The 41,638-nt window shown below is 71.6% G+C and carries 29 protein-coding genes (1 of these 29 only partly in view); 18 read left to right on the top strand and 11 right to left on the bottom strand.

Going from position 1 to position 41,638, the window contains the following annotated elements; genetic code table 11:
• From NMN56_RS22445 to NMN56_RS22470, 6 genes are all read right to left on the bottom strand, one after another.
• Positions 1 to 498 carry the 5' portion of a hypothetical protein gene (locus NMN56_RS22445; protein WP_274040918.1) on the bottom strand. It extends 33 nt beyond the left edge of the window, so the window shows 498 of its 531 coding nt (coding positions 1-498); the start codon lies at positions 496 to 498; its stop codon lies off the left edge, out of view.
• A gap of 244 nt (positions 499 to 742) precedes the next feature.
• Positions 743 to 1,378: an asparagine synthase C-terminal domain-containing protein gene (locus NMN56_RS22450; RefSeq protein WP_280842675.1), complete on the bottom strand. Its 636-nt coding sequence runs from the start codon at positions 1,376 to 1,378 to the stop codon at positions 743 to 745.
• A gap of 116 nt (positions 1,379 to 1,494) precedes the next feature.
• On the bottom strand, positions 1,495 to 5,010 hold the full coding sequence (locus NMN56_RS22455) for a glycoside hydrolase family 38 N-terminal domain-containing protein (protein ID WP_274040916.1): 3,516 nt from the start codon (positions 5,008 to 5,010) through the stop codon (positions 1,495 to 1,497).
• A 128-nt stretch (positions 5,011 to 5,138) separates the two neighbouring features.
• Positions 5,139 to 6,113, bottom strand: a complete 975-nt coding sequence (locus NMN56_RS22460; protein ID WP_274041081.1) for a LacI family DNA-binding transcriptional regulator — start codon at positions 6,111 to 6,113, stop codon at positions 5,139 to 5,141.
• A 123-nt stretch (positions 6,114 to 6,236) separates the two neighbouring features.
• On the bottom strand, positions 6,237 to 7,178 hold the full coding sequence (locus NMN56_RS22465; protein ID WP_274040915.1) for an ROK family protein: 942 nt from the start codon (positions 7,176 to 7,178) through the stop codon (positions 6,237 to 6,239).
• The gene (locus tag NMN56_RS22470; RefSeq protein ID WP_274040914.1) at positions 7,175 to 8,908 is read right to left on the bottom strand and encodes a class I mannose-6-phosphate isomerase; all 1,734 of its coding nucleotides are present in this window, start codon (positions 8,906 to 8,908) and stop codon (positions 7,175 to 7,177) included. Before NMN56_RS22470 ends, NMN56_RS22465 begins: the two co-directional genes overlap by 4 nt.
• Before the next feature lie 339 nt (positions 8,909 to 9,247).
• Here NMN56_RS22470 and NMN56_RS22475 point away from each other — a divergent pair, with 339 nt between their 5' ends.
• The 6 genes from NMN56_RS22475 to NMN56_RS22500 all read left to right on the top strand — a co-directional run bounded on the left by NMN56_RS22475 (position 9,248) and on the right by NMN56_RS22500 (position 20,044).
• Positions 9,248 to 10,564 carry an ABC transporter substrate-binding protein gene (locus tag NMN56_RS22475; protein ID WP_274040913.1) on the top strand — a complete coding sequence of 439 codons (1,317 nt, stop codon included), beginning with the start codon at positions 9,248 to 9,250 and terminating at the stop codon, positions 10,562 to 10,564.
• Positions 10,561 to 11,547, top strand: coding sequence for a carbohydrate ABC transporter permease (locus tag NMN56_RS22480; protein ID WP_274040912.1), 987 nt, complete (start codon positions 10,561 to 10,563; stop codon positions 11,545 to 11,547). The genes NMN56_RS22475 and NMN56_RS22480 overlap by 4 nt, the downstream gene beginning before the upstream one ends.
• A 2-nt stretch (positions 11,548 to 11,549) precedes the next feature.
• Positions 11,550 to 12,374 carry a carbohydrate ABC transporter permease gene (locus NMN56_RS22485; protein ID WP_274040911.1) on the top strand — a complete coding sequence of 275 codons (825 nt, stop codon included), beginning with the start codon at positions 11,550 to 11,552 and terminating at the stop codon, positions 12,372 to 12,374.
• Positions 12,375 to 12,451: 77 nt separating this feature from the next.
• Positions 12,452 to 13,627: a glycoside hydrolase family 76 protein gene (locus tag NMN56_RS22490; protein ID WP_274040910.1), complete on the top strand. Its 1,176-nt coding sequence runs from the start codon at positions 12,452 to 12,454 to the stop codon at positions 13,625 to 13,627.
• 44 nt (positions 13,628 to 13,671) lie between these two features.
• A complete protein-coding gene (locus NMN56_RS22495) occupies positions 13,672 to 16,887 on the top strand; it encodes a glycoside hydrolase family 38 N-terminal domain-containing protein (RefSeq protein ID WP_274040909.1) in 3,216 nt (1,071 codons plus the stop codon).
• Positions 16,888 to 16,948: 61 nt separating this feature from the next.
• The gene (locus NMN56_RS22500) at positions 16,949 to 20,044 is read left to right on the top strand and encodes an alpha-mannosidase (protein WP_274040908.1); all 3,096 of its coding nucleotides are present in this window, start codon (positions 16,949 to 16,951) and stop codon (positions 20,042 to 20,044) included.
• Between the two features lie 215 nt (positions 20,045 to 20,259).
• On the opposite strand, the gene NMN56_RS22505 is transcribed toward NMN56_RS22500, so the two are convergent.
• A complete protein-coding gene (locus NMN56_RS22505; protein WP_274040907.1) occupies positions 20,260 to 20,472 on the bottom strand; it encodes a DUF397 domain-containing protein in 213 nt (70 codons plus the stop codon).
• Entirely contained in the window at positions 20,469 to 21,374 is a 906-nt protein-coding gene (locus tag NMN56_RS22510) for a helix-turn-helix domain-containing protein (RefSeq protein ID WP_274041080.1), read from the bottom strand. The genes NMN56_RS22505 and NMN56_RS22510 overlap by 4 nt, the downstream gene beginning before the upstream one ends.
• A 257-nt stretch (positions 21,375 to 21,631) precedes the next feature.
• On the opposite strand from NMN56_RS22510, the gene NMN56_RS22515 reads away from it, so the two are divergent.
• On the top strand, positions 21,632 to 22,078 hold the full coding sequence (locus NMN56_RS22515; protein WP_274040906.1) for an ATP-binding protein: 447 nt from the start codon (positions 21,632 to 21,634) through the stop codon (positions 22,076 to 22,078).
• A gap of 72 nt (positions 22,079 to 22,150) precedes the next feature.
• Here the strand turns inward: NMN56_RS22515 and NMN56_RS22520 are convergent, their stop codons facing one another.
• Positions 22,151 to 23,206, bottom strand: coding sequence for a PucR family transcriptional regulator (locus NMN56_RS22520; RefSeq protein WP_274040905.1), 1,056 nt, complete (start codon positions 23,204 to 23,206; stop codon positions 22,151 to 22,153).
• A gap of 476 nt (positions 23,207 to 23,682) precedes the next feature.
• Here NMN56_RS22520 and NMN56_RS22525 point away from each other — a divergent pair, with 476 nt between their 5' ends.
• The 9 genes from NMN56_RS22525 (at position 23,683) to NMN56_RS22565 (ending at position 35,609) form a co-directional block, all read left to right on the top strand.
• Positions 23,683 to 24,648, top strand: coding sequence for a hypothetical protein (locus tag NMN56_RS22525; RefSeq protein WP_274040904.1), 966 nt, complete (start codon positions 23,683 to 23,685; stop codon positions 24,646 to 24,648).
• Positions 24,645 to 24,914 (top strand): ABC-three component system middle component 6, encoded by a 270-nt coding sequence (locus NMN56_RS22530; RefSeq protein ID WP_274040903.1) that lies wholly within the window; start codon positions 24,645 to 24,647, stop codon positions 24,912 to 24,914. Before NMN56_RS22525 ends, NMN56_RS22530 begins: the two co-directional genes overlap by 4 nt.
• The gene (locus NMN56_RS22535) at positions 24,904 to 26,907 is read left to right on the top strand and encodes an ABC-three component system protein (RefSeq protein ID WP_274040902.1); all 2,004 of its coding nucleotides are present in this window, start codon (positions 24,904 to 24,906) and stop codon (positions 26,905 to 26,907) included. Before NMN56_RS22530 ends, NMN56_RS22535 begins: the two co-directional genes overlap by 11 nt.
• Positions 26,908 to 27,064: 157 nt before the next feature.
• The gene (locus tag NMN56_RS22540) at positions 27,065 to 28,435 is read left to right on the top strand and encodes an MFS transporter (protein ID WP_274040901.1); all 1,371 of its coding nucleotides are present in this window, start codon (positions 27,065 to 27,067) and stop codon (positions 28,433 to 28,435) included.
• 36 nt (positions 28,436 to 28,471) lie between these two features.
• Entirely contained in the window at positions 28,472 to 29,131 is a 660-nt protein-coding gene (locus tag NMN56_RS22545; RefSeq protein ID WP_274040900.1) for an ArsR/SmtB family transcription factor, read from the top strand.
• 411 nt (positions 29,132 to 29,542) lie between these two features.
• Positions 29,543 to 30,295, top strand: a complete 753-nt coding sequence (locus tag NMN56_RS22550) for a GntR family transcriptional regulator (RefSeq protein WP_274040899.1) — start codon at positions 29,543 to 29,545, stop codon at positions 30,293 to 30,295.
• A 180-nt stretch (positions 30,296 to 30,475) separates the two neighbouring features.
• Positions 30,476 to 30,679, top strand: coding sequence for an SPOR domain-containing protein (locus NMN56_RS22555; protein ID WP_274040898.1), 204 nt, complete (start codon positions 30,476 to 30,478; stop codon positions 30,677 to 30,679).
• A 209-nt stretch (positions 30,680 to 30,888) separates the two neighbouring features.
• Positions 30,889 to 33,441 carry a SpoIIE family protein phosphatase gene (locus NMN56_RS22560; RefSeq protein WP_274040897.1) on the top strand — a complete coding sequence of 851 codons (2,553 nt, stop codon included), beginning with the start codon at positions 30,889 to 30,891 and terminating at the stop codon, positions 33,439 to 33,441.
• Between the two features lie 266 nt (positions 33,442 to 33,707).
• Positions 33,708 to 35,609 carry a SpoIIE family protein phosphatase gene (locus NMN56_RS22565; protein WP_274040896.1) on the top strand — a complete coding sequence of 634 codons (1,902 nt, stop codon included), beginning with the start codon at positions 33,708 to 33,710 and terminating at the stop codon, positions 35,607 to 35,609.
• Positions 35,610 to 35,621: 12 nt separating this feature from the next.
• Here NMN56_RS22565 and NMN56_RS22570 read toward each other — a convergent pair whose 3' ends face one another.
• Together NMN56_RS22570 and NMN56_RS22575 are read right to left on the bottom strand one after the other, a co-directional pair.
• Positions 35,622 to 36,302 carry a response regulator gene (locus tag NMN56_RS22570; protein ID WP_274040895.1) on the bottom strand — a complete coding sequence of 227 codons (681 nt, stop codon included), beginning with the start codon at positions 36,300 to 36,302 and terminating at the stop codon, positions 35,622 to 35,624.
• The gene (locus NMN56_RS22575; protein WP_274040894.1) at positions 36,299 to 37,810 is read right to left on the bottom strand and encodes a sensor histidine kinase; all 1,512 of its coding nucleotides are present in this window, start codon (positions 37,808 to 37,810) and stop codon (positions 36,299 to 36,301) included. The genes NMN56_RS22570 and NMN56_RS22575 overlap by 4 nt, the downstream gene beginning before the upstream one ends.
• Positions 37,811 to 38,221: 411 nt before the next feature.
• Between NMN56_RS22575 and NMN56_RS22580 the strand changes: the two genes are divergently transcribed.
• Positions 38,222 to 39,007, top strand: a complete 786-nt coding sequence (locus NMN56_RS22580) for a hypothetical protein (protein WP_274040893.1) — start codon at positions 38,222 to 38,224, stop codon at positions 39,005 to 39,007.
• Positions 39,008 to 39,193: 186 nt separating this feature from the next.
• Positions 39,194 to 41,392, top strand: coding sequence for a PIG-L family deacetylase (locus NMN56_RS22585; RefSeq protein WP_283742502.1), 2,199 nt, complete (start codon positions 39,194 to 39,196; stop codon positions 41,390 to 41,392).
• Positions 41,393 to 41,638 lie beyond the last annotated feature (246 nt).

The following is a 41,638-nucleotide window of genomic DNA, read 5'->3' on the forward strand; positions in this document are numbered from 1 at the left end:
CCATCCTTGTTCGAGGACGGCGTTTCGTATGGGCCGTTTCATGTCCCCGCTGTCGAAGCTGAAGGACTCCCGCAGTCGGCGACGGCCATCGGGGCCTCGCTCGACGGCCCAGTCCTTGGACCAGGACCTCCCGGGGCCCCGGCTTGCCTGATGGCCGATCTTCATTCGGGGTGGGTCCCCGTACCAGGTGACCTCCCACTGTTCCTCTATGGCACGGACCTCGCGCTCTTCCGGGAAGAGACGCACCCGGATCCTCAGCGTGCGGGTCAGCTGGCTCAGGCTGAAAAGGTGCCGGAAGGCCGGCTCCGCGAGGCGCCATTCCGCCACGAGGTCGGCGTGCTCGGGGGTGCCGTCGCGTACGGCCCAGGGAACGTCCGGACCGTTGAGGCCGGACAGAGCGGCCTTCACGTCTTCTGCGGAGCGTGGTTGTACACCCTCTGCGGGATGCTTCACCTCTTCCTTGAAACCTGGCAGACGCAGCAGACGGAACAGACCCATCGCCACACCATATGGCTCATACAGCCATTGCCACAGGGAGCAGTCGTGGCGGGGCACGGAGCAGGCGGGCCACCGGGCGCAGCGTGCCTCGAAGACTTTGTGCGCTCCGGCTTGAGGTCTCACGTTGGCACTCACGCCGCCCGGCTGGAACGCGACCAGCGAGGGTCTCTTCCCTGCCCCGAGGGGCGGTCAGGCCCTGCCGCAGGGGGTTCCGGGCGTGGACGTTGGCTCCGGTGGTGGGCGTTCATGAGACGAACTCGAAGTAGCCGTTGTCGGAGTAGTCGTAGCCGCGTCGTTTGAAGCGTTCGCTGGGCACGCGGAAGCCGGCTTCCAGGTACTTCTGCAAGAAGAAAGCGCCCTCGGGAGTGTCGATATCCAGCTCTTTTCCTAGGTCGGGGGCGATGTCGTCCTGTTGCCTGGCGTAGTTCACGAGGGTGGTCTTCAGGCCGCTACCGTCGGGCATGCGGACCTTTGGCCGGTTGATGAGGTAACCGGGCAACTGGTCGCGGAATGCCTGCCGCAGCAGCCATTTCTCCTGGCCGTTCCTGAGCTTCAGGCTCATCGGTACCGCGTAAGTGAATTCCAGCAGATGACGGTCCATGAACGGGACACGGGTCTCGATCGAATGCATCATGCTCGACCTGTCCACTCGCTGAAGGTCTGTGCGGTGCAGGTTGCGTACGCGGTATCGCATCAGGTCGCTCGGGTCCTTGTGCGTCCTGAACAGGTCGTAGCCGGCCATTACTTCGTCACTGCCTTCACCGCACAGCGCGAGCTTGAACCCGTGGCGTTTCGCCAGCCGGAAGGCGAAGTAGCCGACGCAGGTGTCCATGACGTCGATGGCTTCGAAGAACTCGGCTCCGTAGACGATAGGGCTCACCGGCCAGCCGAACTCGTCTGCCCGAAGCCCGCCATGGTGATGCAGCCGGGCCGGGAATCCCAGCGCTGAACGATGTCCTGGCGCGGGCACCGGCGCCTCCGCCGGCAGACGGGTGGTCAGGCCGGCGTCAGGGGGAGCTCCGTCAGGCTGAACCGGGGCAGTCGGATGCGCAGGGTGCCGGTGTTGTCGGGCTGAGGAGCGCCGGTGGCCAGGGGCCGGTATCCGTCCGGGAGCCGGAGAGCGATGTCGTTGTCGTCGGCCCGGAGATTCACCAGGCTCAGGGTGAGGCGGCCTTCCCCGGAGGAGTACAGCGTCACCCGGCAGTCGGACAGGGAGCCCAGGTTCAGCAGGGAGCCCTCCGCGAAGCGCGGAGCGCGGCCTTCAGGGAAGTGGTCCAGCAGGGTCACCTCGTGCGCCAGGGCGCCGAGGCGGGACTCGGCTCCGAACCGGGAGGCGGCTTCGGGCGTGTGCCGCGGGACAGGCGCGAAGACGTAACGGAACCGCACAGGGCCCGGCTGCGCCGGTGGCGTGTTGCACGGCCAGAAGTTGTTCATCACGTAGGCGTAGAGATGCCCGCTGGTCTCGGAGAACCGCCGGGGCCAGGTGCCGCGTACCAGGTCGGAGGAGGAGAACAGGGCGCTGTCCGGGGCCGACCAGATCACTCCCGGGCCGTCGGGGGCCGTGACGGTGACGGCGGAGGTCGCCGACAGCCACTCGTTGGAGGAGCCCGGTCCGTGATCGGCGCGCGGCTCCACCCAGCCCAGTTGCCTGTCGTAGCGAACGGTCGGCTCGTCCACCAGGAACGGGAAGGCGACGGAGACCGACTCCATGTCCAGGACCGGCAGTTTGGTCAGCTCGACGGTCAGCTCGCAGGTCTCCTTACCGTCCCGCAGCAGCAGTTCCAGGGCGATGTCGCTGAGGCCCGCACCCTCGCCGGCCCAGCGCAGCCGCACGCCGTCCGGTGTGCTGCGGGCGCCCAGAAGCCGCATCGAGGGCTGTTCCTCGACGAGGCGGGTGGGGGCGCCCTGGTGGTAGCGGGAATCCAGCTGGCGGATCGGCGTACGGTCATGGGCCGCGCTGTCCGCCGCTCCGGCAGCGGTCAGGCGCACCAGCTCACCGAGCGCGAACGGGGCTCCGCTGTCGAGGAGTTCGCGTCCTGATGGGCGGTGCCGCAGACCCACGGGGAGGCCGTCCGCGGCGCGCAGCCGTACCTCCCACGCCTCGCTGGTCACCGTCTCCCCGGTGGGGACGGGCTGCACGGGCGTCCGTTCCTCGGGGCCCTGGTCGTGGGCCGGCCCCCGGGGGGCCTCCGCTCCGGCGGGCTGTGCGGCAGCGGGCGCTTCTCCGGCGGGCACGGTGCCGACGCCGTCCGTCAGGGGCAGGCGGCGGTAGCCGAGAGCGGGCATCTCGTCGAGGACGAGGCGTACCCGGAGCATTCCGGCGCAGTCGCTCAGGACTTCGAACGGCACCGGCCGGCCTTCGGCATCCAGGGGCGCGACTCCTTCGGGCAGGTCCGCCTCGGCGGTCAGCTCCGCCGGCCAGGGGTGAGGGTTGTGCACCAGGAGGCAAGGGCCGTCCGCACCCGTCGCCTCAGCGAGCTGGCTCAGTGCGCGACGGCTCTCGTCGAGGGAGATCCGGGCGGCGTCGTCGATGGCCCGCCGCTTCCAGTGGAGCTGGTCGGCTATCTGCGGCGCGTGCGGATGCGCGGTGGCACGCGCCCAGTTCCAGGTGTGCTCCCCACCGGTGATGAGTCCGTCCCAGGCACGGTCCAGGGCTTCGCGGTGCGGCCGGTAGCCCTCGTCCAGCAGTTGTACGGAGGCGGCGAGCTGTTCGGCGACGGGGAGGAGTACCTGGGCCTGCCGGTAGGCGGCGGCGTCCGCTGCTGAGGAGGCGGGGCCGTCCTCCCAGAAGCTGCCGCCCTCCGCGCGGTGCACCGGCAGCCGCTCCCGCAGCGGCGCGACCGCGCCCAGGTAGTCGGCGAACGTGGAGATCCGTATGCGGGGATGGGCGAAGGCCGCGTTCCAGCGCTCCGCGAAGCCGGCGTCGCCGTCGCCGAGGTCTTCGTTGTCGGCGTGGGTGCCGATGAGCGCGAGGTCCGAGGGCAGGTAGTCAGGGCGTTCGTAGCGCTCCACATAGCGTTCCAGGCCGTTCACCGCGCCGGCCACCGACTGGGGATCGGCGGCGATGAACCGCAGCTGCGAGTAGTGGTCGGCGAAGTGGGCCAGTACCTCGCTCCCGTCGGGGGCCCGCCACCGCACGGGAGAGGCCAGGTGCACCTCGTCGCTGTCCTCGGTCGCCGCCCTGTGGTGGTTGGACATTCCGACGAAGCCGTCCACACCCGCGGTGCGCAGCACGGAGGGCAGGACTCCGGTCCAGGTCGGCACGTCGGTGATGTTGGCGTAGCGCGGTACGGCGCCAGGGCCCGGCGGGAGCGTCAGGCCGAAGTCGAGGGCGCGGCGCAGCTCTTCGAGGTGGGTGATGCCTGTCAGCAGATTGCTGTGGAAGGCGTTGACGCCGAGGGTGCCGGCGGCGACGGCCTCGCGCAGGCGGGTGCGGCGCTGGGGCGAGCGGGTGCGCAGGTACTCACGGACAACGACGGCCCCGTCGACGCTGAAGCGGAACGCGGGGTCCTGCGCCTGTCGGTCGAGGGCCTTGTCGATGTTGCGGCAGTGCAGCTCCATGGCCTTGGCCTGGGTGTCGGTGAAGCCGAGGTCGAGGTGCACGTGGGGGATCAGATGCAGGGTCCAGCGGCGTGCCGGGGTGAGGTCCGCGCGGTGCACCGTCTCTTCGTTCGCGCGGACGGTGAACTCGCTGCGCTCCGTGAACCCGGGGGCGGGAAGCCGCCAGCGGGTCATGCCGAAGTCCCGGTCTCCCGGAGCGTCCGGCACGGCCAAGCGGTGGCCGCTGTACTCAAGGAAGAGGCCGCCGGGAAGGGTCGCGCCCGCCGGGACGTCCGCCGTGAGTTCGACCAGCGGGACAGGTTCAGGCTCGCCGTGCAAGTAGAGGGGTGTGGACCGCAGGGTCCATGCGAGGTCGCGGCGCGGCGGGCCTGCGGCCGGTTCCAGACGTACGGCGTTCCAGCGCAGGTAGGAACCGAACCACTTGCCGTACTGCGTGCGGGGGAGGGGCAGTTGTTCGCCGGGGTGGTGTGCCGTCCCGGCGGACGGCGGGCGCGGGGCGCCGGTGGCGGCTGCCTCGTCCAGGACGGTGGTGACGGACAGCTCGTGGCGTCCGGGGGCCAGCCACTGTGCGGGCAGCTCCACGCGGAGCGTGCCATGGCCGGCGACCGGGCCCGGCTCCCCGGTCCTGGTGCGGTCGGCGCGTTCCACGGCGAGGTGGTGGACGGAGTGGTGCCGACCGTCCAGGGACACCTTGAGATCGGGGCAGGGCCCGCGCTCCGCGGCGTATTCCAGGTGCAGAACGGTGTCCTCGGACCGCTCGACCGTGAACGCGGTGACGATGCGGTGCGCGCTGTGGCCGCCGTCGGCGTCGTGGATGCCGGGGTGCACGTCAGGCCAGGCCGCGCCGGGCCGGGCGGTCTCGACGTGCACGGTGGGCACGCCGTCCGTCAGTGGCCAGGGGCCGGGGTGCGGCGCGGGAGTCAGCTGCCACAGGCAACGGTCGGACGTCATGGTGGGTGCCTCCTGGAAGCGGGTGGCGGCCGGAGCCGGCTACGCGGGTGCGTGGTCGCGGGCGAACGGCGGAGCGGACGCGGGGCCCCGGTGGACGGGCGCCGCGCGCGAGTTGAGGGCCGTGCGGTTCAGAGCGCGCCGTACCGGATGACGGTTGTCGGCACCACGACACGGCGGGTCGGCTGCTGGTTCTCCGTGCCGTTCTTGATGCGGTCGATGAGCAGGCGGGTGGCCTGGCGGCCGATTTCGTCGGCGTCGTAGGACACGATGGTCAGCGGGAGTCCGAGTACGTCGGCGAGTTCGAAGTTGTCGAAGCCCGCCAGGGCGGTCTGCAGCCCCAGGCGGCGGACCGCGCGGACCGCGCCCTGGGTGATTCTGTTGTTGGTGCAGAACAGCGCGGTGGGTGCCGAAGGCCCGCCCAGCACGTCCTTGGCTGCCGCTTCCGCTGTGGCGATGTCGACCAGACCGCGCCGGACCCGGTGCTCGTCGGGTTCCAGGCCGAGTTCCTCGTGGGCTGCCCAGAAGCCGCGGAACCGTTCCGCTCCGGTGTAGAGCGCCGGGGGGTTGCCGAGGAATCCGAGGTCCCGGTGGCCGTCGGCGAGGAGCTGTGCGGTGGCCTCGCGGGCGCCGTCGAAGTCGTCGACGAGAACACAGTCCGTGTCGATGCCTGCCGGGGGGCGGGCGGCCAGGACCATCGGCATGCTGGTCATGGTCTGGGCGAGGTGCTCCTGACGGCTTCCCGCCGGCACCACGATCATCCCCTCGACCCGGTGGGACGCGAGGTCCTCGACGAGGTCGCGCTCGCGGTCCGTCTGCTCGGCGGTGTTGCTCAGCAGCACGCGCATGCCCTGCTCGGCCGCCACTTCCTGGACGCCCAGCGCCAGACGCGAATAGAACGGGTTGGCGAGGTTGGTGACCACCAGCCCGATCATGCCGCTGCCCCCGAGCCGGAGGCTGCGCGCGGTCTCGTTGCGCCGGTAGCCGAGTTCCTTGACGGCCGTCAGTACGCGCTTGCGGGTGGCGCCGCTGACGCCCGGGTCGTCCTTGAGTACCCGGGACACCGTCATGGCGCTCACCCGCGCGAGCTGGGCGACATCCCGCATGGTGGGAGTGCCACCGGCTCGGCTGCTGGACACGTTGTCCGTCCTCTCTATGACTGGGGCCGCGTTATCGGGGCTTACTACGGGGGTCGCGCTGTCGGGCAGAGGCTCGGCCGGTGTGGCGGCTCAGGGCTCCGGCCGCGGATCGAGGGCGCGACGGGCCGCTCCGACAAGGGCGGCGTCGGCGGACCGCGTGGCCTTCAGCAGGGCGGGCGGGCCATTCCGTCCGAAGGTCTCCTCCGCCCAGGAGGCGGCGAGTCCGGCTTCGACGAGGTCCCATGAGGCGGACATCGAGCCCCCGACGACGACGGCGGTGGCGCCGAACTCCCGGCACCACGGGGCCAGAACGTGGCCCAGCGCCTGGAAAGCGTAGCCGATGGCCTGCGCGGCGCTCGCCTCCCGTCTGCGGGCGCGGGCTGCTATCTCCCGTACATCGGGCAGGGGGCCGGTTCCGCTCCGCCGGGACAGCGACGCGTACTTCGCGCGGATGGCGCGGCGGGAGACGACGTCCTCCAGCGCCTGCCCCCGTACGGTCAGCCGGTGGACGTGCCCGCCGGGCGGCACCCCGGGTCCCCGGTGCACAGGGGTGCCCCCGGCCAGGAACGAGGAACCCACGCCGGTGCCGAGCGTGAGGCACACGACCCGGTCGTGTCCCGCGGCGGCACCCGCACGGTGCTCGCCGAGTGCGAAGGCGTCGGCGTCGTTCAGGAAGTGGAGCGTACGGGCGTCCTGGCCGAGCCGTTCGCACAGTCCGCTGCCCACGTCCACGCCGTGGAGTGCCTCGAACTTGCCGATGCCGCGGAACCTGCCCGTGCCCGTGGCGTAGTCGAACGGGCCGGGGATGGCCACACCCCAGTCCCGGCTGTGCGGCACGCGCAGGCGCCGGGCCGTCGCGGCGAGGGCGTCCAGGATCTCCCCGGCGCCGTCGTCGGAGTCCAGGGGCTCGCGCACGACGGAGCCGGGGAGCGGAAGACCGGAAGCGGTCTCCACGAGCGCGGCCGTGACGTGCGTACCGCCGACGTCGAGCACCGGCGTCGGGAGTTTCTCCGAAAGAACCTGAGCGGTCATACGGGCGTCACCAGTGCCTTGACGACGTGGAGGGGCTCGTCGCCGACGGGGTGGATGCGGTAGGCGCCGGCGGCGGCGGGGACGGTGAGAGTTTCCGCGAACGCCAGGTGGTGGGTGTGCCCCTCGGCGGTCTCCACGACGGCTCCCCGGCCCGAGGCGAGGTTGAGGATGTGGAAGCGGCCCGCTGTGTCGTCGTACGCGTGGCATCCGGCGCCGCCGTCGATCACGATGCGGTGCACGGCGTAGAACATCTCCGGCAGGGCACCGAGGACCTCTTCGCGCCAGCCGGGCCCGTGCCGGATCGTCCGCGGCTGCTGCACCAGGTCCTTGAGCACGTCGTCGCCGCGGCGCGCTGTGTCCAGGTTGGCGAAGGCGTGTTCATAGGGCAGCGGGCGTGAGGCACCTGCCGCGTCCTTGCGCAGCCAGTCGTAGAAGCGCAGGGAGTACAGGTACGGGGTCGCGCTCACCTCCAGGACGACGTTGCCCTCTCCCGACGCGTGCGGAGTTCCGGCCGGGATCATGAACAGCTGGCCCGTGGCGGCGGGATGGGTCTGGACGTGCGCCTCCACGTCCATCGCCGTGCCGTCCCCGATCGCCTGCTCGACCTGCGCGCGCATGGTGTCGGTTTCGGCATCGCCCCGCAGGCCGAGGAAGATCTGCGCACCGGGTTCGGCGGCGGTGACGTAGTACGTCTCGTGCTGGGTGTAGGGGCGGCCGAACACCTCGCGCATGTAGTCCTCCCTGGGGTGGCAGTGCAGCGAGAGACTGCCGCCTCCCATCGTGTCGAGGTAGTCGAAGCGGAGCGGGAAGGACGTGCCGAAGCGGGCGCTGACCTCCTCGCCGAGCAGGTCCTCGGGGTGCAGCACGCACAGGAGTTGGAAGGGAAGCTCGACCTGCGCTCCGGCGTCGGCGCCCACCAGCACCCCGGCCTCGGGGGCGATCAGCTCGTAGCCGAGCGCCGTGTTGCCCGCCCGTGGGGTGAATCCCAGCTCGTCGGCGGCCCAACGGCCGCCCCACGGTGTGGAGTTGAAGTACGGACGCGTCCGCACCGGGCGGCGGGCCAGCTCCGCGAGGGTGGCCCGCATCGCCGTGCCCTCCAGCGACGCGGGCGAGGACGGGTCCTGCAGGTCGATCCAGCGGTCGATACGGGGCGCCAGCGCATCGCGGTGCCGATCGCACACCGGCCAGTCCGTGTAGAACAGCCGGCGCAGCGTGCCGTGCGCGTACGGGTGGCCCAGGTTGACCCCGACGGGCAGCGAACCCCCGGCGACCGCGGCCTCGGCGAACCGCTTGGGCAGGTCCGCGTACCAGAGCACATCCGCCTCGCACAGCCCCGCGCCCGGGCCGATGACCAGCGTCACGCCGGCGCCTTCCGGTCGCTCGGGCCGGGGCACCGCGTCGAACAGGTCACCGACCGACGCGGTGGAGAGCGGCCGGAAGAACGGGTCGTCCCCGGGAGTCCCGGATGCCTCCAGCCGCTCGGCGCGCTCCCGCGACCAGTGCTCCCGCACGTCCAGCAGCGAGACCGGTCGGCCCAGGGACACGAGTGCCTCCGTCAACTGACGTGCCGCATGCGCCCAGTTCAGGGCCGCGGGGCCGTCGACGGCGAGAACGAGGGGCCGGTCGGCGTCCAGGCCGGCCACGGCAGCTCCCCACCCGGTACTGACGCCGGAGCCTGACGGCGCGTAACGGGGGTTGAGTTCGTACGGTCGGGCCTGGTGCTGCTGCACGTCTGCTCCTGAGTCGCGAGTGAGGTGGGGTGCGGATCGGTGGCGTGCCACGAGGGTTTTGTTAACGATACCAATCTCTCCCTGAAGTGCCAGCCCTGTATCTCCGTTCCTCTCATGTCATCTGAGCTGGCACTTTCCGCGAGGCTTGCAATGTTCCGCCGTAACGCTCTTGTGGCACCTATGTGTTCTCGTTAACCTCCTCGCAATGCACCGGCCGTTCCGTGCCGATCGGCACACACGGAGACCGCGCCTTCACGGCTGTGGCCGGGCAGCCTCTGGGGCCTCGGGCCCCCGGCAGGACGTGACTTCCATCCGTCACACTCCGGCGAAAGGGCACCAATGACATCGTTCGGTACGGCGCGGGCGGGCTCACCCGCCGCGCTCGGCCGACGCCGCTTCCTCGCCGCTCTCGGCGCGGGTGCGGCGGGCCTGGCGGCGGCCGGCTGCGCACGGGGCAGCAGCACCGCTGCCGTGCCGGGCACGGCGAGCATCAGCACCGACAACGGGACCTGGGACGAGGGCTACCGCAAGGCGGGCAGGGCGCTCAAGCCCCTCACCGGGTACGGCCTCCGTCCCCTGTCCAACCCTTCGGCGACCTCGTACAAGCAGGTCACCCAGATGACCCTGCAGACGTCCCGCGCCTCCGACATGCTCAAGTGGGCGTCCGGCTACGAACTCAAGTCCCTGGCGCGCGGCGGAGAGCTCTCCGACCTGTCGCGGTTGTGGGACCGGTACGAGAAGAAGGGCTGGGCCCGCCCCTCGCAGCGCGCCTCGCTGTCGTACCGCGGGAAGGTCTACGGCATCCCGCTGTACGAGTCCTACTACGTGGTGTTCTACAACAAGCGGGTCTTCGCCCGACTGGAACTGCGCCCGCCCGCCACCTGGGACGAACTGCTGCACTGCGCCACCGTCCTCAAGCGCAACCGCATCACCCCCTTCGTGGCCACCCAGAACGGCAGTTGGCCCGCCTACGAATGGTTCCAGGAACTCGTCAGCAAGATCGACCCTGACTTCTACAGCGCGCTCGTGGGAGGCAGGGCGCGGTACACCGACGGCGTGGCGCGTCAGGCGCTGGACATCTGGCAGGGCTTCATCCGCAAGGGCTGGATGACGCCCCCGGACTTCGACCAGAACAACGGTGCAGCCGCCCTCAAGGGGGGCAGGACAGGCATGTTCCTGCACGGCACCTGGCAGGCGCAGAGCCTCACCGGTGCCGGGATGCGCCCCGGCAGGGACTACGACGCGTTCATCCTGCCGACCGTCGGGAAGTCCACGCGGAAGTCCGTGATCACCGAGTCCGGCGTCCTGGCCGTTCCGCGCAGCGCGACCACGCGCGAGGCCGGAATGGCCAACGTGGGCGCATGGCTGGCCCCGCCCGTCCAGCGCGCGTGGACCGACTTCCTCCAGGATGGTTCGGCCAACCCGGTCGTACGGCCCGGCAATCCGGTCGTGGCCCAGCTCAAGGAGACCATCGCCCGGGAGCGGGTGACCCGCCTGATCCGCTACGGCGAGGCCAGCCCACCCAATCTCGTCCAGGGCAACACCCAGGACCTCGCGGGCTTCATGACGGAGCAGTCCTCCGCCGACGCCACCCTGCGCAGCATGGAGGCGCGGGCAGCGGACGAGTGGGCCACATGGAAGCGGGACGAGGCATGAGCGCGTCCGCGACCCGGCCCGCTGCCGGCACCCGTCCCGCAGGCACCACGGACCCCGTTAGCCCCAAAGACCCCACGCCTGCGGGGCGGCCTCCCTCTCCCCGGCGCAGAGCCCGGCGCGGCCTGCCACTGCGCGAGCGGCTGACGTCCGGCGCCTTTCTGGCCCCGGCCGTGCTCCTCGTCGGGGCGCTGCTGCTGGCGCCGTTCGCTGCCACGCTCTGGCGCAGCCTCTTCAACGACCACCGGGCCTCCGGCTTCGCCCAACTGGACAACTACCGGCTGTTCTTCACGAACGAAGCCCTGGTGCGGTCGGTCGAGAACACGCTGATGTGGGTGGCGGGCACGGTCCTGCTGCCCTTCGTTCTCGGACTGGCCATCGCCTGCATGACCGATGCCACCCGCTGGTCCCGGTTCGCCCGGCTGTGCGTGGTCACGCCGTACGCGCTGTCCGGCGCCGCCGTGGCCGTGGTGTGGAACTTCGTGCTGACGTCCGACGGCGCGCTCAACCAATTGCTCAAGACCGTGGGCCTTGACTCGCTCGCGCACGGCTGGCTGCTGGAGTGGCCCAGCAGCACGGTGGTGATGATCCTCGCCAACGCCTGGCAGGCGACCGGGGTGGCCGTCATCCTCTTCCTCGTCGGGCTGCAGGGCATCCCGCCGGAGACCCTCGAAGCCGCGTCCCTGGACGGCGCGAGCCCCTGGCAGCGGTTCCGCCATGTCGTCCTGCCCCAGCTCCGCCCCGTCTCGATCATCGTGATCGGGATGAGCCTGGCGAACGGGCTGAAGTCGTTCGACCTGATCTGGGTGCTCACCCAGGGCGGTCCAGGGCGGGCGACCGAGACCCTGGCGGTCTCCATGTACCAGGAGACCTTCCTGCTGCAGCACCCCGGCGCGGGCGCCGCCATCGCGGTCGTCCTCACGGTGATCGTCCTCGCGGCCTCCTGGCTGTATCTGCGACGCCAGCTCGACGCGAAAGGCGAATGACCATGCGGACCGTGCCCCTTGGCCGAATCCTGCGGAACACCACCCTGATACTCCTCGCCCTGCTGTGGGCGGTACCGACCTGGCTCCTGGTGGTCAACGCCATGGTCCCCGCAGCCGAGTACGGCGGCAGCCCGCACTGGTGGCCACAGGGATTCGGGCTGCTCGACAACATGCGGCAGGCATGGGACCGGGCACAGCTCGGGCCGTCCATGGCCAACAGCCTGCTGTACGCGGTGACCAGCTCACTGGTGGCCATTCTGCTCGCCACCGGCGCCGCCTTCGCGGCGGTCGTCATGCCCGTACGGCGCCGCACCCTGTGGTTCTGGCTGATCTACTCCGGAACGCTGCTGCCCCTCCAGGTCTTCCTCCGGCCGCTGTTCCTGTCGTACGCGGACTTCGGTCTGTACGACACACAGATCGGCCTGGTGCTGGTGTACGCGGCCATCGCCGTCCCCTTCGCCTTCTTCATCATGCGCAACTACGCCATGACGCTGCCGCGCGAAGTGGTGGAGGCCGCGCGGATGGACGGTGCTTCGTGGTGGCGGCTGTTCTGGCGGATCCACGTACCGCTGTCGAGGTCCGCGATGGTGGCCGCCTTCGTCTTCCAGTTCGTCTCCGTCTGGAACGACCTGCTGTTCGGCATCACGCTCAGTACCAGCCGCAACATCCGGCCCGTCATGGCGGCGCTCGCCGAACTCCAGGGCACCTACGTCTCGGTGGGGCCGCCGGTGGTGCTCGGCGGCGCGATCCTCGTCTCGCTGCCCACGGTCGTCCTCTTCTTCTCCGCACAGCGGTTCTTCGTCAGCAGCCTCAAACTGACCCGCTGAGCGCTGACGCCCGCCTCCTCCCCACTCCGTACACCGCCACTCCGTACACCGCCCTCCGCACACCGCAAAGGACGCTCATGCGCAGAACGCTCTTCCGCCGCACCGCTGTCGCGACGGTGCTGGGCGCCGTGCTGTTCACGGCGGCACCCGCGCACGCGGACACCCGGGCAGACCAGTGGACACACCGCGCGGAAAACGCCTACACATCCCTGCAGACGCACCTCTACCAAGGGGCTGACAACCACGGGCTGTACCGGGAGAAGACACCGGGACAGCCCGGGGACAACCCGCACTCGTTCGTCTGGCCGCTGCGCGAGGCCACCGCGGCGACACAGGACATGGCGCGGCTGCCCGGCTCGGGACCCGCGTACGGGAAGGACGTGGACGACCGGTTCCGTACGCTGCGGCTCTACTACGCGGACAGCGGCGGCCGGCCCGGCTACCAGTCCTACCTGCCCGCACCGCTCGGCAAGGGCGGTGACGTGTTCTACGACGACAACGCCGTGATCGGGCTGTCCCTGATGGACCAGTACCGCGCCACGGGGGACACGCGCTACCTCGAACGGGCCGAGGACACCGCCGACATCGTCAGCCGCGGCTGGGACGACGACCCTGCCAAGACGTGTCCCGGCGGGATGGACTGGTTCGACGGTCCCGCCAACGACACCCGCGCCGCCAACGTCACAGGACTGTCGGCCCAGTTGACCGCCGAGCTGTACGCGGCGACGCACGACAAGCGGCAGCTCGACCGCGCCCGCGCCTGGTACGGGTGGAACCGCGACTGCCTGCGCCAGGAGCCCGGCCTGTACTGGAACAGCCACAAGGACGACGGCAGTACCGACAAGACGCTGTGGACCTACAACTCCGGGGCCATGGTCGGCACGGCCACCACGCTCTACCGCGCCACCGGCGAGCGCGCGTATCTGAGGCAGGCCGTCGAGGACGCGAACGCCTCCCTCGACCACTGGAAGCAGGGTGACCGTCTGCACGACCAGCCCGCCGTGTTCAACGCGTTCTACTTCAAGGACCTCCTCGCCCTGAACGCGGTGCACCCCGACCCGGACTACCGGCGGGCCATGGAGACGTACGCGGCGGACACCTGGAAGTCGAACCGGGACGCGGCGACCGGGCTGTTCCGCTTCCAGCCCTCGGGCGGCGGCGACTACGACCCCCAGGCCCCGGCCGAGACCCTCGAACAGTCCGCCATGGTGCAGATCTTCGCCACCCTCGCACGCACCGACCCGCACGGCTGAACACCGCCTCTCGTACGGAACCGACCGAAGGACTGAGCACGCCCATGTCACACCCGCCGTTGACCCGCCCCTCCTGGTGGGACTCGGACATCGCCCGCGACCTCCTGCGCGAACGCGTCGTCACCAGCACCGGCACCCTCGGCGCACACGAGGTCCGGCTGTCCTGCGAGCCGCTGCTGCGCCGCGACGGCGAAGGCGGCCTGCTCCAGTCCGTACGGGTACGCCTCGTGGGCACCGGCGGCGCCGCGCCTTCGCGGGCGCCGCGCCTCACCCGGGCCCGGGTCACCACCGGCGGCGGCTCGGAGGTGCGCTGTGAGGTCGTTCCCGGGCCCGGCGGCGACACCCGGCTGCTCATACCCGAGGTCGAGGCGCCCACGAAGCTGCTGGCCGAGCTGCCCGAGCTGGAGGAGGGCGCCCGGCTGGAGTTCCTGGCGCAGCCGCAGCGGCACTGGACGCTCCATCTCGTCCAGCACGCCCACCTGGACATCGGCTACACCGACCCGCAGGGCACCGTGATGGCCGAGGGCCGCTCGTACCTGGACTCGCTGCTGGAGCTGTGCCGCACCACCGACGACTGGCCCGAACCAGCCAGGTTCCGGTGGTCGGTCGAGGGGTTCCTCTCCTTCGAGAACTGGGCCGCCAACCGGCCCCGGCGGCAGGTCGAGGAGTTCCTGCGCAGGGTGCGTGAGGGCCGGATCGAGCTGACAGCCATGCCGTTCAACCTCCACACCGAGACCTGCTCGACGGACGAGCTGCACGAACTGCTGCGCCCCGCGAGGGAGTTGAGCCGTACCCACGGCATCGACATCCGCTCAGCCATGCAGACGGACGTGCCGGGCCAGGTCGTCGGCCTGCCCGACGTGCTGGCCTCCAACGGCGTGCGTTATCTGTCCGTCGCCCACAACTGGGCGGGCCGCGCCGTGCCCCATCTGGTGGGCGGGGAGCGGCTGCCCCGGCTGTTCCGCTGGCGGGCGCCCAGCGGTAGCGAGGTGCTGGTCTGGCGCACCGACACCCCGCACGGACTCGCGTACATGGAGGGTTCCGTCCTCGGCTTCGACGAGTCCTACGAGCGGGTCGACGACCTGCTGCCCGCCTACCTGTCGGCCATGGCCGCCTTCCCCTACCCCCACGAGGGGCGGGGCATCCCCGGCTTCCCTGTCCTCGGGCCCGCCGGGGACGCCGGAGCGAGCGCGGAACCGTACCCCTGGGACGTCCTGCACCTGCGCGTCCTGGGCAAGTTCGCCGACAACGGGCCGCCGCGCCTGATCATCCCCGAGACCGTGCGCCGCTGGAACGAGGAATGGGCCTTCCCCCACCTGCGCACCTCTCGCCACCAGGACTTCTTCGAGGACGCCGAGAGCCGGCTCGGCGACCAACTGGAGACCTTCGAGGGCGACTGGACCGACTGGTGGGTCGACGGCGTCGGCGCCGGAGCCGTACCGATGGCCGCCACCCGCCGGGGCCAGGCGTCACTGGCCGACGCGCAGACGGTCGCCGGATACGCGCACGCCCTCGGCGCCCCCGACAGCGCGGCGGTCACCCGGGAGGCGCCGGAGGTCTACCGCGCTGCGTCCCTGTTCAACGAGCACACGTGGGGCGCGGGCGACCCGTGGACCCACGGTGAGCACGGCCACGGATCGGGTGAGCGCCAGTGGCACTGGAAGTACGCCCAGGCACTGCGCGCCCACGACGACGCGGGAACGCTGCTCGACTCCGCCGCCGCGCTGCTGGGCGAGCGCCTCCCGGCCCGCGAAGGGACCCTGGCGGGCTTCCACATCGTCAACACCTGTAGCTGGGAGCGCGCGGAGACCGTACGGCTGTTCCTGCCGGAGAGCACCGTCCCGATGGACACCGCTGTGCAGGTGCTCGACGGGCGTACCGGGGCGTCACTTCCGCACGCGGAGGAGGCCCAGAGCAACGAACGGCACAGGACGGCGGGCCGCTTCCTCCTCTTCGCGCTCACGGACGTACCCGCGTCGGGATCGGTACGGGTGGACATCGTCCGAGGAAGGGGCAGCGAGGCCGGCAGGGGCAGCAAGGACGGTAAGGCCACCGGTGACGCCGCCGGCCCCGACGTCCCGTACGCGCCCGTCGAGCCCGCCGAGTCCACCGTGCTGGAGAACGCGCACCTGCGCGTCCGGGTCGACCTGAGCCGGGCGTGCGTCGCCTCCGTCACCGACAAGCGCACCGGCAGGGAGCTGGTCAGGCAGGACGCGGCCACCGGACTGAACGGCTACCTCTACGACGAGTACGCCACCGCCGGGGGCTTCAACCACCAGTCCAGCAAGACCGTCGCCGACGACTCCATGCACCTGCTCGCTTCCCGGTCAGCGGCCCCGCCCGCCGCGCTCGTCGAGCGCCGCTCGGACGTCACGGGCGAGACCCTCGTCTACGCCTGCACCCCGGCCGGGACCACGGGGCTGCGGGTGACGGTGCATCTGCCGCACGACGCGGCCCGCATCGACCTGGCGAACCGGCTCGCCAAGGACGCGACCCTGACCAAGGAGAGCGCGTTCTTCGCCTTCCCCTTCGCCATGGACGAGCCCGTGCTGCGCATGGAGGCGACCGGAGGCATGACCGGTACCGGGCTGCCCGTCGTACCGGGCTCCGCGGCCCATATGCGGGCCGTGCGCCGCTGGGTGAGCCTCCAGGAGGACGACACCGTCGCGGCCTTGGCCACGCCGGACACCCCCCTCGTGCAGACGGGCAACCTCCGCGTCCCGTATGTCCCGTATCCGTACTCGCTCCCGCAGCACGAGCCCGGAACCGTCTACTCCTGGGTGCACAACAACATCTGGGACACCAACTTCCCCTCCCGGCAAGCCTTCGAGCACACCTTCCACTACAGCGTCGGATTCGGCACAGCGCACCAGCCGGATGCGCACGGGGCAGGTCCTGTGCTCGGCATGCGGACGGCCGCCGTGACCAGCCACCCCCTGGTGCCGGTACGGGCCCGCGGCGCGCTCCAGGAGGACCCGTACGCGGAGGCGTCCTTCCTCTCCGTCGCCGACCCGCGCGTGCGGGTGGTCGGCCTGACGGTGCCCCGGGCCGGCACGGTCCTCGTGCGGCTGCAGTCCTTCGCGGAGGAGGCGGTCGAGTGCCGGCTGGCCCCGGGGTTCCCCGTCGCACGCGTCCGGGAGGCCGGATATCTCGGCGGGCCCGGACGGGAGTTGGAACCCGCGCCCGAGGACGGCGCCGTGCGCCTGGCCCTGCCCAGGCTGGGGACAGGAGCGGTGCTGCTGGAACTCACCGGACAGTGACGGAGCGGCCGTCCCGGCACCGGACCCCCTCACCTCGATCGCGTTACGGAGTAATCGACCCATGCACGACGACCGCGAACTGACCGAAGCGCGCCTGGACCGCGTGCTGCGCGAGCGCGTACGCCCTGCCCTGTATCCCGCGTCCGTGCCGCTGGCCGTGGAGGCGTGGGTGGTCTCCGGGGAACCCGTACCGGTTGCCGAGGGCCTGTCCGCCGTGCACACGCCGGTGGCCGTGGGCGACCGGTGGGGTGCGCCGTGGGACACCACCTGGTTCAAGGTCCACGGCGAGGTGCCGGAGGAGTGGGCGGGGCTGACCGTGGAGGCCGTACTCGACATCGGCTTCGACCCGAGGACACCGGGCTTCCAGTGCGAAGCCCTCGTCCACGAGCCGGACGGCACCCCCGTGAAGGGGCTCAACCCGCGCAACGCGTGGGTGCGCGTGGGCACGCCTGTCAGGGGTGGCGAGCGGGTGGAGTGGCACCTGGAAGCCGCGTCCAACCCGGTGCTGCTGGACCTGGACGGTTTCCTGCCGACCCCTCTCGGCGACCGGAACACCGCGGGTACGGAGCCGCAGTACCGGCTCGCGCGCATGGACCTCGCGGTCTTCGACACCGAGGTGTGGGAGCTGGTCCAGGACCTCGACGTGCTCGGCGAACTGATGCACGAGCTGCCGGTGGACGGCTCCCGGCGTCAGCGGCTGCTGCGCTCCATGGCCCGCGCCCTCGACGCGCTGGACCTCCAGGACGTGAACGGGACCGCGACCGCGGCCCGCGCGCAGCTGGCGGAGGCACTGGCCGCGCCGGCGAACTCCTCGGCGCACCGCATCAGCGCGGTCGGCCATGCGCACATCGACTCTGCGTGGCTGTGGCCGCTGCGCGAGACCGTGCGCAAGGTCGCACGGACCGCGTCCAACATGACCGCGCTGCTGGAGGACTGCCCGGAGTTCGTCTTCGCGATGTCCCAGGCACAGCAGTTCGCCTGGATCAAGGAGCACAGGCCCGAGGTCTGGACGAAGGTCAAGAAGGCGGTCGCCGAGGGCCGCTTCGTCCCGACGGGCGGAATGTGGGTCGAGTCCGACACCAACATGCCGGGCTCCGAGGCCATGGCACGGCAGTTCGTCCACGGGAAGCGGTTCTTCCTGGAGGAGTTCGGCGTCGAGAACGACGAGGTGTGGCTGCCCGACACCTTCGGCTTCGCCGCGGGGCTCCCGCAGATCATCAAGGCGGCGGGTGCGAAGTGGCTGCTCACCCAGAAGATCTCGTGGTCGGCGACGAACTCCTTCCCGCACCACACCTTCTGGTGGGAGGGCATCGACGGCACCCGCGTCTTCACGCACTTCCCGCCCGTAGACACCTACAACTGCTCCATGCTGGGCAGCGAACTGGCCCACGCCGCCCGTACGTTCAGGGAGAAGGGCGCGGCCACCCGATCCCTGGCCCCCACGGGCTTCGGCGACGGCGGTGGCGGAACCACCCGCGAGATGATCGCCAGGGCGCGGCGGCTGCGGAACCTGGAGGGTTCGGCCACGGTCGAGTGGGAGGCCCCCGCCGCGTTCTTCGCCCAGGCCGAGGCGGAGTACCCGGATGCGCCGGTATGGGTCGGAGAGCTGTACCTGGAGCTGCACCGTGCCACGCTCACCAGCCAGGCCAGGACCAAGCAGGGCAACAGGCGCAGCGAACACCTGCTGCGCGAGGCCGAGTTGTGGGCCGCGACGGCAGCCGTACGGGCAGGCTTCCGCTACCCGTACGAGGCGCTGGACCGCATATGGAAGACGGTGCTGCTGCACCAGTTCCACGACATCCTGCCCGGCTCCTCCATCGCCTGGGTGCACCGCGAGGCCGAGCGTACGTACGCGGAGGTCGCCGCCGAACTGGAGACCCTCATCGGTGACGCGCTGGCAGCCCTGACGGGCCGCCGCGACACGGAGGCGGGGCCCGACACCGGGACCGTCGAACTGTTCGCCAACTCCGCTCCCCATGCCCGTTCCGGGGTGGCAGCGGGCGCGCTGGCGCCGGCGGTCATGGACGGCGCACCCGTATCGGCTGAGCCGCGCGAGGGCGGCGGGTTCGTCCTCGACAACGGGCTCCTGCGGGTCGTGGTCGACGCGCGCGGCCTGATCGTGTCGGCGTACGACAAGGAGAACGGCCGGGAGACGGTGGCACCGGGCACGGTGGCCAACCTCCTCCAGCTCCACCCCGACCTCCCCAACGAGTGGGACGCCTGGGACGTGGACGCCTTCTACCGCAACGCCGTCACCGACCTCGACGACGCCGAGGAGGTGCTGCTCGAACGCGCGGGCGGGGCCGTCGAGGCCGCCGAGGACCGAGCCACGGTGCGCGTCACCCGCTCCTTCGGCGCCTCGCGCGCGGTGCAGTGGCTGACCCTGGCGCGCGGCAGGCGCCGGCTGGACATCGAGACCGAGGTGGACTGGCACGAGACGGAGAAGTTCCTCAAGGCCGCGTTCCCCCTCGACATACACGCCGAACGCTGGGCGGCGGAGACCCAGTTCGGGCACCTGTACCGGCCCACCCACACCAACACCAGTTGGGAGGAAGCCAAGTTCGAGGCGTGCGCCCACCGCTTCGTCCACCTGGACGAGCCCGGCTGGGGCGTCGCACTCGTCAACGACTCGACGTACGGACACGACGTGACCCGCACCGTCCGCTCCGACCGGGACGGCGGCACCACGACCACCGTCCGCCTCTCACTGCTCAGGGCACCGCGCTACCCCGACCCCGAGACCGACCAGGGACTCCACCGCTTCCGCTGCGCGCTCGTGCCGGGCGCCGACGTGGGTGAAGCGGTGCGTGAGGGATACCGCGTCAATCTGCCCGAACGCCGGGTGACCGGCGCGTCCCCGGTGGCACCGCTGGTCACGGTCGACAACGACGCGGTGGTGGTCACCGCACTCAAGCTCGCCGACGACGGCAGCGGCGACGTCGTGGTGCGCTTCCACGAGGCCCGGGGCGGCCGGGCGGCGCTCACCCTCACACCGGGCTTCCCCGTCGCCACGGTGACCCCGACCGACCTGCTGGAACGACCTGTCGAGAACGGCCCGGCGATCGAGGGGGAGGGCGACGCCGTAGGGCTGACCCTGCGCCCCTTCCAGCTTGTCACCCTGCGGCTGAGCAGGGCGCGGACCGTCGCGGACGGCTGAGTTCCACGCCGCGCACCCCAAGGCGTCCTGGACCTCGCGATGTCCAGAACCTCGCGAACCCGACGGTCCCCGCACTCGGTGCGGGGTGGGCTCGTGGTCTCGGCGGCATCGTCCGTCGGGCGGGCCTGACCGCAGCTACGGTGAGGAGCTGGGCGCAAAGCTGAGGGGCGCCGGCCTTGTCGGCCGACGCCCCTCGTACATCGGGTCCGATTACGTCAGCGGTTCCGCTCGGCGACGTGCGCGACGAACGCGCTCCACTGGTCGCCGGGGATGCTGAGTGTGGGGCCGTTCTGGTTCTTGGTGTCGCGTACGCAGGCGAGTTGGCCGGCCCCGGCCACCTCGACGCAGTTGCCACCGTCGGAGCCGCTGTAGCTGCTCTTGAACCAGGACAGCCCCTCAAGTTCGCGGACGTCCCGCTTGATGCTCATCGCTCCCCTGCCAACTGCCGGATGAAGGCGGCTGACTCCTTTTCGTTCAGCGCCTGTGACCGCAGCTTGCCATACCGGAGAGCGAACATGCTCACCTCAGCTGGGACACTTACTACATGCCCGATGCCCTGTGACTCGAAGTATGCGAAGTGCTGATGGTCACAGGTCTCAACGGTCACTATCGGGCCGTTCAGGCCCGGATGGAAACCAACTGTCATCGGCATGACCTGGATCGACACGTTGCGCAGTTCCCCCATGGCCAGCAAGTGTTCCTGCTGTGCGCGCATCACCTGACGTGAGCCCAGCACATTCCGGAGCGCGGCCTCGCCGATCACAAACGAGAAGTCGACCATGGGCGTCTTCGTGAGCAACTTCTGCCTGCTGATGCGGGCGTCCACTCGATCCTCGATGGTGTCAGGATCAAGGGCAGGGATGTTGGCCTCGAACAACGCCCGGGCATACTCCGGCGTCTGCAACAACCCCGGGACCAGCAGCGGGTCGTAGTCGAACCGGCTCACCGCATCAAGTTCGATCAGCCCGAAGTCACGGAAGAACGCGGGCAGTTTGGCGAAGTCCACCTCCTCCTGGAGGTCCTCCAGGACGCCGCCGGCGTCCAGCTCGCGTTCGGCCGCCACCGTGAAGGCGGCCTTCGCGGGGCGGCGGCCCTGTTCGATGGAGGCGGTCTGTTCCAGGGAGTAGCCGACGCGGTAGGCGAGTAGTTCCTGTGTGAATCCGGCCCGTTTCCTGAAGCGTCGGAGGACCTTGCCGTATGCGGTCCAGATGCCGGGGCGGTCCTCGGCCTTGGGGGCGCTCGCTCTTGTGCGGGGAGCCCGTTTGGCACGGTCGGGTGTCGAGGTCGCCGGGGCGGCCTTCTGCTGCTGCCTGCCGTTCGCGCGTTCCATGCGCATCACCGCGCCTTTGTGCGGACGTGGATGAGGGAACTCGTACGTTACGCGCGTGCACGCACTGTTACCGGGGGAATCGGGGAACGTTCGTGAAGCGCCAGTGCGCGCCACCCTCCGCGGTTGCCCGTACGGACTCGTACTGACCCGTACGGACTCGTACCTGACCCGTACGGGCTCGCACAGGGCCGTACACAGACGGGCGGCACGGGCGTATGTGCTGGTCAGGGGGCCTATGCGCCGGGAGGGTCGGTCGCATGGAAACGAAATCCCCCCGCGCGGTACCCGTCGGCCCGGTGACGAACTCCTTCGCCGTGCAGCTCAGTTCGACCCGGCGCGGTGCCCGACTCGCGCGGCTCTTCACGGTGCAGCATCTCGCTGAGTGGGGCGTGCCGTACGGCAGTGGGCTCTCCGAGTCGGCCGGGCTGGTCACGGCAGAGCTGGCCACCAATGCCGTGCGCCACTGCGGTGGAACGGGGCGCGACTTCCGGTTGCGGGTGTCGGCGGGGCCTGGCGCGGGCGTCCGGATCGAGGTGACCGACGCCTGCGCCGACCGTCCTCTCCCGTCCGGCCCGCTGACGCCGTCGGTCGATCTCACGTCCGGACACGGGCTGTTGCTCGTGGACGCGCTCGCGGCTCGTTGGGGGAGCACGCACAACGACGCTGTCACCAAGACGGTCTGGGCGGAGCTGGGGCCGGGCTGACCTGGCTGACCGAGCGCCAGGGGGGGGCGGAGGGAGAGCGTGCGTGGGTGCGGTCGGCCGGTGGGGTGGTCCTCACAACTCCCGGTCGGGCCACCCCAGCAACCGTGCCCCGATGACGGCGGTCTGGAGCATGTAGCGGTGGGTGGGGTCGGCGGGGTTGGCGCCGGTGAGGTGGTGGATGCGGGCCAGGCGGTAGGTGAGGGCACGGACGCTGAGGGAGAGTTGGCGGGCGGCTTCGGCGGCAACGCAGCCCGCGTCGAAATAGGTGGTGAGGGTGTCGAGAAAGGGCTGGGGGCCGCCTCTGGCGGTGGTGAGGGGGCCGAGGGCGTGGCGGACGAGGTCGGCCATGGCCTGGCGGTCGCGGGTGAGAACGGGGTAGACGAGAAGGTCGGCGGCGTGCAGTACGGGTGCGTCCAGTTCCATGCGCGCGGCCAGGTCGAGGACGCTGAGGGCTTCCTCGTACGACTGGACGACGCCGCCAGGGCCCGCCTGGGCACGGCCGATGGCGACCTGGCCGCCGTCGGTCGCGGCGTAGGCGTGCTTGGCGAAGTAGGTGAGGACCTCGTCCTGATCGCCCGGGGCCACGCACAGGAGGCGGCCGTCCTTGGTGGTGAGCAGGATGCTGCGGTTGCCGAAGCGGCTGATGAGAGCCTGCTCCACCGCGCGGGCCACGGGGTCGCCCTCGTCGTAGGCGGCTGCTCCCCGCGCCACGGCGACCGCGTGGGCGTGGGAGAGGCGCAGGCCGAACCGTTCGGCGCGTTCCGCGAGATGGCCCAGGTCGCTGCGGCCGTAGAGCAGGTCGTCGATGAACTCGCGGCGCGCGGCCTCTTCCTGGCGTACGGCCTGGCGCTGCGCGCGTTCGTAGCCCTCGGCGACGGCGTCGATGACCTGGTGCATGGTCGCGAGGGCACTGTCGAAGCTGCGTATACCGGGCAGCGCTTCCTGGGCAGCGGCGAGGTGCGCGCTGACGAGGCCGCGCAGGCCGTGCCCCGCGTCGGCTGCCTGCTCACCGAGGGAACGCCGGAAGTCCAGCTCGTCCCTGGTCAGGCGGCGACCGGTCGCGGAGACCTCGGTCAGCAGCTGCGTGTAGCCGCGCAAGTATGCGGCCGGTGTCCCGCTCTCTGCCATGGGTGCCCCCGATTTCTCACGCGTCCCTGACGCATTCTTTGCGCCCCGCCCGGCACGGAGACCCTAATGAACTCTGCCGGGGCCCGGCAACGCGCGCCCGAACCAACCGACCGGGGGCTGTCGGGGGAGGGAGCACAGAGCGCAGGTACGTGCGCCGGTCGTCGGGGGATGTGTGCCGGGGGTCGGCAGACGTGTGCCGGAGGTGGGCAGGTGTGTGCTGGGTACCGGCAGAGGTGTGCCGACGGCCGACAGGTGTGCGCCCGGCCTGTCCCCTCTCCTTCTCGCCTCTCCTCCTCGCCGACGGGCTTGCCGCAGCATCGTCGGAGGCCGGGCAGCCGGCGCCAGGCGCGTTCCGGGGCTGTCACCCGTACGCGTGGCGTGGGCCCGGGGCCGGGCAGGGGCCGGGTGACCAGGGCCATTGACGGGTGTTCCGGGTGTGGCCGACGATGCGGGCAGGTTGTTTCCGGTGGGGGATCATGGAGTTCACGCAGCGGGTCTGGGCGCAGCTCGTGCTGAAGCGGGAGCTTCGGGAGATGTACGGGGAACGGTTCGAGGACTTCTTCCACCGGCTGATGGAGAGGCTGCGACCCGGCTACTCGCCGGTGCGTACGCAGGGAAGCGCGGGCGGGCTGTCGCTGTACGACGGGACGTTGTACGCCTTTCACGCACCCGCCGTGCCGGATCAGGGGCAGGCACGTAGCAGTCTGCGCGGCGCGTTGCGCGGGGCGCGTACGCAGGGGGGCGAGGAGATCGACGCGTTCGCCTTCGTGCACAACGACGCGCGCGGTGCGTACCCCGAGTTCGCCGCCGAACTGGAGGCCGCGGGCGAGGAGATCCAGCCGCTGGAGCTTCAGCACCGCGACGCGGCGTGGATCGTACGGCGGTTCAGGGAGCTGGATCAGGAAGCCGTTGAGGAACTGCTCGAACAGGCGGTACCCGCACCGTGGGACGCGCGGCGCGGGACCGGGGCGGCCGAGCTGGAACCGCTGTTGGCGGGCCTGGCCCGGCGGCCCGCTGCGCCGGTACCCGCGGGGGCACGGGCACCGGATGCCGCGCGGGCCCGCGAGGTGAGCCCGCACAAGCTGGCGTACCACGCGTTTCCGGGCGAGCTGCGGGACACGATGATGGTGGCGATGCGTTCCACGCACCTGGTGGACGCGTACTTCGCCGGATCGTCCGACGCGGGCGAGCACGACGCGGTCGCCGAGGGGTTCCGGCACCGTTTCAGGGAGTTGAGGGAGACGGCCCAGGACCCCGAGGACCTGTGGCTCGGACTGGAGGAACATGTGCTGGGTGGCGGCGGCCCCGAGGCGACGCCCGAACTGGTGGGGCTCGGCGGTGTGGTGATCACGCACTTCTTCGAACGGTGCGATCTGTTCGACCCGCCCCCCGACGGGTGGGTGCCCCGGTCGGCCGTGCCCCGGCCGAGGAGGGCGCGGTGATCACCCCGACCAAGGGGGTCGCGCCGGACAGGGCGCTGCTTGCCGTGGGCGCACGCGTCCTGCCCCTCCTCGACGAACCCCGCTCCGTCACCCGCGTGTGGGCGCTCTTCAGGGAGCGGGAGGCCGCGCGTGGCGCCCGGACGCGGGTCTCCTTCGAGTGGTTCACGCTGACCCTGGACCTGCTGTACGCGCTCGGTCTCGTCGACTTGAGGCGCGGACTGCTCGTCGCGGTACGCGCGGAGGAGGAGGACGGCGATGCTGCGTAGCCTCACCTCCGACCTTCCGGGCTTCCCCTGCCTCCACTTCAAGGCCGGACTGAACCTCGTCATCGTCGGGACGGAGACGGAGACGGAGGCCGGGACTGAAACGGGAACGGGAACGGGGACGCGGGCGCGAACGGGATCGGGATCGGGATCGGGGTCGGGGTCGGGGTCGGGATCGGGAACGGAAACGGGAACGGAGACGCAGGTCGAGGCGCGGGCGGCCGGTGCTGAGGCCGGCGGGCCTGGCGACGGACCCGGCGACGGGCCCGGCCTCCCGGAGCTGCTCCACTTCCTCCTCGGTGCGAGCGGCGGACCCCGCGCCGTGCCCCGTTACGAGGCGCTGCACGAGGCCACGTTCCGGCTGGAGTTGGACTGGCCGCCCCCGGGCCCGCCCCCTGCCGAGACCCCAGAATCAGCCCCGACCCCGACCCCGACCCCGACCCGGGTCTCGCCCCCGCCCCCGGCCCCGGTCTCGGTACGCAGGTCCGGCGGGGATGCGGGACGCGTCTACGTCGACCCGGACCCGGCCCGCGACGGCCGGGAGCCGGAGGGCGCCGGCGCCCTCTTCTCGGTAGGGACCGAGGCGGTCCTGAGCCCGGAGGAGTGGAACGCGCGCATCGAACGGGGCCTGTTCCGCCTGCCCGTAAACGCGGCGGGGCTGGGGCTCTCCGGCCGCACGCTGCTCTCGTACGTGGTGCGGCGTGAGCAGCCCAAGGCGCTCCCCGAGCCGGGGCGTGCGTCGGCCCAGCAGTCCCCGTCCGACGCCACGGCGCACCTGGCCCACCTGCTCGGTCTGGACACGTCGCTGGCCGGCGAGCTGCACGCGCTGGCACTCCGTGAGCAGACGGGCAAGCAGGCGCGTAAGGCCGTCGAAGACCCGGTGCTGGGGCGGCTGTTGGGGGAAGCGGCGGAGCTGAAGGGGCGGATCGGGCGGGCCGAGGAGGAGGCGGGACGGCTCAGGGAGCAGGTCGCCGCGTTCCAGGTGGGACCCGCGTTCAAGGAGCTGAGCGAGCGGGCCGACGAGCTGAACCGGCGCCTGCGCACACTTCCCGACGAGGACGTGTACGACCGCCGCGCCGCGCACGACATCGAACGGGCGCTGAGCGAACCGGAGGAGCGGACGGACGGCCCCGGGGAGGAACCCGTTGCCGAGGAACGCCTGTTCGCCGTCTATGAGCAGGCCGGGCTCGTGCTCGGTGAGCAGGTGCGGCGCAGCTTCGAGGACGTACGGGCCTTCCACCGCTCCCTCGTACGCAATCGCCGCCACCACCTCCAGGCGGAGCTGGACGAGGTACGCGCGCGGATCGCGCAGCGGGACGAGGAGCGGGCCCGGGTCGCGCAGGAACTGGGCGCAGTACTGAGGGAGTTGGAGCAGTCGGGCGCACTGGAGGCGCTGACCGCCGTGCGGCGCGCGCTCGCGGAGCGCGAGGCACTGGTGGCGACCCTGCGCCACCGTTACGAGGCCGCGCGGGCCCTGGAGAGCAGCCCCCGCCGCCTCCGCGCCGAACGCGCCCGTCTCCTGGAGACAGCGGCGGCCGACCTGGACGAGCGCGCCGCCGAACTGGCCGAGGCGACACGGCTGTTCACCACGTACGCCCAGGCCCTGTGCGGCCCGGAGACCGAGGCGCACCTCACCGTCGAGACGGGCCCGTCGGACCTGAGAGTGACCACCCATCTGTCGGCCCCAGCGCCCCCGTCAGCGACCCCTCCGGCGCAGTCGGCCCAGTCGGCCCTGGCCACCCTCTGCCTCGACCTCACCCTCGCGACCCTCTCCCACCGCCACGCCCGGGGCCCCGGCTTCCTCGTCCACGCCCCCTCCCTCCTCACCGCCCTGGAACCGCCCCACCTAGCGGCGGCCCTGGACCTCGCGGCCAGGGTGTGCGAGAGCGAGGGCATCCAGTACGTCGCAGTCCTCCACACAAGCGACCTGGAAACGGTACGGAGCACGGGCTACAACCCCGCCCCGCACATCACCGCCCACTGGCCCACCCCCTAACGAAGCCGCACAGAAGCCCCAAAGGGGCGCGGGGAACGGCGCGACAAGCCACGTCTGACCGGCAGTCCGGGACGTACAGCCAGGGGCACCCCGCATCCGGCAAGTCACCCCCAAAGAACCGTTTGACGGTCGCGCCACCGTACCGCACACTCACGGCGTGACAGCCAGCGAACCCGGCAACCCCGGTAAGAACGGCAACCCCGACCGCGCCGCGCGGCGCAGCACCCCGCTGCGCCGCACAGCGCAGCGAAAACCCTTCCGCCGCCTCGCGCTCGGCCGGGCGCTGACGTTCTTCGGCAACTCCATGGCACCCGTCGTGCTCGCCTTCGCCGTGCTCGACCTGGGCGGCTCCGCCGTCGATGTGGGGATCGTGGTCGGGGCCCGATCGGTCAGCAACGTCGTGCTGCTGCTGTTCGGCGGGCTCCTCGCTGACCGGATGCCCCGCGCGCTCGTGCTCCAGGGCGCCGCGCTGGCCGCCGCCCTGGTGCAGACCGGCGTCGGTGTCGGCGTGCTCGCCGGCGGCGGTCCGCTGGGTGTGCTGCTGATGCTGAGCGTCGTGCAGGGCGCTGCCGCCGCCGTCTCCATCCCCGCCTCGGCCGCGCTCCTTCCACTCACGGTGCCGCGAGCGGAACTCCGCCCGGCCAACGCGCTGGCCCGTATGGGCGTCAACACCGGCATGATCGCCGGTACGTCGACGGGCGGTCTGCTCGCCGCCGTCGCGGGACCCGGCTGGGGCATGGTCGCCAACGGCCTCGCCTTCCTCGGCGCCGCCTTCGCCTACCGTCTCGCCGGCCGCAGCCTGGGCGCGCGGGCCGCGGCGCCCGCCGAACGCGCACGCCCGTGGCAGGAACTCCGCGAGGGCTGGAAGGAGTTCGTCTCCCGCACCTGGGTGTGGGTGGTGGTGCTCCAGTTCTTCGTCGTCAACGCCGTAGCCGCCGGAGGCATCCAGGTGCTCGGCCCGACCGTCGCCGACAGCACGTTCGGGCGTACGGCCTGGGGCTTCGTGCTGGCCACACAGATGGCCGGCGCGCTGGTGGGCGGCCTGCTGGTCGCGCGCTCGCGGACGCGGCACGCGCTGCGCCTCGGTGTCGCCGTCGTCGCGCTGGACGCGCTGCCCCTGTTCGCGCTCGCGGAGTCGGCCGACGTGGCGCTGCTGCTGGTGGCGATGTTCGTGAACGGTCTCGCCATCGAACAGTTCGGCGTCGCCTGGGACCTGTCGCTCCAGGAGAACATCCCGCAGGAGAAGCTCGCCCGTATCTATTCGTACGACGCACTCGGCTCGACCCTGGCGCTGCCGCTCGGCGAAATGGCGGCCGGCCCCCTGGCCGAACGGTTCGGGACGCGTACGACGCTGCTGTCGGGCGTCGCGCTCGTCGCCGCCGTCACCCTGGCCGCGCTGTGCAGCCGGCAGGTACGCGGGCTGACGACGACGAGCGGCGGGTCAGGTGGCGGCCCGGCACATGAGCCCGCCGAGGTGCCGGTGAGGTCCGCGCCTCCGGAGGTGCCCGACGTACCCGGGCGGGCGTAGGGCCGCTCGCCCGGGGCGCTGGGGCACACTGGCCGGATGCCAGGTTCCCCGCAGCCCCACCCGTCCTCCGACGTCGCCGACCTGCGCGTCCTCGCGCATCCGCTGCGGCTGCGGCTGCTCTCGCTGCTGACGGGCGGCGCGTACAGCGCGGCCGAGGCGGCGCGGGTCCTGGGCCAGTCACAGGCCAACGTCAGCTACCACCTGCGCAGGCTGCACGCCGCAGGACTGGTCGAGGCGGCTGGCGAGGTCGCCGTCCGGGGCGGCACGGCCAAGCGGTACCGCCACGATCCCGGCAGCGGCGAACGGATCGAACCCCGCAGCGCCGAGGCGGCGGCGGGCGAGTACGCGGCACTCGCCGTGGCGCTCGGCGACGAACTGCGCCGGCGAACGGCCCAGCGGGACACCTCCGTTCCTGGCCACATGACGGACGCCGAGGTCTGGCTCGCACCCGAGGTGTGGACCCGCGTCCGGGAGCGCGCGGCGGAACTGGGCGAGGAACTCCACACCCACGCCCTCGCACCCGGCACGGAGGGCGCCGTACGGGTCAGCGCGACCCTGATGCTCTTCGCGATGCGCCCGCAGCCCGAAGGCACCGGGCACGCGGCAGGCACGGCGGGCACGGAAGATACGGCGGGCACGGAAGATGCCGGGGGCGGCAAGGGCAGCAAAGGCGGCAAGGGTGCCGAAAGCCCTTGAGGCGCACGGCACATGAGCCTTCCGTCCGCCCCGCGGTGTACGGACGAGCAGAAGCCGCGCACCTCGGTACGCAGCTCCGCTGGAGACGGGGCGTGGCAGGCGCCGGCGTCCGTACGGCGAGGCGCCGGAGCCGCCGCCCCGGCGCTCGCCCCGACGTACTCGGTCCGCACGCAGTCTCACGGCTACAGGCGGGGGGACGCCCGACGGCGGAACCGTTTCCTCAGGTGCGGATGTGCGCCTGAGGTGACACTTGTGCGCCCCCTGAGCAGCAACTCATCACATCGGGTGAAACTTTGGCCGTTTGTTGCGGCCAACAACCGTGTGTTGCCAAGCTGTTGCTGACTGTCAACCTGTCGAGCGTGCCGGAACGTTCACGTGCCGGGACCGAGTGCCTGAACGGGGAGAGCACACGTGCCATTCGGTGAGCAGCCCGCATATCTGCGAGTGGCGGGGGACCTGCGGAAGAAGATCTCCGACGGATCCCTGCCACCCCACGCCCGCCTCCCATCGCAGGCCCGTATCCGCGAGGAGTACGGCGTCTCCGACACGGTCGCGCTGGAGGCGCGCAAGGTGCTGATGGCGGAGGGCCTGGTCGAGGGGCGCTCCGGCTCTGGCACCTATGTGCGCGAGGTACCGGCGCCCCGCCGTATCTCGCGTACGGGGTACAGGTCGATCGGTGAGTGCACGCCCTTCCGCCAGGAGCAGTCCGACGAGCGGGTCAAGGGGACGTGGGAGTCGCGGAGCGAGCAGGAGGACGCCTCGCCCGCCATCGCCGAGCGGCTGGGCATCGAGCCGGGGGAGCGGGTGATGCGCACGCGCTATCTGTTCCGCATGGAGAGCGACCCCGCGATGCTGTCGACCTCCTGGGAGCCGCTGTCGGTCACGGGCCGTACGCCGGTGATGCTGCCCGAGGAGGGGCCGCTGGGCGGCCGGGGCGTGGTGGAGCGGATGGCGGCGATCGACCTGGTGGTGGACAACGTCACCGAGGAGGTCGGCTCCCGTCCCGGCAGGGCCGAGGAGACCGCGGCGCTGGGCGGCGTACCTGGCCACGCGGTGATGGTGATCTCGCGGACGTACTTCGCCGGCAAGCGTGCCGTGGAGACGGCTGACGTGGTCGCGGTCGCCGACAAGTTCCGGATCGCGTACCACCTGCCGGTGAAGTGAGACGGCCCTTCAGGATGTCCGGCGCCGGGCGGTACGGATCCGGCGCCGGAGGGCCGGCGGGAGGGGCCGCTGAGGCCCGGCCCGTGACCGGGGTGTGGTGGGCGAACACGTGGGCGAAAAAGTTGGCCCATTGTGCAAAGCCGAATGCGTTGCGTGAAGGCCGGGCGTAAGCTCAGGCATATGCGAAGTGTGAGCGGCGACAGCAACGCGGTGCTTCCCTGGCTGGTCATACGCCAGGACGGACAGGGCAACCGCTATCGCGTCGGCAGCTACGCCACCCGCGCCGAGGCCCAGCTTCTCGCGGAGCGCCTGGGGAGGGAAGGCGCCGGAGCGGGACACGGGGCCGACGGCTATCTCGTGGAGCATCTCGACCGGGTGCGCTGAGCGGGGCAGTGTTCCCTGTTCGCTTCCCGCCCGCTTCGTGCCCGGTTCCTGCCTCCTCCCGGCCGGCTCTGCGGCCCCGTCCGCGCCGTCCCCTGGTGGTGCCGCTGTGCGGGCATCTGATCGCGCGGCGTATCGGGTATATGGATAATTAGCCGTACTTGACCGGAAACTCCCGTCAAGGCCGCTATCCGATCAGGGGCGTGGTCCGCGTGAGCACCGAACCCGGCGGGGAGGCCACCTCGCTCCTCGACACGCTCCGCGTCGGGATCGTCATGCTGGACGGCGAGGGAATCGTGCTCCTGTGGAGCCCGATGACCGAGACGATCCTGGGCCGGTCGGCCGAGGACACCGTCGGCACCCGGATCGAGGAACTGATCGACGGCGACGACGAGGGCGACCGTATCCGCGAGTGCCTGCGCCGTGAGCACCGCTGGCGGGGCATCATGCACATCCGGCACGGCGAAGGCCACCTCGTCGAGGTCGAGGGCCGCGCCTCCCTGCTGCGGGACTCGGGAGAGCGGCCCTTCGTGCTCGCCAACATCATGGAGACCAGCAGGATCCGCGCCATCGAGCACGATCTGGCCGCTCTGGACGCGCTGTTCGCGTACTCCCCGCTGGGTATCGCCCTCTTCGACAAGGAGAAGCGGTTCGTCCGCTTCAACCCGGCCCTCGCCAGGCTCAACAGCGCCACCGACAAGAACCTCATCGGCAAGACCGTCAGGGACGTGCTGCCGCCGGAGATGGCCGAGGAGGTGCTCAAGGTCCAGTCAGCCGTGCTGGAGACCGGCCGCAGCGTCGTCGACATGGTGATGACGGCCCCCGACGGACAGGGCGCCCGTTCGGTCTCGTACAGCAGGCTCACCGACCGCAACGGCGAAGTCCTCGGCGTCAGCTGCACGATCATGGACATCAGCGAACGCCTTGAGGCGCTCAACAAGGTCGAGGCGGCGCGTGGCCGGCTCGCGCTGCTGGACGACGTCGGTGTCGCGCTCGGCGATCTTCTCGACGTACGCGCCATCTCCCAGGCCCTGGCCTCCTCGCTCGTTCCGCGCTTCGCCGACTACTCGGGGGTGCTGCTGCGCGGGGAGGTCGTCACCGGTGGTGACCTGCCCAGCTCCGTGATCACCATCGGCACCCCCGTGCATCAACTGGGCGTCGCCGCACGGCATTCGGGGGAGTCCGTCGACCGGCTGCTGCGGCTCGCCGCCGACACCCACTACGAGCACGACTCCTTCGTCGGCCGCGCCCTGGCCACGGGTGAGCCCCAGCTCGCCGTCACCCGTGAGGAGATCCTGCGGGCCACGCGCGGCGGCGACCCCAAGGTGGACGCCACGCTGGCTCTCGGCGTCCACTCGCTGATGGGCCTTCCGCTGCGGGCGCGTGGCATCGTGCTCGGGCTGCTCCTCGTCAGCAGGGCGGGCGAGCGCGAACCGTTCGACCGTGACGACCTCGCGCTGGGCATGGAACTCGCCGACCGCGCGGGCACCTCGCTGGACAACGCACGCCTCTACGCGCGCGAGCGGCAGGGCGCCCTCATGCTCCAGCGCAGCCTGCTGCCCCAGCACATCCCCGAACCGCCGGGCGTGGCCCTCGCCTATCGCTATGTGCCGGGAAGCAGCGGTACGGAGGTGGGCGGCGACTGGTTCGACGTCATCCCGCTGCCCGGCGGGCGCGTCGCGTTCGTCGTCGGTGACGTGATGGGGCACGGGCTGCACTCGGCCGTCACCATGGGGCGGCTGCGCACCGCCGTACGGACGCTCGCGGGGCTCGACCTGCCGCCCGACGAACTCCTCAGCCGCGTCAGCGACCTGGGTGACGATCTCGCCCAGCGCCCCGACGACCCGCTCATGGCCACCTGCCTCTACGCCGTCTACGAGCCGGCGCCCTCCGCCGCGGGAGAGCGCTGCGGGCTGCTCCGTATGGCGAGTGCGGGGCACGTGCCGCCGGTGCTCGTCACGCACGACGCCACGGGAGCGTGCCACGCGCGGACCGTCGAGCTGCCTCCTGGTACGCCGCTGGGTGTCACCGGTGTCACCGACGGCGGTGCCGGTGGAGAGGCGCCCTTCAAGACCGTCGAGACCGAGGTCGAGGAGGGCAGTGTGCTCGTCCTCTACACCGACGGGCTCGTGGAGAGCAGGGACGCCGACATCAGCGAGGGCATCGACCGCGTGTGCGACATGCTCACCGGCACGGCGGCCGGCAGCGCGGCGGGGCAGGCGTCGGAGACCGCATGCGGTGGCCTCGGGGACGCCTGCGACGCGCTCATCGGCTCGCTGGAGCGCCCCGACGACACCGGGACACAGCATCTGCTCAGTACGAGCGACGACGTGGCGCTGCTGATGGCGCGGCTCGGCGGGCTGCCCGAGGGCAGCGCGGTCTCCTGGACCTTCAGCACCGGCGGCTACGCCGTGCGCCGTGCCCGTGAGGCCGTCCGGCGGACGCTGCACGCGTGGGGGCTCGGCGCGCTGGAGGACACCGGCGTGCTGCTGGTGAGCGAGCTGGTCACCAACGCGCTGCGGTACGCGCACGGGCCCGTCGGCGTCCGCATGGTGCGCGACAACGGGCGCGAGGGCGGCTCCCGCGAGGGCAGCCTCGTGGTGGAGGTGTCCGACCCGCTGCCCGAGGCGCCGCGTGAGCGTACGGTCACCGAGGAGCACGAGGGAGGCCGCGGGATTCAGCTCGTTGCGAGCGAGGCCAGGCGCTGGGGAACACGCCATGGACCCTCGGGCAAGACCGTGTGGTTCGAACTGCCGTTGCCCTGAGCAGACATAAGAAGGGACGCGGTGGCGTGGGGCGGCGCTGAACGGGCACACGAACGGCCCTGAGGTGAGAGCGGTCGCCTGAGGTTCGACACCGCGTTCGCTGGTTAGGAGAGAAAGGGTGACCTCCGTGGACGACGGAGGCGTGCACATGTTGTCTCCGGCGGCAAGATGACTTGCGGCGATCGGGAAGAGCAGGCTCCGGATGATGCTCCGGGCTGCGACACTGCTCGGACCGGAGGCGAGTACCGGCAGTGGAAGGGGCGGCGTTGAGCGACATCCCAGTGGAGGCGGCGGGCAAGCAGGATGACGTACGTCGTGCGCTTGCCCTGCTGAACGCCGCGGGCGCCCGGATCGGGAACTCACTGGATCTGGAGACGACGGCACGTGAGCTGCTGGACGTGGCCGTGCCGCAGTTCTGCGACCTCGCGTCCGTCGACCTCTACGAGAGCGTGCTCGCGGGCGACGAGCCCCGCCCCGTAGGCCCCGTTTACACCGAGGACGAGCAGGAGGGCGGACTGCCCCGACGGCGCCGCCGCGGACCGGTGGGGCCGCCGCGCGGTGAGGTGCGCAGAGTGGCCTTCGCCAGCGCCGTCTCCGACGCGCCTTACGGATACGGCCTCGGTGACGAGGAGACGTCGGCCGAGTCGGCCAAGTCGGCCAAGGACACAGACCCCGCGCTGGCCGCCCAGCCCGCCGAGGTGGGCTCCACACACTGTTACGCCGATCACTCCCCGTACGCGACGGCGCTGCGAACCGGCCGCGTCCAGAACGTCCAGAGCCAGGACGGTGGCATCCCCGCACAGTTCGGGGCCGTCGTCCAGTCCACCCTCGCCGTCCCCATGGTGGCCAGAGACAGAGTGCTGGGCCTCGCGCAGTTCTCGCGCGCGAAGGGCAGCGAACCCTTCGGCGAACGCGACGGAGCCCTCGCCGCCGAGCTGGCGGCGCGCGCCGCCGTCTGCATCGACAACGCCCGCCTCTACCGCAGGGAGCACGAGCGGGCCCTCATCCTCCAGCGCAGCCTGCTGCCGCCCGGCGACCCCGAGGCGGCCGGCCTCGACATCGCCTGCCGCTACCTCCCGGGCAACCCGGCGTCCGAGGTGGGCGGCGACTGGTTCGACGTCATCGAGCTGCCGGGGCACCGCACCGCGATCGTCGTCGGTGACGTGATGGGCCGGGGGCTGCGCTCGGCCGTCGCCATGGGCGAGCTGCGCACCGCCGTACGCACCCTGGCGCTCACCGACATGGAGCCCGCCGAAGTCCTCGGCGCGCTCGACGAGATCGCCCGCGGCCTCGGGGGTACGCCGCACTCCCAGCGCTCGCAGCGCGGCAGCGACACCGACCTGTCCGAGATCTACCTCGCCACCTGCATCTACGCCGTCTACGACCCGGTCTCCCGGCGGTGCACGTTCGCCAACGCGGGACACCTGCCGCCCATCCTCGTCGAGCCCTCGGAGCCCGCGCTGCTGCTGGAGGTGCCCAAGGGCGTGCCGCTCGGCGTCGGCGGCGAACCCTTCGAGGAGATCGAGGTCGAGCTGCCCGACGGTGCGATGCTCGCGCTCTACACCGACGGCCTCGTCGAGTCCCGTGACCACCCGCTGGACGAGGGCCTGGACGCGTTCCGCGCGGTGCTCACCGACGCCTCGGAACCGCTGGAGGACACCGCCGACCGCGTACTGCGCACCCTCAACGTGCACCACGGCGAGGACGACATCGCGCTGCTCGTCGCCCGCGTCGACGGCCTCGACCCGTCGCACGTCGGCGACTGGTCGCTGCCGCCCGAGCCCCGCTCGGTCGCACGCGCCCGCGAGCTGGCCCGTGATCAGCTCGCCGAATGGCAGCTCGACGCGCTCGGCGACACCGCCGAACTGCTCGTCAGCGAACTGGTCACCAACGCGCTGCGCTACGGCGAGGGCGACATCCGGCTGCGGCTGCTGCTCGACAGGACGCTGGTGTGCGAGGTGTGGGACGCGGGTCCCGTACAGCCGCGCAGGCGGCGCGCACACGACACCGACGAGGGCGGGCGCGGGCTCCAGCTGGTCGACCTGCTCAGCACCGGGTGGGGCAGCAGGCGCACCCCCTCGGGCAAGGCCGTCTGGTTCCAGCTCGCACGCCCCCGGGAGGGCGTGCCCGCCAAGGACCCGACGGAGGCGCTGCTCAGCCTCTTCTGAGGCGCCGCTTCCTCACTCCGCCGTGCCGGCCAGACCGTGCTGGTAGCCCGTGATGACGAGCTGGACGCGGTCACGGGCGCCGAGCTTGTCCAGCAGCCTGCCGACGTGGGTCTTCACCGTGCCCATGGACACCCGCAGTTCGAGCGCGATCTCGGAGTTCGACAGGCCCCTGGTCACCAGCACCAGCACGTCGTACTCCCGTGCGGTGAGCACGTCCAGGCCCTCGGGCGCCGGCGGCACGTGGCGGGGCTGGCGGCAGAACTCGGCGATCAGGCGGCGGGTCACGCTCGGTGCGAGCAGGCTCTCGCCCGCGGCGACCGTACGGATCGCGCGCACCAGTTCGGCCGGTGCCACGTCCTTGAGCAGGAAGCCGCTCGCGCCGGAGCGCAGTGCGGCGAACACATACGAGTCCAGGTCGAACATGGTCAGGACCAGCACCCGTACGCCCTCGGTCGCGGGGTTCCTGCGGATCGCGCGGGTCGCCTCGATGCCGTCCAGGCGCGGCATCCGCACATCCATCAGGATCACGTCGGGGCGCTCGCTGAGCGCGAGCCGTACGGCCGCCTCACCGTCCTCGGCCGTACCCACCACCTTCAGCCCCGGCTCGGCGTCCACCAGCACCCCGAAGCTCTCGCGCAGCAGCGCCTGGTCGTCGGCGATCAACACCCGTACGGCATCGGTCGGTTCACTCATGTCGCGCGCGCTGCCCCTTCTGTCGCGGTGCCGGTGCCGGTGCGGGTGCCGGTGGTGTGCGGTGCGCTGTGCGGGCCCGGTGCGGGTCCGGAGTCCGGTACGGAACCGGAGTCGGGTGCGGCCGTGGGGTCCGGTGCGGGCGTTCGGCCCGTGCCCGGTGCGGGTGGCGGGTCGGGTGCAGGTGGTGGGTGGGGGGCGGCCGGCAGGGGGATACGGGCGCGTACCGCGAAGCCGCCGTTGGGGCGGGGGCCCACCGACAGTTCGCCGCCGTACAGTTCGACCCGCTCCCGCATGCCGATGACGCCGTGTCCGTTCCCCGCCGTACGGGAGCGGCTGCCTACCGTCGGGTGCCCGCTTCCCGGCGCGCGGGCGCGCGTCGCGCGCCCGTCGTCCGACACGTCGATCCGCAGGGTGCCGCCGCCGGTCAGCAGGGTGACGCGGCAGTCGCAGGGCGCCGCGTGCTTCATGACGTTGGTCAGCGCCTCCTGCACCACCCGGTACGCCGAGCGGGACAGCCCGTCGGGCAGGCCGCGCAGCCCGTCGGTGTCCAGCGTGAGCGCCACGCCCGCGCCTCTGGCACGTTCCACCAGCTCGGACACGTCGGCGGGTTCGGACAGTCGCCTGCCGGGGTGGCGCGTCCCTTCGCCCTCGCCCTCGCTGCCGCCCGCGGCCGTGTCCGCCGCGCCGTCCGCGTCTTCGGCGTTTTCGGGGTTTTTGGCGTTCGCTGCGTGCTCGCCCGCGCTCGTTCCCGCGTGTGCCCCGGCCCTGAGCAGGCCCAGCATGTCGCGCATCTCGCGCAGCGCCGTATGGCTCTCCGAGTCGATCACCCGCAGTGCCTCGACGGCCTCCTCGGGCCGGGTGGCCGCCACATGGTGGGCCACGCTCGCCTTCACCGCGATCACGCCGACGTGGTGTGCGACCACGTCGTGCAGTTCGCGGGCGATGCGCAGCCTTTCCTGCGCCACGGCGACGGTTGCCAACTGCTGTGCCGCGCGCGCCGCGTAGGCGCGACGCTGCCGTACGGCCTGGCCCGAGGCCCAGGCCAGCGCCGCGACGATCGCGCCGGTCAGCCACGCGGGCACGCCGTCCTCGAAGCCCTCGGGCGGGCCCGCGACGACCATCGTCAGCAGCGCGGCGCCGCAGACGGCGGCGACGGTACGGGTGGCGGCCCTGCTGGACCAACGGGCGCTCACGGCAGCGGAGTAGAGCGCGAACGCCACCGCGAGCAGCGGTTCGGACACCACGCCCAGCGCGGCGGCCGTGCCCGAGGCCAGCGTCACGGCGAGCGCCACAGGGCCGGGCCACAGGCGGCGGACCGCGAGCGGCAGCCCCATCGCGGCCAGTAGCGCCAGCCCGCCGGGCCCTGGCCAGCCGCCGTGCTGGGCCACCGACAGGACCACGAAGAACGCGGTGAACAGCGGAGCGGCGACGCAGTCCCCCACGACGAGCCGCCGCCACAACGGGTGTTCGGGCGCCCCGCTCCGGCGCCCCGCCTCTGCGCCGGACATACCGGCACGCTAACCCCGTACGCCGCCCGGCGCCTCCTCCTCAGGACCGTCAGACCGTGGTGCGGTACGCGCGGCGCGTCCCCGCCGCGCATGTGACCGGGGGCCGAGCGCGGATTCGGCGCCGGGGCCGATGCGCGCGGGTGCCGTACCGGGAGAGGCTCGGAGGCGGCGGTGAACCGGGCGGCCCCCGTACGACCGGTTCACCGTTCCGTCGCTTCCCCGTCCCGTTGCTCCGCCGCCCTGTCGTCGCGTCGCCCGTTCCGCCGCAGCGCCGGTGCGTCGCCACCTGAACCCGACCCGGGACCTGAACCCGACCCGGGACCTGGATCCGACCCGGGGCCTGGATCCGACCCGCGACCTGAACCGTGATCTGAATTGCGACCTGAACCCGACTGGAAGGAACCGCCCGCGATGGCAGGTAACGCCGCGCTGGCCGCCGCGCACGCCGAGTGGACCAAGGTGAGCACCGTCCGCTCGACCGCCGCCGCGCTCGGTCTCACCGCCGTATTGGGGGTGGTGGCCGCCGCGGTCTCCGGCACCTCCATGCGCAACGCGCTGGAGAACGACAGCGGGCGGGTGGCACCCGGCTTCCATCCGGTCGACGCGGGCTTCGACCTCGTCTGGTACCTCCAGCTCGGGCTCGTCGCCTTCGGAGTCCTCGTCGTGGCGGGCGAGTTCCGCGGCGGTACCGTCCGTGCCTCGCTCGCCGCCGTGCCCCGGCGCGGGCTGTTCTACGTGACGAAGGCCGCCGTCTGCGCCCTGGTCGTGCTGCCGGTCGCCGCGCTGGCGACGGTGGCGGCTTTCCTGGCCGACCAGGCGGGCCTGGGCCCCTACGGCGTACCCGTCGGTGAGTCCTTCGGCGAGGAAGGGGTCGTACGCGGCATGGTGCTCGGCACCGTCCATCTCACCCTCATCACGCTCTTCGCGGTGGGCCTCGCCACCCTGCTGCGCTCGGCCGCCGTCGCGCTCGGGGTGCTGTACGTCTTCCTGTTCGTCGTCTCGCCCGCGGTGGGCGCCATCCCCGGCGGCGAGAAGGTGACGCGCTTCCTGCCGGACAAGGCGGGCGTCCAGGCGCTGAAGGTGGGCTCCGAAGCGGACGCGGCGCTGGGCCCGTACGGCGGGATCGGCGTGGTCGCCGCCTGGACGGCGCTGGCCCTCGTCGCCGGCTGGCTGGCCTTCCGGCACCGGGAGCTGTGAGCGCGTCGCGCCCTGCCGGGGCGTGACGCTGGGTGCCAAGAGGGGGCTGCCCGTCGGCTGAGTACGGCGATCGAGGATCATGCATGCGGAAAGATCATGCATGCAGAAAGTACGCCGTAAATGCCGCCGAAAGACCGCAGTACCGCGCGCCTGTTCAGCAGCCGTGTGAGCCCGTCCCGCAGTCGTGTGCTGACCGCGGCCCTGCTTTGTGCCGTCACGGTGGCCGGGGTCACCTCCTGCGGGGGAGAGGGCGCCGCTTCGGACGTGGGGAAGAAGGGTGGCCAACGCGCTCCGGCGCTCGGTCCACCGGCGCCCACCGGAGCCTGGGCGTCCGCTTCCGGGCGTACCGTGCACACCTCGGAGTCCGTCCTCCAGATCGTCGCCCACCCCGACGACGACCTGTACTTCATCAATCCCGAGGTCGGCCAGGCGCTGCGCTCGGGGCGCCCCCTCACCACGGTCTTCCTCACCTCGGGAGAGTCCGACGGCGTCAACGCGCCCCGCAAGCACAGGCCCGCCCACTCCCCTGGTGACAGGGCGACCTACGCGGAGGCGCGGCAGAACGGTATACGTGCCGCCTACGCCGAGATGGTCACCGGCGACCGCGGGACACGCTGGAAACGCACCGTCCTGCGCACGGCGGGCGGCGGCAGGGCCGAACTCGACACCCTCAGCGGCCATCCGCACATACGCCTCGTCTGGACGCTCCTGCGCGAGGCGGGCAGCATCACCGCCCATCGTCCCCACAGCCTGCACGGCCTGTGGTCGGGGCAGGTCAGCACCCTGGACACCCAGCTCACATCGAGCGGGCCGGTACCCCGCGCTTCCACGTACACCCGCGAGCAGCTGGTGCGGACGCTCACCGGGTACCTGCGCACGTTCCGGCCGACACACATACGTATCCAGGACCCCACCCCCGGCCGCCTCGACAGGAACAAGAAGTACGCCGACCACCAGGACCATTTCTCCGGAGCGCGCTTCGCGCAGGAGGCACTGGCGCGGTACGAACGGGACAAGAAGCGCCCGCACTTCACCGTCGAGAGCTACCTCGGTTACTTCAACGGGGGGCTGCCCCATGTCCTCGGCGGCAAGGCAGCCGAGGACAAGCTGCGCGCCCTGGACACCTACGCCTGGTCCGACAGGAACCGCACCTCCTGCCCGCACGAGGCGGGCTGCGGCGACCTCAAGATGGTGCCCCGCCAGCAGCACCAGGGCTGGTCCCACGGCATACGGCACACCAGCGGCGACAGCACCGGCTGGCTGAGCGCGGGGTCAGGCGACTCGCTGCGGGCCTTCTCCGTGCTCGACGGGCGCATAGCCGTACGGGAGAGACGGGCGGGTGGCGCGGGCGGCGCGGGGGGCTGGGGGGCGCCCGAACTGCTTCCCGGGACCGGTATCGACCCGGGGCTCAGCCCCGTGCGCCTGGCCGACGGCGGTACGGCGGTCTTCGGCACCCGCACTCTCATCGGCCCCGAGCCCGCGGGCTACAGCAGGGAAGTCGGCTTCACGGTCCAACAGGGCGGGCGCACCGGCTCGTTCGGTCCCTGGCAGACCCTCGGCACCCCCGAGCCCGCCGACGCCGTGGGCCTCTCGGACATCAGCGCACCCGCTGTTTCCGTCGCCCCCGACGGAGCGCTCACGGTCGTCGTTCGCAACAGCAACCACTCACTCAGTGCGCGTGTGCAGCAGCCCGGTGGTGCGTGGTTGCCCTGGCTGAGGCTCGGCGGACGCGCCGTGCACGGCGATCCTGCCGTCGGTACGGATGCGGAGGGGCGTCTGTACGTGGTCGCCAGCACTCCCAAGAACGTTCTCGCCTGGTTTCAGAAGACTCCTGGTGGCGATCTTTCGGGGCCGGTCACCACGGGGTTGCCGCCCACCACTGGGCCGGTGCGGCTTCAGGAGGACGGGGACGGGGTTCGTCTCTATTTCCGTGCGCCTCGCACGGGGAGTGTGAGTACCGCGCGGTTGCGCGGGGCGGACCTTGTACGGGGGATCGGCGCCGGTGCCGGCACCGTTCCCGGCACCGGCACCGGTGCCTCCGTGATTGCGCCGGTGAAGGTGACCGATCTTGGTGGGCCCGGCGGGTACGGGCCCATCGGAGTCAGCCGGCTCTCGGGCGGCGACACGCTGCTCGCCGCCCGTACCGGGCGGGGCGACCTCGCGACGACCGTCGTACGGGGTACGCCCGGGGACGCCGGTGCGTCCGGCGCACCCGGTGCGCCTGCGCGGCCTCGGTGGAGCAGTACGGGGTTCCTGTTCGCCGGGACGCCGTCCACCTCCGCGGTTCCCTCCGGGGGAGGGGTTGTCGCTGTTACGGGGCTCGATGGGCGGTTGTATTGGGCGCCGGTAGGAAGCGGGCGCGCCGGCGGCTGGCGCCCCGCGTAGACGTGTCCCACGCGTGCCGCCTACGCCTGGCGCCCCGCGTGGGCGTGCCGCCTGCACCTATGTGGTGACCTTGCCCTCGTGGCCCCGTCTGTTCCTTATGGGGCTGCGCCCCGTGCCCCCTGTTGTGGTTCCTGTGGTTTGAAGCCCCTTCCCGTTCGATATGGGGGCTTCGCCCCCTGGCCCCCGTTGGCCTCGCCGGCCGGGCGTCGGGGGGCGCTGCCCCCCAACAGCCCCCCGCTAGAGGAG

It is taken from the genome of Streptomyces iconiensis (genome assembly GCF_028657195.3).
Taxonomy (GTDB): domain Bacteria; phylum Actinomycetota; class Actinomycetes; order Streptomycetales; family Streptomycetaceae; genus Streptomyces; species Streptomyces iconiensis.

Coding starts and splice junctions, on each gene's coding strand:
- NMN56_RS22490 (WP_274040910.1), top strand. CDS start 12,452: ATGCGCAGAACGCTCTTCCGCCGCACCGCTGTCGCGACGGTGCTGGGC.
- NMN56_RS22575 (WP_274040894.1), bottom strand. CDS start 37,810: ATGTCCGGCGCAGAGGCGGGGCGCCGGAGCGGGGCGCCCGAACACCCG.
- NMN56_RS22485 (WP_274040911.1), top strand. CDS start 11,550: ATGCGGACCGTGCCCCTTGGCCGAATCCTGCGGAACACCACCCTGATA.
- NMN56_RS22465 (WP_274040915.1), bottom strand. CDS start 7,178: ATGACCGCTCAGGTTCTTTCGGAGAAACTCCCGACGCCGGTGCTCGAC.
- NMN56_RS22580 (WP_274040893.1), top strand. CDS start 38,222: ATGGCAGGTAACGCCGCGCTGGCCGCCGCGCACGCCGAGTGGACCAAG.
- NMN56_RS22535 (WP_274040902.1), top strand. CDS start 24,904: ATGCTGCGTAGCCTCACCTCCGACCTTCCGGGCTTCCCCTGCCTCCAC.
- NMN56_RS22570 (WP_274040895.1), bottom strand. CDS start 36,302: ATGAGTGAACCGACCGATGCCGTACGGGTGTTGATCGCCGACGACCAG.
- NMN56_RS22520 (WP_274040905.1), bottom strand. CDS start 23,206: ATGGCAGAGAGCGGGACACCGGCCGCATACTTGCGCGGCTACACGCAG.
- NMN56_RS22510 (WP_274041080.1), bottom strand. CDS start 21,374: ATGGAACGCGCGAACGGCAGGCAGCAGCAGAAGGCCGCCCCGGCGACC.
- NMN56_RS22500 (WP_274040908.1), top strand. CDS start 16,949: ATGCACGACGACCGCGAACTGACCGAAGCGCGCCTGGACCGCGTGCTG.
- NMN56_RS22495 (WP_274040909.1), top strand. CDS start 13,672: ATGTCACACCCGCCGTTGACCCGCCCCTCCTGGTGGGACTCGGACATC.
- NMN56_RS22505 (WP_274040907.1), bottom strand. CDS start 20,472: ATGAGCATCAAGCGGGACGTCCGCGAACTTGAGGGGCTGTCCTGGTTC.
- NMN56_RS22475 (WP_274040913.1), top strand. CDS start 9,248: ATGACATCGTTCGGTACGGCGCGGGCGGGCTCACCCGCCGCGCTCGGC.
- NMN56_RS22515 (WP_274040906.1), top strand. CDS start 21,632: ATGGAAACGAAATCCCCCCGCGCGGTACCCGTCGGCCCGGTGACGAAC.
- NMN56_RS22545 (WP_274040900.1), top strand. CDS start 28,472: ATGCCAGGTTCCCCGCAGCCCCACCCGTCCTCCGACGTCGCCGACCTG.
- NMN56_RS22555 (WP_274040898.1), top strand. CDS start 30,476: ATGCGAAGTGTGAGCGGCGACAGCAACGCGGTGCTTCCCTGGCTGGTC.
- NMN56_RS22455 (WP_274040916.1), bottom strand. CDS start 5,010: ATGACGTCCGACCGTTGCCTGTGGCAGCTGACTCCCGCGCCGCACCCC.
- NMN56_RS22460 (WP_274041081.1), bottom strand. CDS start 6,113: ATGCGGGATGTCGCCCAGCTCGCGCGGGTGAGCGCCATGACGGTGTCC.
- NMN56_RS22525 (WP_274040904.1), top strand. CDS start 23,683: ATGGAGTTCACGCAGCGGGTCTGGGCGCAGCTCGTGCTGAAGCGGGAG.
- NMN56_RS22480 (WP_274040912.1), top strand. CDS start 10,561: ATGAGCGCGTCCGCGACCCGGCCCGCTGCCGGCACCCGTCCCGCAGGC.